The organism is Microvirgula curvata, from assembly GCF_054781615.1.
In genome coordinates, this window is the sequence record NZ_BAAGUB010000003.1 from 340415 (window position 1) to 396684 (window position 56270).

General features: G+C 65.7%; 55 protein-coding genes, 1 tRNA gene and 1 riboswitch (2 of these 57 running past the window's edge). Of the genes, 29 read left to right on the forward strand and 27 right to left on the reverse strand.

Annotation, left to right across the window (positions count from 1 at the left end; genetic code table 11):
• From hppD to ACYVG8_RS01835, 5 genes are all read left to right on the forward strand, one after another.
• Positions 1 to 488 carry the end of a 4-hydroxyphenylpyruvate dioxygenase gene (hppD, locus tag ACYVG8_RS01815; protein WP_036384636.1) on the forward strand. The gene continues 571 nt to the left of window position 1, outside the view, so the window shows 488 of its 1059 coding nt (coding positions 572-1059); its start codon lies beyond the left edge, outside the window; it ends in the stop codon at positions 486 to 488.
• The gene (locus tag ACYVG8_RS01820) at positions 485 to 1606 is read left to right on the forward strand and encodes a homogentisate 1,2-dioxygenase (RefSeq protein ID WP_107889327.1); all 1122 of its coding nucleotides are present in this window, start codon (positions 485 to 487) and stop codon (positions 1604 to 1606) included. Before hppD ends, ACYVG8_RS01820 begins: the two co-directional genes overlap by 4 nt.
• 29 nt (positions 1607 to 1635) lie before the next feature.
• Positions 1636 to 2610 (forward strand): fumarylacetoacetate hydrolase family protein, encoded by a 975-nt coding sequence (locus ACYVG8_RS01825; RefSeq protein WP_112692180.1) that lies wholly within the window; start codon positions 1636 to 1638, stop codon positions 2608 to 2610.
• Positions 2604 to 3236: a maleylacetoacetate isomerase gene (maiA, locus tag ACYVG8_RS01830; RefSeq protein WP_107889325.1), complete on the forward strand. Its 633-nt coding sequence runs from the start codon at positions 2604 to 2606 to the stop codon at positions 3234 to 3236. Before ACYVG8_RS01825 ends, maiA begins: the two co-directional genes overlap by 7 nt.
• 148 nt (positions 3237 to 3384) lie before the next feature.
• A tRNA-Phe gene (locus ACYVG8_RS01835) sits at positions 3385 to 3460 on the forward strand.
• 90 nt (positions 3461 to 3550) lie between these two features.
• On the opposite strand, the gene efeB is transcribed toward ACYVG8_RS01835, so the two are convergent.
• The 5 genes from efeB to ACYVG8_RS01860 form a co-directional block, all read right to left on the reverse strand.
• Positions 3551 to 4819, reverse strand: coding sequence for an iron uptake transporter deferrochelatase/peroxidase subunit (gene efeB / locus ACYVG8_RS01840; RefSeq protein ID WP_460744941.1), 1269 nt, complete (start codon positions 4817 to 4819; stop codon positions 3551 to 3553).
• Between the two features lie 55 nt (positions 4820 to 4874).
• Complete coding sequence (gene efeO, locus ACYVG8_RS01845; protein ID WP_460744942.1) at positions 4875 to 6041, reverse strand: iron uptake system protein EfeO; 1167 nt, start codon at positions 6039 to 6041, stop codon at positions 4875 to 4877.
• 75 nt (positions 6042 to 6116) lie between these two features.
• Positions 6117 to 6995, reverse strand: coding sequence for an iron uptake system protein EfeO (gene efeO, locus ACYVG8_RS01850; protein ID WP_460744943.1), 879 nt, complete (start codon positions 6993 to 6995; stop codon positions 6117 to 6119).
• Between the two features lie 35 nt (positions 6996 to 7030).
• Positions 7031 to 7864, reverse strand: coding sequence for an iron uptake transporter permease EfeU (efeU, locus tag ACYVG8_RS01855; RefSeq protein ID WP_107889320.1), 834 nt, complete (start codon positions 7862 to 7864; stop codon positions 7031 to 7033).
• A gap of 114 nt (positions 7865 to 7978) precedes the next feature.
• Positions 7979 to 8449, reverse strand: a complete 471-nt coding sequence (locus ACYVG8_RS01860) for a HigA family addiction module antitoxin (protein WP_373280381.1) — start codon at positions 8447 to 8449, stop codon at positions 7979 to 7981.
• A gap of 223 nt (positions 8450 to 8672) precedes the next feature.
• On the opposite strand from ACYVG8_RS01860, the gene cycA reads away from it, so the two are divergent.
• Positions 8673 to 10100 carry a D-serine/D-alanine/glycine transporter gene (gene cycA / locus ACYVG8_RS01865; protein WP_028500082.1) on the forward strand — a complete coding sequence of 476 codons (1428 nt, stop codon included), beginning with the start codon at positions 8673 to 8675 and terminating at the stop codon, positions 10098 to 10100.
• A gap of 64 nt (positions 10101 to 10164) precedes the next feature.
• Here the strand turns inward: cycA and ACYVG8_RS01870 are convergent, their stop codons facing one another.
• Positions 10165 to 10869 carry an SDR family oxidoreductase gene (locus ACYVG8_RS01870; protein ID WP_028500083.1) on the reverse strand — a complete coding sequence of 235 codons (705 nt, stop codon included), beginning with the start codon at positions 10867 to 10869 and terminating at the stop codon, positions 10165 to 10167.
• Between the two features lie 98 nt (positions 10870 to 10967).
• Between ACYVG8_RS01870 and ACYVG8_RS01875 the strand changes: the two genes are divergently transcribed.
• From ACYVG8_RS01875 to ACYVG8_RS01895, 5 genes are all read left to right on the forward strand, one after another.
• The gene (locus tag ACYVG8_RS01875; protein WP_036386601.1) at positions 10968 to 11885 is read left to right on the forward strand and encodes a LysR substrate-binding domain-containing protein; all 918 of its coding nucleotides are present in this window, start codon (positions 10968 to 10970) and stop codon (positions 11883 to 11885) included.
• A 110-nt stretch (positions 11886 to 11995) separates the two neighbouring features.
• Positions 11996 to 12685, forward strand: coding sequence for an SIMPL domain-containing protein (locus ACYVG8_RS01880; RefSeq protein ID WP_036386603.1), 690 nt, complete (start codon positions 11996 to 11998; stop codon positions 12683 to 12685).
• A gap of 123 nt (positions 12686 to 12808) precedes the next feature.
• Positions 12809 to 13420, forward strand: coding sequence for a glutathione S-transferase family protein (locus ACYVG8_RS01885; RefSeq protein WP_112692183.1), 612 nt, complete (start codon positions 12809 to 12811; stop codon positions 13418 to 13420).
• Positions 13421 to 13538: 118 nt separating this feature from the next.
• A complete protein-coding gene (locus ACYVG8_RS01890; RefSeq protein WP_036386605.1) occupies positions 13539 to 14228 on the forward strand; it encodes an AzlC family ABC transporter permease in 690 nt (229 codons plus the stop codon).
• Positions 14225 to 14551 carry an AzlD domain-containing protein gene (locus ACYVG8_RS01895; RefSeq protein WP_036386608.1) on the forward strand — a complete coding sequence of 109 codons (327 nt, stop codon included), beginning with the start codon at positions 14225 to 14227 and terminating at the stop codon, positions 14549 to 14551. Before ACYVG8_RS01890 ends, ACYVG8_RS01895 begins: the two co-directional genes overlap by 4 nt.
• Positions 14552 to 14603: 52 nt before the next feature.
• Here ACYVG8_RS01895 and ahcY read toward each other — a convergent pair whose 3' ends face one another.
• The 10 genes from ahcY to ACYVG8_RS01945 all read right to left on the reverse strand — a co-directional run bounded on the left by ahcY (position 14604) and on the right by ACYVG8_RS01945 (position 22907).
• The gene (ahcY, locus tag ACYVG8_RS01900) at positions 14604 to 16016 is read right to left on the reverse strand and encodes an adenosylhomocysteinase (RefSeq protein WP_028500086.1); all 1413 of its coding nucleotides are present in this window, start codon (positions 16014 to 16016) and stop codon (positions 14604 to 14606) included.
• Between the two features lie 63 nt (positions 16017 to 16079).
• Positions 16080 to 16151, reverse strand: a riboswitch (S-adenosyl-L-homocysteine riboswitch).
• 75 nt (positions 16152 to 16226) lie between these two features.
• Positions 16227 to 17468, reverse strand: coding sequence for a beta-ketoacyl-ACP synthase II (gene fabF, locus ACYVG8_RS01905; protein ID WP_028500087.1), 1242 nt, complete (start codon positions 17466 to 17468; stop codon positions 16227 to 16229).
• A 201-nt stretch (positions 17469 to 17669) separates the two neighbouring features.
• Complete coding sequence (gene acpP, locus ACYVG8_RS01910) at positions 17670 to 17909, reverse strand: acyl carrier protein (RefSeq protein ID WP_028500088.1); 240 nt, start codon at positions 17907 to 17909, stop codon at positions 17670 to 17672.
• A 175-nt stretch (positions 17910 to 18084) separates the two neighbouring features.
• Positions 18085 to 18843 carry a 3-oxoacyl-ACP reductase FabG gene (gene fabG, locus ACYVG8_RS01915; RefSeq protein WP_028500089.1) on the reverse strand — a complete coding sequence of 253 codons (759 nt, stop codon included), beginning with the start codon at positions 18841 to 18843 and terminating at the stop codon, positions 18085 to 18087.
• Positions 18844 to 18858: 15 nt separating this feature from the next.
• A complete protein-coding gene (gene fabD, locus ACYVG8_RS01920; RefSeq protein ID WP_460744944.1) occupies positions 18859 to 19788 on the reverse strand; it encodes an ACP S-malonyltransferase in 930 nt (309 codons plus the stop codon).
• A gap of 11 nt (positions 19789 to 19799) precedes the next feature.
• The gene (locus ACYVG8_RS01925) at positions 19800 to 19943 is read right to left on the reverse strand and encodes a hypothetical protein (protein WP_159075988.1); all 144 of its coding nucleotides are present in this window, start codon (positions 19941 to 19943) and stop codon (positions 19800 to 19802) included.
• A 21-nt stretch (positions 19944 to 19964) separates the two neighbouring features.
• On the reverse strand, positions 19965 to 20924 hold the full coding sequence (locus tag ACYVG8_RS01930) for a beta-ketoacyl-ACP synthase III (RefSeq protein ID WP_028500091.1): 960 nt from the start codon (positions 20922 to 20924) through the stop codon (positions 19965 to 19967).
• 23 nt (positions 20925 to 20947) lie between these two features.
• On the reverse strand, positions 20948 to 21991 hold the full coding sequence (gene plsX / locus ACYVG8_RS01935) for a phosphate acyltransferase PlsX (protein WP_028500092.1): 1044 nt from the start codon (positions 21989 to 21991) through the stop codon (positions 20948 to 20950).
• 214 nt (positions 21992 to 22205) lie between these two features.
• Positions 22206 to 22385, reverse strand: coding sequence for a 50S ribosomal protein L32 (rpmF, locus tag ACYVG8_RS01940; protein ID WP_028500093.1), 180 nt, complete (start codon positions 22383 to 22385; stop codon positions 22206 to 22208).
• Positions 22386 to 22406: 21 nt separating this feature from the next.
• Positions 22407 to 22907, reverse strand: a complete 501-nt coding sequence (locus ACYVG8_RS01945; protein WP_028500094.1) for a YceD family protein — start codon at positions 22905 to 22907, stop codon at positions 22407 to 22409.
• Between the two features lie 57 nt (positions 22908 to 22964).
• On the opposite strand from ACYVG8_RS01945, the gene ACYVG8_RS01950 reads away from it, so the two are divergent.
• From ACYVG8_RS01950 to ACYVG8_RS01995, 10 genes are all read left to right on the forward strand, one after another.
• Entirely contained in the window at positions 22965 to 23543 is a 579-nt protein-coding gene (locus tag ACYVG8_RS01950) for a Maf family protein (protein WP_460744945.1), read from the forward strand.
• 2 nt (positions 23544 to 23545) lie between these two features.
• Positions 23546 to 24262: an SAM-dependent methyltransferase gene (locus ACYVG8_RS01955; RefSeq protein ID WP_028500096.1), complete on the forward strand. Its 717-nt coding sequence runs from the start codon at positions 23546 to 23548 to the stop codon at positions 24260 to 24262.
• Between the two features lie 84 nt (positions 24263 to 24346).
• Positions 24347 to 25495 carry a THUMP domain-containing class I SAM-dependent RNA methyltransferase gene (locus ACYVG8_RS01960; protein WP_028500097.1) on the forward strand — a complete coding sequence of 383 codons (1149 nt, stop codon included), beginning with the start codon at positions 24347 to 24349 and terminating at the stop codon, positions 25493 to 25495.
• A gap of 116 nt (positions 25496 to 25611) precedes the next feature.
• Positions 25612 to 27126 (forward strand): C69 family dipeptidase, encoded by a 1515-nt coding sequence (locus tag ACYVG8_RS01965; protein WP_028500098.1) that lies wholly within the window; start codon positions 25612 to 25614, stop codon positions 27124 to 27126.
• A gap of 68 nt (positions 27127 to 27194) precedes the next feature.
• On the forward strand, positions 27195 to 27800 hold the full coding sequence (locus tag ACYVG8_RS01970) for a MarC family protein (RefSeq protein WP_028500099.1): 606 nt from the start codon (positions 27195 to 27197) through the stop codon (positions 27798 to 27800).
• A 10-nt stretch (positions 27801 to 27810) separates the two neighbouring features.
• Positions 27811 to 28905 (forward strand): efflux RND transporter periplasmic adaptor subunit, encoded by a 1095-nt coding sequence (locus tag ACYVG8_RS01975; protein WP_051529011.1) that lies wholly within the window; start codon positions 27811 to 27813, stop codon positions 28903 to 28905.
• A gap of 34 nt (positions 28906 to 28939) precedes the next feature.
• A complete protein-coding gene (locus tag ACYVG8_RS01980; RefSeq protein ID WP_460744946.1) occupies positions 28940 to 32056 on the forward strand; it encodes an efflux RND transporter permease subunit in 3117 nt (1038 codons plus the stop codon).
• An 82-nt stretch (positions 32057 to 32138) separates the two neighbouring features.
• The gene (locus ACYVG8_RS01985) at positions 32139 to 33107 is read left to right on the forward strand and encodes an SdiA-regulated domain-containing protein (protein ID WP_460744947.1); all 969 of its coding nucleotides are present in this window, start codon (positions 32139 to 32141) and stop codon (positions 33105 to 33107) included.
• Between the two features lie 70 nt (positions 33108 to 33177).
• Positions 33178 to 34242, forward strand: a complete 1065-nt coding sequence (hemE, locus tag ACYVG8_RS01990) for a uroporphyrinogen decarboxylase (protein ID WP_028500101.1) — start codon at positions 33178 to 33180, stop codon at positions 34240 to 34242.
• A gap of 343 nt (positions 34243 to 34585) precedes the next feature.
• The gene (locus ACYVG8_RS01995) at positions 34586 to 36751 is read left to right on the forward strand and encodes a primosomal protein N' (RefSeq protein ID WP_112692187.1); all 2166 of its coding nucleotides are present in this window, start codon (positions 34586 to 34588) and stop codon (positions 36749 to 36751) included.
• A gap of 6 nt (positions 36752 to 36757) precedes the next feature.
• Here ACYVG8_RS01995 and ACYVG8_RS02000 read toward each other — a convergent pair whose 3' ends face one another.
• From ACYVG8_RS02000 to ACYVG8_RS02040, 9 genes are all read right to left on the reverse strand, one after another.
• Positions 36758 to 37420: a response regulator gene (locus tag ACYVG8_RS02000; protein WP_028500103.1), complete on the reverse strand. Its 663-nt coding sequence runs from the start codon at positions 37418 to 37420 to the stop codon at positions 36758 to 36760.
• A gap of 31 nt (positions 37421 to 37451) precedes the next feature.
• Entirely contained in the window at positions 37452 to 39389 is a 1938-nt protein-coding gene (locus ACYVG8_RS02005) for a type IV pili methyl-accepting chemotaxis transducer N-terminal domain-containing protein (RefSeq protein ID WP_460744948.1), read from the reverse strand.
• A 29-nt stretch (positions 39390 to 39418) separates the two neighbouring features.
• Positions 39419 to 40081 carry a carbonic anhydrase gene (locus ACYVG8_RS02010; protein ID WP_028500105.1) on the reverse strand — a complete coding sequence of 221 codons (663 nt, stop codon included), beginning with the start codon at positions 40079 to 40081 and terminating at the stop codon, positions 39419 to 39421.
• 11 nt (positions 40082 to 40092) lie between these two features.
• Positions 40093 to 41067 (reverse strand): GTP 3',8-cyclase MoaA, encoded by a 975-nt coding sequence (gene moaA / locus ACYVG8_RS02015; RefSeq protein ID WP_028500106.1) that lies wholly within the window; start codon positions 41065 to 41067, stop codon positions 40093 to 40095.
• 174 nt (positions 41068 to 41241) lie between these two features.
• Positions 41242 to 42759 carry a ubiquinone biosynthesis regulatory protein kinase UbiB gene (gene ubiB, locus ACYVG8_RS02020; protein WP_107889304.1) on the reverse strand — a complete coding sequence of 506 codons (1518 nt, stop codon included), beginning with the start codon at positions 42757 to 42759 and terminating at the stop codon, positions 41242 to 41244.
• A 90-nt stretch (positions 42760 to 42849) separates the two neighbouring features.
• Positions 42850 to 43422, reverse strand: a complete 573-nt coding sequence (locus ACYVG8_RS02025) for a ubiquinone biosynthesis accessory factor UbiJ (protein ID WP_112692188.1) — start codon at positions 43420 to 43422, stop codon at positions 42850 to 42852.
• 18 nt (positions 43423 to 43440) lie between these two features.
• Positions 43441 to 44109: a histidinol-phosphatase gene (locus ACYVG8_RS02030; RefSeq protein WP_460744949.1), complete on the reverse strand. Its 669-nt coding sequence runs from the start codon at positions 44107 to 44109 to the stop codon at positions 43441 to 43443.
• Complete coding sequence (hda, locus tag ACYVG8_RS02035; protein WP_028500110.1) at positions 44106 to 44777, reverse strand: DnaA regulatory inactivator Hda; 672 nt, start codon at positions 44775 to 44777, stop codon at positions 44106 to 44108. Before hda ends, ACYVG8_RS02030 begins: the two co-directional genes overlap by 4 nt.
• Positions 44778 to 44844: 67 nt before the next feature.
• A complete protein-coding gene (locus ACYVG8_RS02040) occupies positions 44845 to 45948 on the reverse strand; it encodes an AI-2E family transporter (RefSeq protein ID WP_107889302.1) in 1104 nt (367 codons plus the stop codon).
• 220 nt (positions 45949 to 46168) lie between these two features.
• Here ACYVG8_RS02040 and purM point away from each other — a divergent pair, with 220 nt between their 5' ends.
• The 8 genes from purM to ACYVG8_RS02080 all read left to right on the forward strand — a co-directional run bounded on the left by purM (position 46169) and on the right by ACYVG8_RS02080 (position 54613).
• The gene (purM, locus tag ACYVG8_RS02045; protein ID WP_107889300.1) at positions 46169 to 47203 is read left to right on the forward strand and encodes a phosphoribosylformylglycinamidine cyclo-ligase; all 1035 of its coding nucleotides are present in this window, start codon (positions 46169 to 46171) and stop codon (positions 47201 to 47203) included.
• Positions 47204 to 47396: 193 nt separating this feature from the next.
• Positions 47397 to 48029 (forward strand): phosphoribosylglycinamide formyltransferase, encoded by a 633-nt coding sequence (purN, locus tag ACYVG8_RS02050; protein ID WP_460744950.1) that lies wholly within the window; start codon positions 47397 to 47399, stop codon positions 48027 to 48029.
• 13 nt (positions 48030 to 48042) lie between these two features.
• Positions 48043 to 49182 carry a DUF3108 domain-containing protein gene (locus ACYVG8_RS02055; protein WP_028500114.1) on the forward strand — a complete coding sequence of 380 codons (1140 nt, stop codon included), beginning with the start codon at positions 48043 to 48045 and terminating at the stop codon, positions 49180 to 49182.
• Positions 49178 to 50506 carry an RsmB/NOP family class I SAM-dependent RNA methyltransferase gene (locus tag ACYVG8_RS02060; RefSeq protein WP_373280123.1) on the forward strand — a complete coding sequence of 443 codons (1329 nt, stop codon included), beginning with the start codon at positions 49178 to 49180 and terminating at the stop codon, positions 50504 to 50506. The genes ACYVG8_RS02055 and ACYVG8_RS02060 overlap by 5 nt, the downstream gene beginning before the upstream one ends.
• A gap of 228 nt (positions 50507 to 50734) precedes the next feature.
• A complete protein-coding gene (locus tag ACYVG8_RS02065; RefSeq protein WP_036386614.1) occupies positions 50735 to 52063 on the forward strand; it encodes a chloride channel protein in 1329 nt (442 codons plus the stop codon).
• A gap of 96 nt (positions 52064 to 52159) precedes the next feature.
• A complete protein-coding gene (gene grxD / locus ACYVG8_RS02070; RefSeq protein ID WP_028500115.1) occupies positions 52160 to 52477 on the forward strand; it encodes a Grx4 family monothiol glutaredoxin in 318 nt (105 codons plus the stop codon).
• A gap of 170 nt (positions 52478 to 52647) precedes the next feature.
• A complete protein-coding gene (gene upp / locus ACYVG8_RS02075; protein ID WP_028500116.1) occupies positions 52648 to 53277 on the forward strand; it encodes a uracil phosphoribosyltransferase in 630 nt (209 codons plus the stop codon).
• A 94-nt stretch (positions 53278 to 53371) separates the two neighbouring features.
• The gene (locus ACYVG8_RS02080; RefSeq protein ID WP_112692189.1) at positions 53372 to 54613 is read left to right on the forward strand and encodes a uracil-xanthine permease family protein; all 1242 of its coding nucleotides are present in this window, start codon (positions 53372 to 53374) and stop codon (positions 54611 to 54613) included.
• 66 nt (positions 54614 to 54679) lie between these two features.
• Here the strand turns inward: ACYVG8_RS02080 and ACYVG8_RS02085 are convergent, their stop codons facing one another.
• Both ACYVG8_RS02085 and ACYVG8_RS02090 read right to left on the reverse strand, forming a co-directional pair.
• Positions 54680 to 56053 carry a NarK family nitrate/nitrite MFS transporter gene (locus ACYVG8_RS02085; protein WP_460744951.1) on the reverse strand — a complete coding sequence of 458 codons (1374 nt, stop codon included), beginning with the start codon at positions 56051 to 56053 and terminating at the stop codon, positions 54680 to 54682.
• A gap of 25 nt (positions 56054 to 56078) precedes the next feature.
• A protein-coding gene (locus ACYVG8_RS02090) for an MFS transporter (RefSeq protein WP_460744952.1) crosses the window boundary here: on the reverse strand, positions 56079 to 56270 show its final stretch. It continues 1056 nt past the right edge of the window; only the last 192 of its 1248 coding nucleotides appear in the window; its start codon lies beyond the right edge, outside the window — the gene reads right to left on this strand; its stop codon occupies positions 56079 to 56081.

A 56270-nucleotide genomic window follows, 5' to 3' on the forward strand; every position in this document is an offset into this window, starting at 1 on the left:
AACTGACCGGGCTCAGGAGCCGGGCGATGACCAGCCCGTGCGGCAAGATCCGCATCCCGATCAACGAATCGGCCGATGACCGCTCGCAGATCGAGGAGTACCTGCGCGCCTACCATGGCGAAGGGGTCCAGCACATCGCGCTCGGCTGCGACGACATCTATGCAACAGTCGAGGCACTGCGTGCGCGCGGCGTGCGTTTTCTCGACACGCCGGACAGCTACTACGACGGCGTCGATGCCCGCCTGCCCGGCCATGGCGAAGACCTGGCGCGTCTGCGCAGCGATCGCATCCTGATCGACGGCAGCCCCGGCGGCGGGCGGTTGCTGCAGATTTTCACCGATACCGTCATCGGGCCGATTTTCTTCGAGATCATCCAGCGCAAGGGTGACGAGGGCTTCGGCGAAGGCAATTTCCGCGCGCTGTTCGAGGCCATCGAGCGCGACCAGGTCGCACGGGGTGTGCTGTCCGACACGGGGGCGCCGCAATGAGCACCTCACCGATCTACTGGCCGCTGGCACAGGGCCGCCACTCGCCGCAGGCGCATGCCGACCTGCCGGCAGGCAGCTACGAACGCGAGATGGGCCGTGACGGCTTTGCCGGTCCGGCCTGTCACTTCCATCACGCCCACCCGCCGACCGGCTGGTCAGCGATCGACGGCGAGCTGCGGCCGCGCGCATTCGATTTCAACCTGCTGTCCGCCAGTGATACCTGCCCGTGGAGCGCGCCGCTGCTGCTCGGCAACCGGCAACTGGCCATCCGCCAATGGCGCGCAGGGCAACCGACACCGCTGGTACGCGACGCCGATGGCGACCTGCTGCTGTTCGTCCATGCCGGTGCCGGCACGCTGTTCTGCGACTGGGGCCGGCTCGACTACCGCGACGGCGACTACCTGCTGCTGCCGCGTGGTGCGCTGTGGCGGCTGGAACCGGCGACACCGGGGCCGATGCTGCTGATCGAGGCCATCGACGGTCGCTACGATCTGCCGGACAGGGGCCTGCTTGGCCGCCACGCCCTGTTCGACGCCGCCTGCCTGCGCACGCCGGTCATCGACGATGCCTTTCTGGCCCAGCAGGGCGATACGCCGACTGCGGTCCGGGTCAAGCGTTTCGACCGCGTCAGCACGCTGCGCTACCCGTTCAATCCGCTGGACAGCATCGGCTGGCACGGCGACCTGTGTGCGTTCGCGCTCAACTGGCGCGACATCCGCCCGGTCATGAGCCATCGCTACCACCTGCCGCCGACCGTGCACGCGACCTTCTTCGCGCCGGGCTTCATGATCAGCACTTTTGTACCCCGCCCGCTGGAATCCGACCCTGGCGCATTGAAACTGCCGTTTTTCCACAGCAATGACGACTACGATGAATTTATCTTCTATCACGCCGGCGAGTTCATGAGCCGCGACCACATCTACCCGGGCATGGCCACGCTGCATCCGACCGGCCTGCCCCACGGCCCGCATCCGAAAGCCTTCGCCACGGCGGCGGCCGGCGCGCGGGCCTTTACCGACGAGGTCGCGGTGATGGTGGACAGTCGCAAACCCCTATTGGTTGCGCCGTTGCCGGACGGCGTGGAATGGACGGCTTACGCGGACTCCTGGAAAGGCTGAGCGCCAGACCGGGACACGACAGGGACACCATGAAACTTGCGTCAATCAAACACGGCCGCGATGGCCGCCTGGTGGTAGTCAGCCGCGATCTGGGCCGCTGCGTGGCCGTGCCCGGCATCGCGCCGACGCTGCAGGCCGCACTCGACCAGTGGGAACAGGTCGCCCCGCGGCTGGCTGAAATCGCCGCCGCACTCGACAACGGCGAATTGTCCGGCAGCCTGCCATTCGTCGCCGCCGACTGCGCAGCCCCGCTGCCCCGCGCCTACCTGTTCGCTGATGGCAGCGCCTTTCTGTCCCACGTCGAACTGGTACGGCGGGCCCGGGGTGCGGACATGCCGGCCGAGCTGTACCAGACGCCGCTGATGTATCAGGGCGACAGTGGCGGCTGGCTGGCACCGACCGCGCCGATCCCGTGGCGCGATGCAGCCTGGGGCCTGGATTTCGAGGGCGAAGTTGCCGCGATTACCGGCGACCTGCCGGCCGGCTGCGACGAACTGACTGCGGCCACCGGCATCCGGCTGCTGATGCTGGTCAACGACGTCAGCCTGCGCGGGCTGATTCCCGCTGAGCTGGCGCGTGGCTTCGGCTTCTACCAGAGCAAGCCGGCGTCGAGCGCCAGCCCGGTTGCCGTCACCCCCGACGAGCTTGGTGACGCCTGGCACGACGGCCGCGTGCAGTTACCGCTGGAGGTGACACTGAACGGCAAACCGTTCGGCCACCCGCATGCCAGTGCCATGCATTTTTCCTTTCCGCAGCTTATTGCCCATGCGGCACGCACCCGCCCACTGGTTGCCGGCAGCATTATCGGCTCCGGCACGGTATCCAATGCCGACCCATCGGTCGGCGAAGCCTGCATTGCCGAACGGCGCATGCGCGAGCACCAGGCCGACGGCACTCCGCACACCCCCTGGCTGATGCCTGGCGACAAGGTCCGCTTCGACATGCGCGGCAGCGACGGCCAGTCGGTCTTTGGCGCCATCGAGCAGCAGGTGGCCGCATGCTGATTCTTTACGACTACTGGCGTTCCAGTGCGGCCTACCGGGTGCGGATTGCGCTGCACCTGAAAGGGCTCGAATTCGAGTCGCGGCCGGTGGACCTGCGCCACGGCCAGCAGCGCGATGCCGACTACCTGCGGCTGAATCCGGCCGGGCTGGTGCCACTGCTGGTCGACGGCGCCCTGCGCGTGTCGCAATCGCTGGCCATCTGCGCCTATCTGGACGAAGCCTGGCCGGATACCCCGCCGCTGCTGCCACCAAACCCGCGTGCGCGTGCCACCATCCGCTCGATGGCGCTGACCCTGGCCTGCGACACCCATCCACTGCAGAACCTGCGCGTGCTCCAGCAGCTGGAAGCGGACTTCGGCGCTGACGACATGCAGCGCGGCAACTGGGTCCGGCACTGGATCCACAGCGGTCTGGCCACGCTGGAGCGGCTGGCGACCGACAATGCCGGTGCCTGCTGCCATGGTGACACGGTGACGCTGGCCGATCTGTGCCTGGCCCCGCAGCTGTATACGGCACGCCGCTACGACCTGCCGCTGGACGACTTCCCGCGCCTGGTCGCCATCGACGCCCATCTGATGACCCTGCCGGCCTTTATCGCCGCCCAGCCAGTACAGCCGGGCCGCTGAACCGGCCAGCCCGGCGATTTGCAAAAAGCCGGAAATCCGGCCGCCATTTCGGCCGGCGGCACTTTTTTGCAGAAAGCGCTTGACCACCACCCCGGTTTACGGTTTAATTCGCGTCCTCAACGCAGCGCACAGCGCAGCAACGAGAGATGGCCAGGTAGCTCAGTTGGTAGAGCAGCGGATTGAAAATCCGCGTGTCGACGGTTCGATTCCGCCCCTGGCCACCAGAATTCAAAAGGCTTGCAGCAATGCAGGCCTTTTTTGCGTCTGATGTACGCCTGGCTGGCGGATGGCAGATGCCATCCGCTTATTTCCGCCTATCTGTGCAGCAAGCCCTCCCCCACCCACGCTTCCCCCCTCACCCCCGGCAACACAAAGAAATACCCGCCGCCAAACGGCTTGATGTATTCCTCCAGCGGCTCGCGGTCCAGGCGCTTTTGCGTATCGATAAAGCCGGTCTGCAGATTGGCCTGAAAGCTGACAAACACCAGCCCCATGTCCAGCTGCCCGGAACGGGTCAGCCCGGCCGAATAGCTGTAGCTGCGGCGCAGCAGCCTGGCATCGTGGCGACCGTGCCGGCGCGGTTCGGCTCGACGCATGTGCGAGTCGAGCGGCACGCCCTTGCCATCGGGGTCGGCGGCGAAGCCCGGGTCGTCAAACTCTGCCTTGCGGCCCAGCGGCGCACCGGAGGCCTTGTCGCGGCCAAAGTCGGTCTGCTGCTCGCCCAGCGGCGTGCGGTCCCACTGCTCCAGCAGAAAGCGGATCAGACGCACCGCCATATAACTGCCGCCGGCAGCCCAGTCCGGCTCCTGGTCCTTGCTGCCGACCCAGACCATGTCGTCCATCAGCTTGTCATCGCCCGTCGACGGATTGCCGGTCCCGTCCTTGAAGCCGAACAGGTTGATCGGCGTACTGCCGCTGCGCACGGCCGATGCCGGCAGGAAACCGTCCATCTTCCAGCGCGGCGCCAGTTTGTCCGGCATGTGCTTGATGATGTCGCGCACGGCATGAATGACCGTCTCTCGCGAATGGGCGCAGCACTGCAGCAGCAGGTCGCCATCACACCAGCCGGCGTCGAGTGCGTCGTTCGGAAAGGCTTCCATATGGACCAGATGCCGCGGCTTGCGCGCCTCGAGGCCGAAGCGCGCGTCGAACAGTGTCGCGCCGACCGCCACCGTGATGGTCAGCCCGTCCGGCACGATCTCGGCGCCCATCACGCCGGAGTCCATGGGCGGCAGCCGGGCGTCGCCCACCGGCGCCGGGCCGCCACGGGTCAGGAAGCGGATGCGTTCAGTCAGTTGCCGGAACAGCGCGGCCAGTTGTTCGCGGTTGCGCGCCAGCACGTCGAAGGCGATGAAAATCGCTTCCTGCGGGGCTGCGGTCACGATGCCGGCCTGGTGAACACCGTCGAATGGCACTTGCTCACGGGCCGGGTCAGCAGCCGGCCGGCGGAACCAGCTGGTGGCGCCGGCAGCGCCCAGCACCGCGCCGCCGCCGAAAGCGCTCATGCCCAGCAGCCATTTGCGACGCGACGGGCAGGCGGGGGCCGCTGCCCCGGACACAGGAATATCTGTTTTTTCAGTCATGATGGTATTCCGTCCCCTGCCGACGAATCCCTTGCCGGCAGGGCATGAGGAGGGGTCAGTCGAGGCCGAGCACGCCACGCAGGCGGGACAGGTCTTCCGCCAGGGTATTGATCGGGCCCTTCATTGCCGTGCGGTCGGCATCAGTCACCTTGCCGTAGTCGACAAAACCGTCGCCGTCCGCTGCGCGGTATTTGCCCAGCAACGTGTCGACATCCTTGAAGTTGCCATCGATGCGGGCCAGCAGCGCGGCATCAGCCTTCTGCAGCAGCGGTCGCAGCAGATCGACGATCTTGCGTGCGCCTTCGACATTGGCGTGGAAGTCCCACAGGTCGGTATGGCTGTAGCGATCTTCCTCGCCACTGATCTTGGTCGCCGCCACCTCTTCGATCAGACCGGCCGCGCCGCCGACCATCTTCGCCGGCGGAATGCTCAGCGACCTGATCCGCGCCTGCAGTTCCACCGTGTCCGCCACCAGCTTGTCGGCCAGCTTGTCCAGCCCCCTGGTGCTGTTGTCGGCAAACAGGGCTTTCTCCAGCCGGTGGAAGCCGGTGAAGTTCGGGTCGCTGGCCTTGTCCTTGAAGTCGTCTTCGCGCACGTCGATGGCGGTGTCCAGATCGGAGAACAGTTCCGCGATCGGTTCGATCCGCTCGTAGTGGCGACGGGTCGGCGCGTACAGCGCCCGGGCTTCCTCCAGCTTGCCGGCCTTGATCGCGTCGGCGAAGTGCCGTGTCTGCTTGACCAGTGCATCCACTTCCGCACTCACGTACAGCTTGTAGTCGGCAATCGGCCCGACCAGATCGTTGGCCGACGGTTTGCCGGACACGGCCTGCCCGGCGGCAGCGGTCACGATCAGTTTGCCGCGCGGATTGCTGAGCAGACCGCAGGTCATGTCATAACTGCCCGGTTCCAGCGTGGCGGTCAGTTTCTGGGTAAAGCCCGGCGCGATGTTCTCGCGCTCTTCCACCACATACACGCCCTTGAGGATCTCCCACTCCACCGCGCGGGCGCTGGTGTTCTTGATCATGAAACGGGTCTTGCCGGCGGTCACGTTCAGCGTCATCGGCTCGCACGCCTTGTCGGTGACAGTCACATTGACCACGGGAATGTCAGCCTTGCCAGCAGCAGCGGGCGTGGCTGCCGGCTCCTTGCAGGCGGACAGGCTGACAGCAGCCAGCACGGCCGCCCCCAGCCATACCGGAGAGCGGAAAGAAAAGAGGATCATGGAAAACGGGTCCTGAGAGACAGAACGTCAGCCCCCGGCGGAAGCTGACGCTGGCAATGGCAAAAAAGAGGAAGGTCAGTCGAGACCGAGCACACCGCGCAGGCGGGACAGGTCTTCCGCCAGGGTATTGATCGGGCCCTTCATTGCCGTGCGGTCGGCATCGGTCACCTTGCCGTAGTCGACAAAACCGTCGCCGTCCGCTGCGCGGTATTTGCCCAGCAGCGTGTCGACATCCTTGAAGTTGCCGTCGATGCGAGCCAGCAGCGCGGCATCAGCCTTCTGCAGCAGCGGTCGCAGCAGATCGACGATCTTGCGTGCGCCTTCGACATTGGCGTGGAAGTCCCACAGGTCGGTATGGCTGTAGCGATCTTCCTCGCCACTGATCTTGGTCGCCGCCACTTCTTCGATCAGACCGGCCGCACCGCCGACCATCTTCGCCGGCGGAATGCTCAGCGACTTGATCCGCGTCTGCAGTTCCACCGTGTCCGCCACCAGCTTGTCGGCCAGCTTGTCCAGCCCCCTGGTGCTGTTGTCGGCAAACAGGGCTTTCTCCAGCCGGTGGAAGCCGGTGAAGTTCGGGTCGCTGGCCTTGTCCTTGAAGTCGTCTTCGCGCACGTCGATGGCGGTGTCCAGATCGGAGAACAGTTCCGCAATCGGTTCGATCCGCTCGTAGTGGCGACGGGTCGGCGCGTACAGCGCCCGGGCTTCCTCCAGCTTGCCGGCCTTGATCGCGTCGGCAAAGCGCTGTGTCTGCTTGACCAGTTCATCCACTTCCGCACTCACGTACAGCTTGTAGTCGGCGACCGGGCCGACCAGTTGCTCGGCAAAGTCCGGTGCCGCCGGGGCAGCCGTACTGGCGGCAGGGCTTGCCGCTGGCGGTTCGGTTTTCTGGCAGGCGGTCAGCGCGGCCAGCATGCACAGGGCCGACAGTTTCATCAGGTGGCGATGCGCCATGGTTTCAGATCCTTTGTGGATAAACGGGAGAATGATCAATGGGTACGGTGGGCCAGCGCGGGCTGTCCCCGGCCAGCCAGGAACAGGTACAGCGACGGCAGCAGGAACAGCAGCCAGGCCAGGGCTTCGCCAACGGTCGGCGTGTCGTTGTAGCCGAACAGGCCGGCGAGAATGACGCCGAACGGGCTGTCGGCCGGCAACGCCAGGCTCAGGTCGAACACGACGGTCTGCAGCTGATTCCAGACCCCGGCCTCATGCAGCGCCTTGACGGCGCCGGCGAGCAGGCCGGCCGCCACGAACAGGATGAATACACCGGTCCAGCGGAAGAAACGGCGCAGATCCAGGCGAATACCGCCCTGATAGATGCCGATTCCCAGCGCCACGGCGACGGCCAGCCCCAGCATCGCGCCCAGCGGTGCTGCCAGACCAACCTCCTGTTGCTGGAATGCCGCCAGCAGGAAGAACACCGACTCCAGCCCTTCGCGGGCGACGGCAAAGAACACCATGCCGACCAGCGCATAGGCCTGGCCATTGCCCTTGTTCAGCGCGGCATCGATCGAATCGTGCAGATGGGCCTTGATCGAGCGGGCCGCCTGCTTCATCCAGAACACCATCGAGGTCAGGATGCCGACGGCAACCAGGGCGACCACCGCCTCGAACAGCTCCTGCTGCTTCTGCGGAAACTCGCTCTGGGTGGCTTCGATCAGAAAGCCGAGCGCCAGACTCAGCACGCAGGCGAGAACCACGCCGGCCCAGACCGCAGGCATCTGCTTGCGCTGGCCGGACTGCCTCAGGTAACTGGCGATGATGCCGACGATCAGCGCCGCCTCCATTCCCTCGCGCAGCATGATGAGAAACGGCACCAGCATGTTCTGTCCCCTCGCCCGGCGGCCCGACCGCCCGAAAATGTGAAAATGCACAATTTGCGTAATGCAAATCATTATCTATTGCAGACAAGGATATCCAATTACTGGATAAAAGTGTCAGCGTCGTGGACACTTTTTTCTGCCATGCCGGTGAGGCATGACGAAAGAGGCGGGATTATGCGTCGAGGAAGGCGCGCCGGGCCTGCGACACGATGCCGCAGACCCGGCGGAGGGGCGGGTCGACGGCAGGGGAGTCGACGGGTGCAGACTGGTGCGCTGCGCGGCCTCCCACAGGTCGCGCTGCACTTGCAGCCGCAGCCAGAAACCGGAAGAAGTGCCCTGTGCCTCGGCCAGGCGCAGGTCCATGTCGGCAGCCAGCGCCGCATGCCCGTGCAGGATGCGGGACAGCATCACCCGGCTGATGCCGATGTGTGCGGCAAAAGCGCTCTGGCTCATCCCGAGGTCTACAAGCCAGCCGGACAGGATCCCGCCCGGGCTGCAAAAGGGGAAACCACGCCCCGCCCGCAATTGAGAATGAATCCCGAAAACCGCCCGGCATGACGAAGAACTAGCACACGAATGCTGCACTTATATAAAAATGCAGTTCAGAATCACTGAAATTTGCTCTTTTTTGCTTCCGGCATGCCAGCGCGCAGGTATGCTGCAGTCGGTGACGGTCTTGTAAGCATTAGAGACTGTGTTTGCACGCGCCGACACTCGTATCGGCATGCGGCTCACCCGGTCGTCGTCCCGACAGAGACGACCGCGACACATCCAGAAAATGATTCGCTTTCTATCCAGGGGTAATCAGATGCAGAAGTACGATGCGGTCTATCCGATCGACCGCCCTGACGTTGCGATTGAAGAGAAACTGAAAAGAAACCTGAGTAACCGGCACATTCAGTTGATTGCAATCGGCGGCGCGATCGGAACCGGGCTGTTCATGGGATCGGGCAAGACCATCAGCCTGGCCGGACCTTCCATCCTGTTCGTGTACATGATCATTGGCGTGATGCTGTTCTTCGTGATGAGGGCCATGGGCGAATTGCTCCTGTCCAATCTGAACTACCGCTCATTCATTGATTTCTCGGCGGACCTGCTCGGTCCGTGGGCCGGCTTCTTCACCGGCTGGACTTACTGGTTCTGCTGGGTCGTCACCGGCGTGGCCGACGTGATCGCCATCTCCGCCTACATGCAGTTCTGGTTCCCGGAACTCGCGCCCTGGATTCCCTCCGTCCTGTGCGTACTCTTGCTGCTCGGACTCAACCTGCTGACGGTCAAGCTGTTCGGTGAAATCGAGTTCTGGTTCGCACTGATCAAGATCATCGCCATTGTCGCCCTGGTCGGCACCGGCCTGTTCATGATCGTCACCGGCTTCACCTCCCCGTCCGGTTCGGTCGCCTCGCTGCACCACCTGTGGGACGACGGCGGCATGTTCCCGATGGGCATCAGCGGTTTCTTCGCCGGCTTCCAGATCGCCGTGTTCGCCTTTGTCGGCATCGAGCTGGTCGGTACCACCGCCGCCGAGACCAAGGACCCGGAAAAGAACCTGCCGCGAGCCATCAACTCGATCCCGGTCCGCATCATCATCTTCTATGTGTTCTCGCTGATCGCCATCATGTCGGTCACGCCGTGGCGCTCGGTGGTGGCCAACAAGAGCCCGTTCGTCGAGCTGTTCATGCTGGCCGGCATTCCGGCCGCCGCTGCCCTGATCAACTTCGTCGTACTGTCCTCGGCCTCGTCGTCGGCCAACAGCGGCGTGTTCTCCACCAGCCGCATGCTGTTCGGTCTGGCGCGCGGCAAGCTGGCACCGAAAGCCTTCGGCCAGCTGTCGTCCAGCGCGGTGCCGGCCAACGGCCTGCTGTTCTCGTGCCTGTGTCTGCTGGTCGGCGCCCTGCTGGTCTATGTGGTGCCTGACCTGATCGAAGCGTTCACGCTGATCACTACCGTCTCGGCGGTACTGTTCATGTTCGTCTGGTCGATGATTCTGGCCTCGTACATCGTCTACCGGAAAAAGCGCCCGGCGCTGCACGAGAAGTCGCTGTACAAGATGCCCGGCGGCGTCATCATGTGCTACGTGTGCCTGGCGTTCTTCGCCTTCGTGCTGGTGCTGCTGAGCCTGGAAGCCGACACCCGGATGGCGCTGATGGCCACCCCGCTGTGGTTCGTCTGGCTGGCGCTCGGCTACTTCGGCGTGTTCCGCAAGGAAATCGCCGAACGCCGTCCCGGCATGCACTAAGCCCGCACCCGGATGACAATCCCCGGCGCCATTGCTGGCGCCGGGGATTTTTGCTGCCCGTCGTCTAGACCGAGCGGGTCAGTCCGCCGTCGATGCGCAGGTTCTGCCCGGTCAGATAGGCAGCCTCGTCGGACACCAGCAGCGAGATCAGCGCCGCCACCTCCTCGACCCGCCCGCCGCGTCCCATCGGAATGCGCCCGAGCACGGCCTCGGGGACCGGCAGGCTGTCGATATAGCCGGGCAGCACATTGTTGATGCGGATATTGTCGGCCGCGTAGCGGTCGGCAACCAGCTTGGTCCACGACGCCAGGCCCGCGCGGAACACGCTCGATACCGGAAACGCCGGATCCGGCTCAAAGGCGGCAAAGCTGGAGATATTGACGATGGCCCCGCTGCGCTGGCGCTGCATGACCGGCACCACCAGCCGCGCGGCGCGCACCACATTGAGCAGATAGACGTCCAGTCCGCGATGCCAGTCGTCGTCGCCGAGCGCCAGCACCGCGCCGCGCGGACCATGGCCGGCACTGTTGACCAGCGCATCGATCCGCCCCCAGCGCGCCAGCGTCAGATCCACCAGCCGCTGCAGGTCTTCATTCGACTGGTTCGATCCGGTCACGCCAATCCCGCCCAGTTCGGCAGCCAGCGCCTCGCCCTTGCCCGACGACGACAGGATGGCCAGCCGGAAGCCCTCGCCCGCCAGCCGCCGTGCCGCCGCCGCTCCCATGCCGCTGCCACCTGCCGTGATGATTGCTACTTTCTGTTCCGCCATGATGTTTTCCTTTCGCTGCACAAACCCTAATATGGCGGGCGCCATGCCATGGCGACAAACCAGAATTCAAACACCCTGACAGTAGAAAAACTGCAGCCATGAAAAAATGGGGTCCCCGCGCCGGCCACCTGCCGACACTGAATCACCTGCTCGCCTTCGAGACCGCCGCGCGGCTGGGCAGCTTCCGTGCCGCCGCCGATGCGCTGCACGTCACCCAGGGCGCGGTCGCCCAGCAGGTGCGGGCACTGGAAGCCGAGCTCGGCCGCCCGCTGTTCCACCGCCTGCCGCGCGGTCTCGCGTTGACCGACTGCGGCGACGAGTACGCGAGCCGGACCCGCTTCGCGCTGGAAATCCTCGAAGCCGCCACACGCGAATTCACCGCCGGCCCCGACCGGCACCCGCCCGGACAGGTTCTGGTCAGCACCACGCCGTCGATCGCCAGCCGCTGGCTGATCCCGCGCCTGGAGCGCATTTCGGCCGCCGTGCCGGCCGGCAGCGTGGTCATCGACGCCTCGGACCAGCTGCGGCCGCTGCACGGCGACGGCCGGGTCGATATCGCCATCCGCTGGGGCACACCGCCCTTTGCCGAGGGCACGGCCCGCTTCCTGCTGCCCGGCCGGGCCATTCTGGTTTGCGCACCGGCACTGGCCGGCCATGCCGACTGGCAAAACGCAGACGATCTGGCCGGCATCCCGCTGATCTCCGACACGCACCGGCACTGGTCGCGCTGGTTCGCCCGCCACGGCCGGGCCGACATGCCCGTCACCGGCCCGAGCTTTTCCCAGACCCTGCACGCCATCGAGGCAGCCGAACGCGGCCTCGGCGTCGCCATCGTGCCGGCACCACTGGTCGACAGCGCGCTGCGCGATGGCCGGCTGGTGCGGGTACTGGGCGAGCAGTACGCACTGGACAGCGACGCCGGCTTCTATCTGCTGACCGCCGATCCGCCCGGCAGCGGCGTCATGGCGGTTGCAGACCGGCTGCTGGCCGAAGCCGCAGCGCCCTCGCAGGCATGATGCGCACGTTCACATCCGGAAACATCTTTTACCGGTCATGAGCTACGCTGTAGTGAATACAGCGGTATATCATCAAAATCTGATCAAACAACAACGCCAGAGGACAATTCATGCGACGCTTGCTGCCCGTCTTGCTGCTTTCCGCCTTCACCGTACCGGCCCTGGCCGCAGAACCGGCCAGGGGGCCGCTCGTCAGCCTGACCACCAGTGCCCAGCGCCTGGTGGCCAACGATGTCGCCCAGGCCACCCTGTATGTCGAAACCTCGGGCAGCGATGCCGGCAAGGTCGCCGCCCACCTCGACCAGGTGACCGACGCCGCACTGAAAACCGCCAAGCGTCACGACAAGGTCAAGGTCGAGAGCGGCAACCGCAACAGCTGGCCGCTCTATGACAAGAACAACAAGCAGACCGGCTGGCGCGGCCGTGCCGAGTTGCGGCTGGAAAGCCGCGACGTCGCGGCGCTGTCGAAGCTGATTTCGGCCCTGTCGCCGGAACTGCAGTTCGCCGGTCTGAGCTTCTCGGTCTCGCCGCAAGCCCGCGACAGCGCCGAAAATGCCCTGATTCCGGAAGCGCTGACCGCCTTCAAGGCCAGGGCCGAGATTGCCGCCCGGGCACTGGGCTATCGCAACTACCGCGTGGTCGAAGTCAGCCTGAACAGTGGCGGCGGCTTCCGCCCGGTCGCCTATCGCGCCAAGGCGATGTCGGCCGCCGTCATGGCGGATGCGGCCGGCCCGGAGATGGCCAGCGGCGAAAGCGAGCTGACCGTCAGCGCCCAGGGCCAGATCGAATTGCTGCCGTAAAACGCGGCCCGGACAGGCGCGCCGACGCGCGGCAGACCACGCGAAGTCGCGCCTGAGCGGTTCTGGCTCTACAATGGCCTCAACGTTTTATTGCCAGTACCTTTATATCCTTCGACGAGAACCATGAAACTCTTTGCTTCGCTGACCAGCCCCTATGCCCGCAAGGTGCGTATTGCCCTGCTGGAAAAACGCATTGACTGCCAACTGGAAGTCATCAATCCGTGGGACGACAGTGTGGCGCTGAAGGGAATCAATCCGTTGGGGAAGGTGCCCACGCTGCTGCTGGACGACGGCACCGTGCTGTACGACTCGCGCGTCATCGTCGAGTATCTGGACGCCCTGTCGCCGGTCAGCAAGCTGCTGCCGGGCGACACGCGCGGGCTGATGCAGGTCAAGCGCTGGCAGGCGCTGGCCGACGGCATCCTCGATGCCGGCACGGCGGTGTTTCACGAACGCAAGCGCCCCGCCACCGAGCAGAGCGACAGTGCGGCACGCCGCCAGTACGGCAAGATCGAAGCCGGCCTCGAGGCCCTGTCGCTCGAACTGGCTGACCGGCCCTGGTGTTACGGCAACGGGATGACGCTGGCGGACATCTCCGTCGGCGCCTGTCTCGGCTGGCTCAGCCTGCGCCTGCCGGAACTGGAATGGCGCACGCGCTACCCGAATCTGGAATTGCTGTTCGACAAGCTGGAGACCCGGCAGAGCTTTATCGATACCGTGCCGCCGGTCGTCTGACCCCTTTCCGACCGCACGGCCGGACCCAGGCCCACCGCGTTACCGCCGGTGGGCTTTTTTGCGCGCCGTCGCTGCAAGTCCATTGTCGTACTTTGTTGTCGCATGACAAGATACGCGGATGACATCGAAACGAAGCGAGTTCCTTGCCGGCGCCAGGACGCTCATGCCCTTGCTGCTGGGCGTCTGGCCATTCGGCATGATCTATGGCGTGCTGGCGCTGGAGTCCGGTCTGACCGCCTGGCAGGCACAGGCAATGAGCGCCCTGGTCTTTGCCGGCAGCTCGCAGATCGTCCTCAGCCAGATGCTGGCCAGCCAGGCGCCGCTGGCGGTGATCTTCGTCACCATCGCCATCGTCAACCTGCGCCATGTGCTGTACAGCGCCTCGCTGGCGCCCGGCCTGCGCACGCTCGGCCCCGGCTGGAAGGCGCTGCTCGCCTATCTGCTGACGGATGAAGCCTACGCGGTCACCGTCAACCGCATGAATGCCGCCCGGTCGTCACCACACCGGCACTGGTTCCTGTTCGGTGCCGGGCTGACGCTGTGGACCGCCTGGCAGTTGTCGACGCTGGCCGGACTGGCGCTGGGCAGCGAAATCCCGCCCGAATGGGGGCTGGACTTTGCCATCCCGCTGACCTTTATCGCGCTGGTGGTCCCGGCCGCGCACGACCGTGCCGACTGGACCGCCGTCATCATCGCCGGCATTGCCGCCGTCACGCTGTATGCCCTGCCGTTCAAGCTGGCGCTGATCGTCGCCACGCTGCTCGGCATTGTCGGCGGGGTCTGGATGACACGGAGGGCGGCGCGATGAACATGTTGCTGCTGTTCGCCGCCCTGGGGGCCATCACCTTCCTGCTGCGCCTGTCGTTTATCGGTCTGCTCGGCCAGCGCAGGATTCCGCCGGCACTGCAGATTGCGCTGCGCTTCGTCCCGCTGGCCATCCTGACTGCCATCACCGTGCCGGAAATCGTCATGCAGGACGGCCGGCTGATCACCTCGCTGGCCGAACCGAAACTGGTCGCCGGCGTGGTGGCCGTACTGGTCGCCGCCAGAACGCGCAAGATCCTGCCGACGCTGGCCGCCGGCATGGCCACGCTGTGGCTGGCGCGCTGGGTGTTGCAATCCGTTTCCTGACGCAAAAACGCCTCCGCAATGCGGAGGCGTTCTGGTCAGGGATGCAGCGCAATCAGTAGCGGTAGTGAGCCGGCTTGTACGGGCCGCTCTTGTCCACACCGATATAGGCAGCCTGCTCGTCCGACAGCACGGTCAGGTTGGCGCCGATGCGTTCCAGGTGCAGGCGGGCGACCTTTTCGTCCAGGTGCTTCGGCAGCACATAGACCTGCTTGCCGTACTGTTCGCCGTGCTGGAAGATTTCCATCTGCGCGAGCACCTGGTTGGTGAAGCTGTTGCTCATCACGAAGCTCGGGTGACCGGTCGCGCAACCGAGGTTCACCAGGCGGCCTTCGGCCAGCAGGATGATGCGCTTGCCGTCCGGGAACACGATATGGTCGACCTGCGGCTTGATGTTGTCCCAGGTGTACTGGCGCAGGCTGGCGACTTCGATTTCGCTGTCGAAGTGGCCGATGTTGCAGACGATGGCATTGTTGCGCATCCGCTTCATGTGATCGTGGGTGATCACGCCGACGTTGCCGGTGGTGGTGACGAAAATGTCGCCCTGGGCGCAGGCATCGTCCATGGTGACGACGCGGTAGCCTTCCATCGCCGCCTGCAGCGCGCAGATCGGATCGATTTCCGTGACCCACACCGTGGCGCCGAGACCGCGCAGGCTCTGGGCGCAACCCTTGCCCACGTCACCGTAGCCGAGCACCACGGCGACCTTGCCGGCGATCATCACGTCGGTGGCGCGCTTGATGCCGTCGACCAGGCTTTCGCGGCAGCCGTACAGGTTGTCGAACTTGGACTTGGTCACCGAGTCGTTGACGTTGAAGGCCGGGAACGGCAGGCGGCCGTCCTTTTCCATCTGGTACAGGCGATGCACGCCGGTGGTGGTTTCTTCGGTCACGCCGCGGATGGCGGCCAGGCGCTTCGAGTACCAGCCCGGGTCGATTTCCAGGTGAGCGGCGATCGAGGCGAACAGCGAGGTTTCCTCTTCGTTGCCCGGCCTGGCGATCACGCTGCGGTCCTGTTCGGCCTTGGCGCCAAGCACCAGCAGCAGCGTGGCGTCGCCACCGTCGTCGAGAATCATGTTCGCCGGCTGGCCTTCCGGCCATTCGAAGATGCGGTGCGCGTAGTCCCAGTACTCGTCCAGCGATTCACCCTTGAAGGCGAACACCGGGATGCCGGCGGCAGCGATGGCGGCAGCGGCCTGGTCCTGGGTCGAGAAGATGTTGCACGAGGCCCAGCGCACTTCGGCGCCCAGCGCGATCAGCGTTTCGATCAGCACGCCGGTCTGGATGGTCATGTGCAGCGAGCCGGCAATGCGTGCGCCCTTCAGCGGCTTGCTGTCACCGTATTCGGCGCGCAGAGCCATCAGGCCGGGCATTTCGGTTTCGGCGATCGACAGTTCCTTGCGGCCCCAGGCCGCGAGGGAGAGGTCAGCGACCAGGTAATCAGTGAATTTGTCAGCCACAGCGTTCATGTCAGTTTCCTGTACGGTGCGACCGGGAGGATGCGGCTCACCCGCACTCCCGCAGCCACGGGGGTTAGGCAAGCGCCGTTGAATCATGGCCGAGCCTGGGACGGGGCACCCCGCCTTGCAGCGCTTCTCGGCAAGCGACGGATTATACAGGCAGGAAAAAGGAAACGGCGACCATGAGGTCGCCGTTTCTGCAGATCTGCTGCCCGTCGGTCAGACTTTGCCGAAGACCAGCGTGCCGTTGGTGCCGCCAAAGCCGAACGAGTTCGAAATCGCCACGTCGATCTTCATGTCGCGCGCGACATTGGGCACGTAGTCGAGGTCGCAGCCGTGTTCGTAATCCTGCTCGAACAGGTTGATGGTCGGCGGGGCGATCTGGTTATGCAGCGCCAGGATCGAATACACCGCCTCGACGCCACCGGCGCCACCCAGCAGGTGGCCGGTCATCGACTTGGTCGAGTTGACGGCCAGTTTGCTTGCGTGATCGCCGAACGCCAGCTTCAGCGCCTCGGTTTCATTGGCATCCCCCAGCGGGGTCGACGTGCCGTGCGCGTTCACGTAATCGACTTCGTCCGGGTTCAGGCCGGCATCTTTCAGCGCGTTCTTCACGCCACGGGCCGGGCCCTCGGCGCTCGGCGCGGTGATGTGATGCGCGTCCGAGCTCATGCCGAAGCCCTTCAGCTCGGCATAGATCTTTGCACCGCGGCGCACTGCGTGCTCGTACTCTTCCAGCACGATGACACCGGCGCCCTCGCCCATGACGAAACCGTCACGGCCGGTATCCCACGGCCGCGAGGCGGTCGCCGGGTCGTCGTTGCGGGTCGACAGCGCCTTCATGGCGGCGAAGCCGCCGATGCCCAGACGCGTGATCGCCCCTTCGGCACCACCGGCCACCATGATGTCGGCGTCGCCGTACTGGATCAACCGCGAGGCATCACCGATGCAGTGAGCGCCGGTCGTGCAGGCGGAGACGATGCCGTACGACGGTCCCTGGAAACCCTTGATGATCGACACGTGGCCGGCAATCAGGTTGACCAGCGAGCCGGGAATGAAGAACGGGCCGATCTTGCGCGGACCGCCTTCCATCAGTGCGACACCGGTTTCCTCGATCAGCGGCAGGCCGCCGATGCCGGAACCGATATTGACCCCGACGCGCGTGCGGTCGAGGTCCGGGATGTCTTCAATTCCGGCATCAGCAACAGCCTGGAAAGCGGCGGCAATGCCGTAATGGATGAACACATCCATGCGGCGCGCGTCTTTCGGCGTGATGTAGTCGCTGATGTTGAAATCCTTCACCTCGCCGGCGATCTGGCATGCCATGTCGCTGGCGTCGAAGCGCGTGATGCGGGTGATGCCCGAACGGCCGGCCACGAGGTTGGCCCAGCCGGTCGCGACGTCGTTACCGAGCGGACTGACATGTCCCAGACCGGTGATGACTACTCTGCGTCGAGCCAAGATGAACTCCTTGAATAGAGGAATGCCGGGCGCAGGCACAGGCCCGCGCACCCGCAGCAGCCCGGAAACGTTTTCCGGCCTGCCGGCCGCCGACGGCGCCGTGTCGCCACGCCGTCAAACGACCGTTTGCAGATCCCCAACTGCAAAAGACCCCTGCACAGACGGACAATCCGCGGCAGAGGTCTCCAGGATCAAGCCAAATTACTTGGGCAGGTGTGCCGACACGTAATCGATGGCTTGCTGAACCGTCGTGATCTTTTCGGCGTCTTCGTCCGGGATCTCGCATTCGAATTCTTCTTCGAGTGCCATCACCAGTTCCACCGTGTCGAGCGAGTCAGCGCCCAGATCGTCAACGAACGAGGAATCGTTCTTCACTTCGGCTTCGTTAACGCCGAGTTGTTCAGCGACGATTTTCTTGACACGCTGTTCGATGTTTTCCATTTGGTCTTACCTATGCCTTTCGGAGCGGGTGGTAAACAAAAACCGCGCCATTCTACCAAAAAAAATTTAGAGCAAAATACCTAAATCAACAGAGGTCAAATGTTGTCATCTTCCGACAACTTCAGTACAACATCCGGGATCTGGTACCCATTTCGACAAAATCCTGCCAATTGCCTTACGGCATCAGCATTCCGCCGTTCACATGAAGCGTCTGACCGGTGATGTATCCGGCCCGGTCCGACGCCAGAAATTCGACTGCATCGGCAATGTCCTGCACGCCGCCAAGGCGCCCCAGCGCGATCTGCTGCTCGAGCGCTTCACGCTGTGCCTGCGGCAGGTCGCGGGTCATGTCGGTCTCGATAAAGCCCGGGGCCACGCAGTTGACCGTGATGCCGCGGCTGCCGACTTCGCGCGCCAGCGACTTCGAGAAGCCCATGATCGCCGCCTTGGCCGCCGCATAGTTGCACTGGCCGGCATTGCCCATCGAGCCCACCACCGAGGCGATGCTGATGATGCGGCCCCAGCGGGCCTTCATCATACCCCTGAGCACCGCTTTCGAGAGCCGGTAAACCGACTTCAGGTTGGTGTCCATGATCGCGTCCCAGTCGTCGTCCTTCATCCGCATCAGCAACTGGTCACGCGTAATCCCGGCATTATTGACGAGAATCGTCAGAGGTCCATACGTTTCTTCAACAAATTTGATCAGACGGTCGACGGCTTCGCCGCCCTGATTGCTGTTGAACTCGTAGCCCTGGCCCTGGCCGATCGCCTGCAGCCGCTCGCTGATCGCCGCCGCGCCGGACTCGGAAGTGGCGGTCCCCACCACGATGGCGCCCTGACGGGCCAGGGTGTCGGCGATGGCGGCGCCAATGCCGCGCGATGCACCGGTCACCAGCGCAATTTTGCCTTGCAGCGTCATGTCATTCGTCTCCATGAGGAATATCGGGGATCAGGCCAGTTCGGCCAGGGCGGCGTCCAGCGCGGCGCCGTCAGTCAGCGCCAGCGTCTTCACCCGTGCATCGATGCGCTTGCCCAGACCGGTCAGCACCTTGCCCGGACCGCACTCGGCCTGCAGCACCAGACCGGCTTCGGCCAGTGCGCGCACGGTATCGGTCCAGCGCACCGGCTTGTACAGCTGAAGAGTCAGTGCGGTGCGGATGCCGTCGGCGTCGTCATGGCTGGCGACGTCGACATTGTGCAGCACGCGGATTGCCGGCGCCGCGATGGCGATGTCGGCCAGCGCCGCGGCCAGCCGCTCTGCGGCCGGCGCCATCAGCGCACAGTGCGACGGCACCGATACCGGCAGCAGCAGCGCGCGCTTCGCGCCCTTGTCCTTGCACGCGGCGCAGGCGCGCTCGACTGCCGCCTTGTCGCCGGCGATCACCAGCTGGCCCGGCGAGTTGAAGTTGACCGCCTCGACCACCTGCCCCTGTGCGGCCTCCGCGCAGGCCGCCACCACGTCAGCGTCATCCAGGCCGAGAATGGCCGCCATGGCGCCACTGCCTTCCGGCACGGCGCCCTGCATGGCTTCGGCGCGCAGACGCACCAGGCGCACCGCGTCGGCAAAGGCCAGACTGCCGGCGGCGACCAGCGCCGAGTATTCGCCAAGGCTGTGCCCGGCCACGGCTGCCGGACGCGGACCACCTGCGGCCAGCCAGGCGCGCCAGATGGCGACACCGGCCGCCAGCATCAGTGGCTGGGTATTGACGGTCTGGTTGATCGCTTCGGCCGATTCGGCCTGCAGCATCGCCCACAGATCGAGTCCGAGCGCATCGCCCGCCTCGTCGAAAGTGGCGCGCACAACGGGATGGCCGGCAAAACCGTCCATCATTTTCAGGCTCTGCGAGCCCTGTCCGGGAAAGACAAACGCGAAGGCCATGACGGGTCTCCTCATTGCAAAATCAGCAGATTGGCGGGGATCATCCGCCGCACGTCGGCAACAGGATGCAAACGTACGCTTGAACGGACTTCCCCCAAACGCCCGACGGCGCCGAAGCGCATGGCTTCCGGCGCCGTCGGGCGGGGAATGGTCATCGGGATGACGTCACCCGATGCTCAGTACTGCACCAGGGCCGAGCCCCAGGCAAAGCCGCCGCCGATGCCTTCCAGCAGCAGCAGCTGGCCGCGCTGGATGCGGCCGTCACGGATCGCCGTGTCCAGTGCCAGCGGCACCGAAGCGGCCGACGTGTTCGCCTGCCCCGGCAGCGTGACCACGACCTTGTCCATGCTCATGTGCAAGTGTTTGGCGGTGGACTCGATGATGCGCAGGTTGGCCTGGTGCGGCACCAGCCAGTCGAGGTCTTCCTTGGCCTTGCCGGCCTCGGCCAGCGTCTGCACCGCCAGTTCGGACAGCGCCTTGACGGCGAACTTGAACACTGCCTGGCCATCCATGTGCACGTAGGCATTGCCGATCAGGGCCCCCTGCTCCGGATGCGCCGGCACTTTCAGGATGTCCTTGTAGCGGCCATCGGAATGCAGACGGGTCGCCAGCACACCGGCCTCGTCGGAGGCACCAAGCACCACGGCACCGGCACCGTCACCGAACAGCACACAGGTGCGGCGATCGCTCCAGTCGAGCAGCCGGGTCATCGCCTCGGCGCCAACCACCAGCACCTTGCGCGCCATGCCGGCACGGATGTACGCATTCGCAGTGGCGAACGCGAACATGAAGCCGGCGCACACGGCCTGCACGTCGAACGCCGGGATACCCGGCAGACCAAGCTTTTCCTGCAGGATCACCGCCGTGCCGGGGAAAATCATGTCCGGCGTGGTGGTAGCGACAATGATCATGTCCAGTTCGGACGCCTCGATGCCGGCCGACGCAATCGCGCGACGCGACGCTTCCAGCGCCAGGTCACTGGTGGCCTGTTCCGGGGCGATCAGATGCCGTTCACGAATGCCGGTACGGGAGACGATCCACTCGTCAGTAGTGTCGACGCGGGCGGCGAGATCGGCATTGGTCAATACCGTATCGGGCAGGTAGCCGCCAGTGCCGAGAATCCGGGCGTAGCGCATGAGAATGGGTTTCTCCGTCTTGTTCAGATTTTGGGGCTGGCCGCCGCCGCAGCGTCGATTCTGGCCAGTTGCTGCCCCACGTGCTCGCTGGTGTGGCGCACGACGTCGGCACGCACCTCGTCGATCGCCTGTTCCAGCGCGCAGCGAAAACCGAGGCTGTCGGTCCCGCCGTGGCTCTTGACCACAATGCCGCGCAAACCGACCAGGCTCGCCCCGTTGTATCGGCGGGAGTCTACCCGTTTCTTGAAGCGGTTGAGCACCGGCAATGCGGCCAGTGCACACAAGCGGGTCAGCAGATTGCGGGTGAATTCCTCCTTCAGGAAGGTCGCCACCATGTGGGCGAGTCCTTCGGAAGTTTTCAGGGCGACATTGCCGGTAAAGCCGTCGGTCACCACCACATCGACACTGCCGTGATAGATATCGTTGCCTTCGACGTTGCCGACGAAGTTGAGGCCGGAATGTCGCAGCAGCTCCGCCGCCTGTTTGACGTTGTCGCTGCCCTTGATCTCTTCCGAGCCGATATTCAGCAGCCCGACGGTCGGATTCGGCTTCTTCATCACGCCTTCGACCAGCATCGCACCCATGATGCCGAACTGCAGCAGCTGTTCCGGCGTGCAGTCGACGTTGGCGCCAAGGTCCAGCACGCAGGTGGTGCCGTTCATCGACGGCAGCATCTTGGCGATGGCCGGACGATCAATGCCGGGGATGGTTTTCAGGACGAAACGCGCGGTGGCCATCAGGGCACCGGTATTGCCGGCCGACACGATCGCCTGGGCAACCCCGTCCTTGACCAGGTTGATGGCGACCCGCATCGACGAGTCTTTCTTGTTCTTCAGCGCGGATTGCGGCGAATCGTCCATGCCGACCACTTCCGTGGCGGGATGGATGGTCAACTGCTCACCCGGCGCTCGGCCAAGGCGTTTCAGTTCGGATTCGATAAGGTCGGGGAGTCCGACCAGGATGAGCTTGACGTCGGGATGGCGGTCAAGAAAGGCGAGCGAAGCGGGTACGGTCACGCCGACCCCGACGTCCCCCCCCATCGCGTCGACAGCTACGGTGAGAGTCATGCTGTTCCGGGAAAAGTTGAAGCCGTGCGGCATCACGACCCGGCTTGCCGGCATAACGCTGGCATAAAGGCGGTGCCGGAGTTCGCCTCCGCGGCACGGAAACGGGAATGCGGCGAAAGCGCCGCATTCCTGTCTGCAATCCTGACTGCGCAACGCACGGTCAGGAAGCTCGGGCGCCACGAACCGGCGGAGCCGGCGTGACGCACGGGGCGAATCACTCGCCCTTGGTCTTCACCACTTTGCGACCACGGTAGAAGCCGTTCGGGCTGATGTGGTGACGCAGGTGCACTTCGCCGGTCGACGGTTCGATCGCGGTGTTCGGCGCGGTCAGGAAATCGTGGGCGCGATGCATGCCGCGCTTGGACGGGGATTTTTTGTTCTGTTGGACAGCCATGGTGACTCCTTCGATTCGGGTTCAGTCGGGCTTGCGCTTCAGCGCAGCAAGCACCGCAAACGGGTTGGGTTTGTCGGCCTTGGCCTTCTCGATCGCGTCGGGACGGCAGTCGTCGTGGCGCGGTGCGAGCGGCAAGCCCAGCAAAACTTCATCTTCGATCAATGCCAGCACGTCGAGTTCTTCCTCGGCCAGAATGCCGTCGAGGTCTTCATCCTCGTCGCAAGCAGCTTCGAGCCGTTCTTCGTCGGTAAACTGGGTAATCAGCGTATCGGCGTCGATCCGGTGCGGCAGCGGTTCCAGGCAACGCTGGCAGGCCAGCATCACGTCTCCGCTGACTTTCAGACGCAAGGTCGGGCGATGCAGCCGGTCGACATGACCGGACACCGACCACGACAGCACGCCGTCACGGCTCGCCAGCGCATCGGCCAGACGCGGCAGATCCGCCACCGCGATATCGCGGGTGCTGATTTCGCGCCGTTCACGGGCGAAGTCGAGGCTATTGATCAAAATGGGTTGAGACATAAACGGCGAATGATATTATCCACCTCTTCCCCTGTCAAAAGAAAACGACGTCGATTCATGCGTTTGGTTCTTGCCTCCACCTCGCGTTTTCGCCGCGAGATCCTGTCCCGTCTCGGTCTGCCGTTCGAGGCCATCGCGCCCGATTGCGACGAGACGCCGCTGCCCGGCGAAACCGCCGTGGCGACCGCCTGCCGGCTGGCACGGCAGAAGGCCGAATCGCTGCGCGCCGCCTGTCCGGACGCACTGATCATCGGTTCGGACCAGGTCGCGCTGCTCGACGGTCGCCAGCTCGGCAAGCCGGGTACCGTCGCCCATGCGGTCGACATGCTGAAGCAGACCCGGGGCCGGGCGCTGACCTTTCATACCGCGCTGTCGCTGATCAACACTGCCAGCGGCCGGGTGCAGGAACAGGTCGACATCACGACCGTACGCATGCGCGACGCCAGCGACGCCCAGATTGCCGCCTATCTGGCGCACGAGCCGGAAGCGGTCCATTGCGCCGGCGGCTGCATGAGCGAGGCGCTCGGCGGCGCCCTGATCGAGCGCATCGAGTCGACCGACCCGAACGCCCTGGTCGGCCTGCCGCTGTTCGCGCTGGTCACCCTGCTGAAGAACGAAGGTGTCGAGGTTCTGTAACGATGGCGACGCTATTCCTGATTCCGACCCCGCTTGGCGACCTGCCGGTGGAAAACTGGGTGATTCCGGCCCAGCGCGAGCGCATCCGCCACCTGACCCGTTTCGTGGTCGAAGCGGCCAAGACCGCGCGCAAGCACCTGAAGCAGCTTGAACTCGACACGCCACTGCAGGCGCTGGCACTGGACGAGCTGAACGAACACACCCCGGCTGACGCGCTGGAGCGGCTGATTGCACCGCTGGAAGCCGGCCATGACGTCGGCCTGCTGTCCGAGGCCGGCTGCCCGGCCGTCGCCGACCCGGGCGCGAACCTGGTCCGGCTCGCCCATGCCCGCGGCCACACCGTCGAACCGCTGGTCGGCCCGTCGTCGATCCTGCTGTCGCTGATGGCGTCCGGCAGCCAGGGTCAGCGTTTCGCCTTTCACGGCTATCTGCCGGTCGGCGAGGCCGAACGGCTGGCGGCGATCCGCGCGCTGGAGAAACACTCGCGCGAAGCCGACAGCGCCGAAATCTTCATCGAGACGCCGTACCGCAACCCGCAGCTGATCGACGCGTTGCTGGCGACACTGGCGCCGGCAACACAGCTGACGGTCGCCTGCGATCTGACGCTGCCGACGCAGACCATCGTCAGCCGCCGCGCGGCCGAGTGGCCGGCGATCGCCGCCGAGTTCAAGAAGCGCCCGGCGATCTTCGTGCTGTACGCCGGCGCAGACCGACGCTAAGTCCCTGCCCGCGGGGCTTTAGTCTACAATCCGTCAACGGTGCGATCTCGCGCCGTTTTTTCATGTCCGAAAGGTTTTCCCGTCATGCATCTCGACCGCTTTTTCGCCCCTTGCCCGCGCGGGCTCGAGGCCGTGCTCTCCGACGAACTGGTCGCGCTGGGCGCGCAGGATGTCGCGCCGACCGACGGCGGAGTCGGTTTCAGCGGCAGTTTCGACACCATGATGACGGTCAACCTGCACTCGCGCATCGCCAGCCGCGTGCTGTGGCGCGTCGGTGGCGGCCGCTACCGTGACGAACGCGACCTGTACCAGCTGGCGCGCCAGGTCGACTGGCCGCAGTACTTCGACGTGTCGCGCACCATCAAGGTCAAGACCGATGCGGTGAAAAGCCCGGTCAAGAGCATCGACTTCGTGTCGCTGACCATCAAGGACGCCGTCTGTGACGTGTTCCGCGAACGCGGCGGCGAGCGGCCGAGTGTGGACACCCACACGCCGGACATGCGCATCCACGTCTTCCTGTCCGGCTCTGACGCTGCGCTGTACCTGGACACCTCCGGCGAGCCGCTGTTCAAGCGCGGCTGGCGCATCGCCACCGGTGACGCCCCGCTGCGCGAGAACCTGGCCGCCGGCATTCTGCGCCTGACCGGCTGGACCCCGGACGTCCCGCTGCTCGATCCGATGTGCGGCAGCGGCACCTTCCTGGTCGAAGCGGCGATGATTGCACTGGACTGGGCGCCGGGCGCCTGCCGCCACTTCGCCTTCGAAAAACTGTCCGGCTTCCGCCCGGCCGCCTGGCAGCAGATCACCGATGCCGCCATCGCCCGCGAAAAGCAGGCCCGGCCGCTGCCGCTGTTCGGCATCGACCGCGACCCGGCCGCACTGGCCGCCGCCCGGCAGAACCTGGCCCATATCCAGCTCGACGACTGCATCACGCTCAGCGACGGCGATTTCCTCGACAGCCATGCACCGGCCGCCGGCGGCGTCATCGTCAGCAATCCGCCGTATGGCGTGCGGCTGGATGAAATGGACCGGCTGGCCCTGCTCTATCCGCAACTCGGCCACTGGCTGAAGCGCGAAATGGCCGGCTGGACCGCCTATCTGCTGACCGCCGACCTGCGACTGGCGAAGATGATCCGGCTGTCGCCGTCCCGGCGCACGCCGCTGCGCAATGGCGCGCTCGACTGCCGGCTGTTCGAATTCCGCATGATCTCGGGCAGCAACCGGCCGGCCTGAGCGCCCCCCCATGCAGCATGTCCTGCATCAATATCAGCAAAGCCTGACATTGCTTCTGCCCCCGGGGTGGTCGACGATGAGGATCGTTTCCATCGATCCGCATCAGGAGCCGCCCCATGTCCGTTCGCCGTTTCAGCTGCACCGTTGTCGTCACCGCACTGGCGCTTGCCGGTCTCGCGCAGGCCACGCTGGCCTGCACTACCATCATCGCCGGCAAGAACGCGACGGCCGACGGCTCCATCCTCGTCGCCCGCCTCGAGGACTACACCTTCAACAACCACGCCAAGCACTTCGTGGTGGTGCCCCGGGTCGAGCACAAGGCCGGCGACATGCTGTCGTTCGACAATGGCGTGCGCGTGCCGGCGCCGGCCGTATCGCAGCGCTATACCGCGATGCGCGACTGGAACGGTGCCCAGTTCGGCGCCGGCGGCCAGTGGAGCGAATTCGGCAGCAACGAAGCCGGCGTGGTGCTGTCCGCCACCAACAGCACCGAACAGAATGAGCGCGCGGCCAAAGCCGCACCGCTGGTCGCCGATGGCGGCGGCGTGGTCGAGGCCATCCTGCCCGACCTGATCCTGCCGCAGGCGCGCAGCGCCCGCGAGGCGGTCGCCCTGCTCGGCCGCTATGTCGAAACGCTCGGCGCCGGCGAAACCAACGGTATCGAAATCGCCGACGCCAGCGAGGCCTGGCTGTTCGAGATCGGCGGCGGCCACCAGTGGATTGCCGTCCGCGTGCCGGACGACGGCTATCTGACCATCGCCAATGGCATGCGCGTCCACGATGTCGACCTCGGCGACAGCCGCAACGTGCTGGCCAGCCCGGGGCTGGCGGCCTTCGTCAGCGAACACAAGCTGCTGGACCGGGTCGACCCGCAGCGCTTCAACTTCGCGAAAGCGTTCGGCAAGATCGGCGACAGCTATAACGTCGACCGCGAATGGCTGGTGCAATCGCGGCTGACGCCGTCGAGCAAACAGCCGGTGCGTCAGGCCCAGTATCCGTTCTATACCCGCGCCGACCGCAAGATCGACGTCGCGACCGTGGCCTCCATCCTGCGCACTGCCGACTATGCCGGCACGCCGCTGGACAAGCGCAAGCCGGCGGCCGGCAGCACCCAGCGCCCGATCGCCGTCGACCGCAACGTCGAGGCGCACATCATCCAGGTCCGGCCGGACATGCCGAAGGAACTGCAGGTGCTGTCGTGGCAGTCGATGGGCAATGTCCGCGATGCCGTGTTCCTGCCGTTCTACCTCGGCGCCATGCAGAGCACGCCGCAGGTGTTCCGTCAGGGCAATGACGACTTCGACTCGCATTCGGCCTGGTGGACCTTCCGCAGTGTGTCGTCGCTGGCCAATGCCAATCCGGGCAAGTACCGCCCGCTGATCACCGGCTGGCGCGACCGGCTGGAGGCCAACCTGCGCGCCGCCCAGCCCGCGACCGACGCGATGCTGAAATCGCTGTACGGCCAGAACCGCGAGCTGGCGATCAACTATGCGCAACGACTCGGCAACGGCACCGCCCTGTACGCGCTGGACCAGGCGCGCGAACTGCGCGACACGCTGATGACCGACCTGACCAAGTCCACCGAGCTGAAGTACACCCCGGCCGAGCTGGACAAGATCAAGGGCCTGTAACAAGCAACACGGCGCGGACAACGGCGGTCGATGTCATAATCAGCCCTTCGTCACCGTCCTGCCGCGCCGTGGAACCCACTTTCGTCTCCGCCACCATCCTGCTGATCCTGATCACCGATCCGCTCGGCAACATCCCGCTGTTTCTGGCCGCGCTGGAGCGGGTGTCGCCGGCGCGACGCCACCGCATCATCGCCCGCGAGTGCGGCATCGCCTTTGTCGTGCTGTTGCTGTTCCTGTTTTTCGGCAAACCGTTCCTGCGCGTGCTGCACCTGACCGACGAGTCGCTGAAGATCGCCGGCGGTGTGGTGCTGTTCCTGATCGCGCTGCGCATGATTTTCCCGTCGCCGTCCGGCAGCCTGTTCGGCCGCACCGACGGCGACAGCGAGCCGTTCATCGTCCCGATCGCCATTCCGCTGATCGCCGGGCCGTCGGCCATGGCCACGGTCATGCTGATGGCGACCAACGATCCGTCGCGCATGCTGGAGTGGTCGCTCGCCGTCGCCATCAGCATTGCCGTCACCTATGTCGTGTTCCTGTTCGCCGGCCAGTTGCAGCGCCGGCTCGGCAAGCCGGTCATCACCGCACTGGAGCGGCTGATGGGCCTGGTGCTGATCGCGGTATCGATCGAGATGCTGCTGTCCGGTCTTGCCGCCTACTGGAAAAACCTGAACTGATCCCCCCGACATGATTTCGCGTCCGCACACCACACGACTGTCCGCCGTTCTGGCGCTGGCCCTCGCGCTGACCGCCTGCGGGCAAAAGGCCCCCGATGCCAGACCCGCGGCCCGACCGGCACTGACCCTGTCGGCCGTCGATGTCCGCCGCGCCCAGTCCGGCCGGGTCGACGATGCCGTGCCGGTTACCGGCCCGATCAGCGCCCGCATGCAGACCACCCTGGCCGCCGAGCTGGAGGGCACGGTCACCGCGATCCATGTCCGCGAAGGCGAGGCGGTGAAGAAGGGCCAGTTGCTGGCCGAGATCGACCCGCGTACCGCCAGCCTGGAACTGGACGAAAAGACCGCACAACTGGCCGCCAACCGCGCCCGGCTCGACCTGGCGCGCAAGAAACTCCAGCGCCAGCGCGAACTGGCGGCACAGGGTTTCATTTCTCCGAACGCACTCGATGAGTTCGAGAGCGATTACCGCGTCAACGCCACCCAGCTCGCCGCACAGGAAAGCATTCTGGCCCGTGCGCGCAAGTCGCTGGCCGACAGCCGCATCGTTGCGCCGTTCGACGGCGTGATCTACAAGCGCAGCGCCGAGGTCGGCCAGACCCTGCCGAAAAACGGCGAGCTGTTCGGCCTGGCCGCGCTGCGCGATCTCGAAGTCGCCGCCAGCGTGCCGGCGCGCGATATCGAGCGCATCCGCCTCGGCCAGCGCGCGTCGCTGACGCTGGACAGCGGGCTGCGCTTCGATGGCCGCGTCACCCGCATCAACCCGGTCGCCGACAGCGGCACCCGCAGCTATACGGTATTCATCGCCGTCGACAACCGCGACGGCCGCATCTATCCGGGCCAGTATGCGCGCGGACGGCTGGTGATCGCCTCGGCCGACGCCACCGCCATCCTGCCGCTGACCGCCATTCGTGACCGCGACGGCAAGGCGCCATGGGTGATGACGCTGGAGGGCAAGCGCGCGGTCAAGCGGCCGGTAACAATCGGCCTGATCGACACCATCGACGGGCTGGCTGCCGTCAGCGGCCTGCCGGCCAATGCGGTCGCCATCTACGACCACGTGCTCGGCGTCAGGCCGGGCGATACCGTCGCCCTGATCCGCTAGTGGTCCCTTCCCCCTTTCTTGCCGAGCGCCCGCCATGTGGTTGACCCGCGTCAGCATCCGCAATCCCTATCTGGCCGCCATGGTGATGCTGGCCATCACCGTGCTCGGTCTGTTCGCCTACAACCGGCTGTCGGTCGAGGAGTTTCCCGACATCCGCTTCCCGATCGCGGTCATCAGCACGGTCTACACCGGCGCGTCGCCGACGGTGGTCGAAAGTGAAGTCACCCGGCCGATCGAGGAGGTGGTCAACACCGTCAGCGGGGTCAAGCACATCCGCTCGTACTCGTTCGAGGGCAGCTCGACGGTGGTGGTGGAGTTCGAACTGTCGGTCGACCCGGTCACCGCGCTGCAGGACGTGCGCGACAAGGTGTCGAGCATCGCCGGGCGCTTTCGCCGCGAGATCGACCCGCCGACGGTCAGCCAGGTCGATCCGAACGACAATCCGGTCATGACGCTGGCCGTCTCGTCGACCAGTGCCGACGCCACCACGCTGTCAACGCTGGCCGACCAGCTGATCAAGAAGCGGCTGCAGCAGGTCATCGGCGTCGGTTCGGTCAACGTGATCGGCCAGATCAAGCGCGAGATCCGCATCGACATCGATCCGGACCGGCTGCGTACCTTCGGTCTGGCCGCCAGTGACGTAGTCGACGCGCTGGCCGGCGACAACAAGGATGTCCCGGCCGGCCGGGTCACCGAACGTGGCCAGGACGTCAGCGTGCGTCTCGACGGCAAGCTGCGCCAGGTCGACGATTTCAACCGCGTGATCATCACCAGCCGCAATGGCCGCGCCATCACCCTCGGCGATGTCGCCACCGTGCGCGACGGCTCGGCCGACTACCAGAATCTGGCGCTGATCAACGGCAAGCGCGCGCTGTCGATCGAACTGACCGCCGCGCGCGGCGCCAATGTGGTCGCCACGGCGGACGGCGTCAACAAGGCCCTGACCGCGCTCCGTCCGCAACTGCCGCCCGGCACCGAGATCAAGGTGCTGTCGAACACCGCCGAGCAGGTGCGCCGCTCGCTGGCCAATGTGCGCTCGACGCTGATCGAGGGCGCGATCCTGACCGTGATCATCGTCTGGCTGTTCCTCGGCTCCTGGCGCAGCACGGTGATTACCGGCCTGACGCTGCCGATCTCGCTGATCGGCACGCTGTTCGCCGTCGCCGTCTCCGGCTTCACCCTCAACGTCATGACGCTGATGGCACTGTCGCTGTCGATCGGCCTGCTGATCGACGACGCCATCGTCGTGCGCGAGAACATCGTCCGCCACGCCAATATGGGCAAGGATCACTACCGCGCCGCGCTGGAAGGTACCGAGGAAATCGGCCTGGCGGTGCTGGCCACCACGCTGACCGTGGTCGCCGTGTTCCTGCCGGTCGGTTTCATGAGCGGCATCATCGGCAAGTTCTTCCAGCAGTTCGGCCTGACCGTCGCCGTGGCGGTAATGATCTCGCTGTTCGTCAGCTTCACCCTCGACCCGATGCTGTCGTCGGTCTGGCCCGATCCGCATCATCATGGCGACAAGCATCGCGGCGGCATCATCGGCCGCATGCTGGACTGGTTCGAGAACTCGCTCGACCGGCTGTCCGCCCGCTATGGCGCCGCCATCGGCTGGTCGCTGGAGCACCGCAAGACCACACTGGCCGCCGCACTGGCACTGCTGGTCGGCAGCTTCCTGCTGGTGCCGGTGATCGGTGCCGAATTCGTGCCGAAGAGCGACAACGACCGCTTCAGCATCAGCATCAAGACCGCACCGGGCGCCACGCTCGAATACACCGAGGCCAAGGCGCGCGACATCGAGACCCGGCTGCGCAAGTACCCGGAAGTGCGCGACGTCTATATCAATGTCGGCGGTGGCTTCGGCGAGGGGCGCAACCAGGCCACGCTGCGCGTGTACACCTCGCCGAAACACGAGCGCAAGCGCTCGATCTTCGACCTGTTCCCGCTGGTCCGCGCCGATGTGCAGCAGATCGGTGGCGTCCAGCTGGAGAACGTGGCCGAGGAAGGCGGGCCGGGCGGCGGGCAGAAGCCGGTGCGCATCGGCGTGCGCGGCGGCGACTTCAGCGTGCTCGAACGCGTGGCCGGCCACCTGGCCGAACGGATTGCCGCCGTGCCGAACGTGACTGACGTCGAAAGCAGCGTCCAGGACCGCAACCCGTCGTACAACTATCAGGTCGACCGCCAGGCGGCTTCGACGCTCGGTATCGATCCGGCCCGCATCGGCAATACACTGGCCGTGCTGTTCTCCGGTCAGGTTGCCACCACCTGGGAGGCGCCGGACGGAGAAAACTACGATGTCCGGGTGCAGATCCCCGAAGCCCGCCGCGATACCGCGCTGCTCGACACCCTGACCGTCGCCGCCACCCGGCGCAGCGACGACGGCAATGCCCACATGGTGCCGCTGTCGGCGGTGGCGACGCGGGTCCCGGGCACCACGCCGCAGCGGGTGGAACGCTACGACCAGGCGCGCGAGGTCACGGTAACCGCCAACATCATCGGCGGCGATGCGCAGGCCGCCTACTCGGCCATCCAGACCATCCTGGCCGATACCCGGCTGCCGGCCGGTTATTACACCGACTTCGGCGGCACCCAGCAGGACATGGCCGACTCGTTCGGCTATGCACTGCAGGCGCTGGCCATCGGCGTGATCTTCATCTACATGATCCTGTGCGCGCAATTCCGCAGCTTCCTGCAGCCGGTCGCGATCATGATGTCGCTGCCACTGGCCTTTGTCGGCGTGTTCATCGCCCTGCTGCTGTGGCGCAGCACGCTGAACATGTTCTCGGTCATCGGCGTCATCATGCTGATGGGGCTGGCAGCCAAGAACGGCATCCTGCTGGTCGACTTCATCAATCATGCGCGCCGCGAGGGCATGGACAAGGTCGCGGCGATCCGCGAGGCCGGCCGGGTTCGGCTGCGCCCGATCCTGATGACCAGTTTCGCCATGATCTTCGGCATGCTGCCGCTGGCACTGGCGGTCGACGCCGGCAGCGAAGTGCGCGCGCCGATGGCGCATGCGGTGATCGGCGGCATGGTGACCTCGACCCTGCTGACACTGATCGTGGTACCGGTGGTCTACTTCTACCTGGACAGCCTCGGTGCCTGGGTCGCCGGCAAGCTGGGCGGCCGGCGAAAGCAGAAAGCGGCGTAAGCGCGCGGCGGCACGATAAAATTTAACTGGTCAAAGCCGCCGTTTGCACCAATGATCGTCGTCCCTTTCCACGGCCCCGTTCATGCGCCCCTTCGCCCTTCGCCTGGCCGGCTACAGCCTGCTCGCCACCGCCCTGCTGACCGCTGCGGTGTTCTTCGCCTACATCGGCGTGCGCTACTACAAGCTGGACAGCCAGATGTATCGCTGGATGTCGGGCGAGGACGCGCGCGATACGCAGTGGAACCGGTCCGACCGCCAGGGCGGCGCGCTCGGTCTGGCCGGCTACCGGATGGATATCGACGCCCGCGTCGTCCCCGGCATCGACAAGAACCTGTCCGGGCTGGCCTTCGACACCGACCACGACCGGCTGATCGCCGTCGTCAACCGGCCGGCGACGCTGTACACGCTGGACCGCAACGGCGAACCGACCGGCCGCTACCCGCTGCGGCACGGGCCTGATATCGAAGGCGTCGCCTACCTCGGCAACAACCGGGTCGCCCTGCTGCAGGAACGGAAGAACACCCTGCATATCGTGACCCTGCCGGCGCAGCCGGGGCCGATCGACATGGACAAGTCGAAGTCGCTGCGGCTCGACCTGTTCCCCGGCAGCAATGCCGGCTTCGAGGGCGTCGGCTACGACGCCGGACGCGACCAGCTGTATCTGGTCAAGGAACACTCGCCAAGCAAGCTGTACCGCATCGACGGCCTGCACGACGCCGATCCGGCGGCCATGACCCTGCGTCTGACCGATCTCAGCGCCTGGATCGACGGCTCGCTGCCGGCAACCGACCTGTCCAGCGTCGAATTCGTGCCCGGGCTCGACCACCTGCTGCTGCTCAGCGACGAGTCGTACCGGCTGATGGAGCTGGACCGCGACGGCCGGCCGGTCAGCTACCTCGACCTGCGCAGCACGCCGTTCCCGCACACACGGGTGCCGCAGGCCGAGGGCATGGCCATCGGCCCGGACCGGACCATCTACGTGGTCAGCGAGCCGAATCTGTTCTACCGGCTGACCCCGCCGGCGGTGGCCGGCAACGGCAATGCCGGATGAATTGACCGTGCCGGGGGCAGGGACCGGCGCGGCACCGTATAATCGCGTCATTTCCCACCCGGTCTACGCCATGTCCCCGCTGAAAAACGATACTTTCCTGCGAGCGCTCGCGCGCCAGCCTGTCGAATACACCCCGGTCTGGATGATGCGCCAGGCCGGCCGCTACCTGCCGGAATACCGTGCCACCCGCGCCCGGGCCGGCGATTTCCTGTCGCTGTGCAAGGCGCCCGACCTGGCGACCGAGGTCACGCTGCAACCGCTGGAACGTTTCCCGCTCGACGCGGCGATCCTGTTCTCCGACATCCTCACCGTACCGGATGCCATGGGCCTGGGCCTGTACTTCGCCGAGGGCGAAGGCCCGCGCTTCGAGCGCCCGCTGCGCGACGAGGCCGCCATCCTCGCCCTGCCGCGCCCGGACATCGGCGCCGAGCTGCAGTATGTGCTGGATGCGGTATCGAGCATCCGCCGTGCCCTGGACGGCCGCGTGCCGCTGATCGGCTTCTCCGGTAGCCCGTGGACGCTGGCCTGCTATATGGTCGAAGGCGGCGGCTCCAGTGACTTCCGTCACGTCAAGACGCTGGCCTACGACCGCCCCGAGCTGATGCATCACCTGCTCGCCGTCACCGCCGACACCGTGACCGACTACCTGAACGCGCAGATTGCCGCCGGCGCGCAGGCCGTGCAGATCTTCGATACCTGGGGTGGCGCACTCGGCCATGCCGCCTACCGCGAATTCTCGCTCGCCTACATGCGCCGCGTGATCGCCGGCCTGACCCGCGAGTCGGAAGGCCGCAAGGTGCCGGTCATCGTCTTCACCAAGGGCGGCGGCCAGTGGCTGGACGCGATTGCCGATATCGGCTGCGATGCCGTCGGCCTCGACTGGACCACCGATCTGGCCGATGCCCGTCGCCTCGCCGGTGACCGTGTCGCGCTGCAGGGCAACTTCGACCCGGTCGCGCTGCATGCGCGCCCGGCCGCCATCGAGGCCGAAGTCGCCCGCATCCTGGCCAGCTACGGCCAGGGCAACGGTCATGTGATGAACCTCGGCCACGGTATCGGCCAGACCGTGCCGCCGGAGCACGCCGCGGCCTTCGTCGACGCCGTGCACCGGCTTTCACGCCCGTACCACAGCTGATTCCCGCCGCCTGCGGGCGGCACTGCGACGGAACCGTGCCCTGCCGGTTCCGTCGCGTTTTTCCGCAATCCCGGCGCAGAAAAAGATTGACAATTGCAATCGGCGCTTCTTTTTTGTGTATAACTTGCGCTCGCGCCGTTCAGCCCTCCGGCCGTGCCCGCCAGGAAGTGACGAACGTCAACCTGCTGATTTAAAAAGACTTTAAATGTTGCACAAATTTTACGCAAAATAATGAGAGGCGCATTGGACGGGACTTGCCCCACGTCATTCCCTGCTTACGCACAGACTTATCCACAGCAGCTGTGCATAGCAGCCGCAAACCCAGCCAGCACGCGGTTTTGCCATGACTGATGCCAGCAGCAACACGGTAATCCGGGTCGCGCTCGACGTGCCGCTGGACCGGACGTTCGACTATGCCGCGCCGGGTCCGCTCGCCATCGGCAGCCGGGTCAGCGTCGGTTTTGGCCCGAGGCAGATGGTCGGCATCGTGCTTGGCCACGCCACGCACAGCGAGTTCGACCTGAAACCGGCACGGCCGATCGAAGACATGCTGCCGCCGCTGCCCGACGACTGGCTGGCGCTGGTGCGCTTCGCCGCCGACTACTATGCATGCGCGCCGGGACCGGCCCTGTTCACCGCGCTGCCGCCGGCCCTGCGCGCGCCGCGTCCGTTCATCCCCGCCCGCGACCCGCAGTACCGGCTGACGCCGGCCGGCCGCGACTGGCAGCCGCCCAGGCGTGCCGCCCGTCAGTGCGAACTGCACGCGGCACTGGCCGCCTCGCCACTGGCCCGCTCCAGCGCCCGCGCCATTGCCGCCGATGCCGGCCGCCGTCTCGACGACTGGCTGGCTGCCGGCTGGATCGAGGAAGTCGACGATCAGCCGGCCGCGCTGACCCTCGGGCCGCTGCCGGCGCTGACCCCCGCCCAGCAGCAGGCGCTGGACCAGTTGCCGCGCGACGGCTTCTCGCCGACGCTGCTGTTCGGCATTACCGGCAGCGGCAAGACCGAAATCTACCTGCGCCGGATCGCCGAAACCCTGGCGGCCGGCCGCCAGGCACTGGTACTGGTGCCGGAAATCAATCTGACGCCGCAACTGGAATCGCGCTTCCGCGCCCGTTTCCCGAACACGGTCATTGCCTGCCTGAATTCCAGCCAGCCGGAACGGGCGCGCAGCGAAGCCTGGGTCGCCGCCTGGCAGGGCCGCGCCCGGCTGGTGATCGGCACCCGGCTCGGCGTGTTCGCCCCGCTGCCGGAACTGGGCCTGATCGTGGTCGACGAGGAGCACGACGCGAGCTTCAAGCAGCAGGACGGCCTGCGCTACTCGGCGCGTGATCTGGCAATCTGGCGCGCCCACCGCGCCGGGGTGCCGATCCTGCTCGGCTCGGCCACGCCGAGTCTGGAAAGCTGGCGCCATGCCGATGCCGGCCGCTATGGCCGGGTCGAACTGGCCGAACGGGCAACCGGCGCCGCGCTGCCGGCCATCCACCTGATCGACATCCGCCGCCTGCCGCTCGACGACGGCCTGTCCGTGCCGGCGATCGAGGCCCTGGCCCGCTGTCGCGACAAGGGCGAGGTCAGCCTGGTCTACCTGAACCGGCGCGGCTACTCGCCGGCGCTGTCCTGCACCGATTGCGGCTGGATCGCCGGCTGCCCGTCATGCAGTGCCAAACTGGTGCTGCACCTGCGCGAGCGCCAGTTGCGCTGCCATCACTGCGGCCATCACCAGCCGGTTCCGCACGCCTGTCCCGACTGCGGCAATCCCGATCTGAAGCCACTGGGCCAGGGCACGCAGCGGGTCGAGGCCGCGCTGACGCGCGTGCTGCCCGGCGCGCGCATCCGCCGCATCGACCGCGATACCGTCAGCCACCGCGATGCCTGGGCCGAGGTCTATCAGGCCATCCACGATGGCGAGGTCGATGTGCTGGTCGGCACACAGATGCTGGCCAAGGGCCACGACTTCCCGACCCTGAGCCTGGTGGTGGCGCTGAATACCGACGGCGGCCTGTACAGCGCTGATTTCCGCGCCAGCGAAACCCTGTTCTCGCAGCTGATGCAGGTGGCCGGCCGCGCCGGTCGCGCCGAACGGCCGGGCACGGTGCTGGTGCAGACGCAATTGCCGGAACACCCGCTGTACCAGGCGCTGTGCCGGCATGACTATCCGGGCTTTGCCGCCACGCTGCTGGACGAGCGGAAACAGACTGACATGCCGCCGTACTGCCACCAGTTCGTGGTGCGGGCGGACAGCGAAAAACTGGCCGACGCGCGCGCCTTCCTCGGCGCGCTGGTCGCGGCGCTGCCGGCCATCGACGGTGTGTGCGTCTACGACCCGATCACGGCTTCGATGGTGCGGCTGGAAGGGCGCGAACGCGCCCAGGTACTGGTGCAGTCGGCACAGCGCGGGCCGCTGCGCCGCATGCTGGCCGAACTGACGGCGCAGGCGCCGGTGCTGGCAAAACCGTATGGCCGCCATCTGCGCTGGAGCGTGGACGTCGACCCGCTGGAGCTGTAACCGCGCTCAGGAATGGCGCGGGGCCAGCCCGTGCTCGACCGCGTACACCGCTGCCTGCACCCGGCTGCTCAGGTTCAGTTTCTTCAGAATGTTCTGCACATGGATCTTGACCGTGCTCTCGGCCAGATCGAGGTCACGCGCAATTTCCTTGTTGCTCTCGCCACAGGCGAGATGGCCGAGGATTTCGCGTTCGCGCGGCGTCAGCCGGCCGCTTTCACCGGCTTCCGCCGGTCGCTTGTCGCCGGCACGGAACTGCTGCATCAGCTTGGTGGTCATCGCCTCGCTCATGACCGACTCGCCGGCCGCCGCGCGCAGAATGGCCCGCTTCAGGAACTCGGCGTCGATATTCTTCAGCAGATAACCGCGAGCGCCCTTCTGCAACGCGGCGGTCAGATCCTCGGCGTCCTCGGACACGGTCAGCATGACCACCGCCAGCGCCGGCTGGTCCTGCAGTATCAGCCCCAGCGCCTCGATGCCGGACAGTCCCGGCATGTTCAGGTCAAGCAACACCACATCCGGCTGCAGCGCCAGCGCCCGCTTGACACCCTCGGCACCGTCCGCCGCCTCGCCGACCACTTCGAATTCGGACTGCCGCGACAGCAGCGCCTTGACGCCGCTGCGGAACAGGGTGTGGTCGTCGATCAGCAGAACCCGGATGGGTGCGGTCATTTTCTGTGTCCTTGCAAGCAGAGTTGAACGTTCATGCCACCTGGCGATTTTCTTCGGCCAGCTTGAGCTCCAGCCGGGTTCCCCGCCCGGGCTCCGGCCGGATGGCCAGCTCCATGCCGGCCCGGTGCGCGCGTTCACGCATGATATTCAACCCATAGTGGTTTTCCGGCGACGAATCGAGAATGGCCGGGTCGAAGCCGACGCCATCGTCATGGATCGACAGCATAAGCCGGGCTTCGTCTTCCAGTCTCACTTCCACGTGCGTCGCCTGTGAATGTTTGCGAATATTGGACAGCGCTTCCTGGACGATAAACAGCAGCTGCAGCTGCTGGTCCGGCGACAGCGGCGCGCCGAATCCCTCGCGATGGAACACGACCGCCACCCCGGTCTGGCGACGGAACTTGTCGAGCAGATTGCCGATGGCGTCGCCCAGATCCTCGGCGCCAAGCCGGGCGCGGAAGTTGTTCAGCAGTTCGCGCACGTCCTCGTAGCTTTCCTGCACGCCGGCCCGAATCGCCGTCAGCGCCTCGCGCGTCGACTCGTCTTCACGGTCGTTGATGGCGACTTCCAGCATCTGCGCCTGCAGGTTCAGGTAGGACAGGCCCTGGGCGATCGAGTCGTGCAGGCCCTGGGCGAACAGGTTGCGCTCTTCCAGCACCGCCAGCTCGCGGGCCTTGGTCGACAGGCGCAGGTTCTCGATCGCGACCGCCAGCCGCTGCCCCAGCACTTCGAACAGCTGGATGTCCTGGCGGGTAAAGATGTGCGCGCGACGGAAGAACAGGTTGAACACCCCTAGCGACGGCTCGCCGCTGCCGATCGGGAACACCGACACCACGTTGTAGCCCTCGTCGTGACAGCCGCTGGCAATCGGCACGCTGCCGTCCAGCGCCTCGATGCGGGTCACGCCGCGCGCGCCATCACCGCACAGACAGTAGTTGACGTGAATGCAGCGCTCGCGCTGGGTCATGCCGCTGGAAACGCCGCGATGCGCCGCCATGTGCATGACGTCGTGCGCCGGGTCGACCAGACGCACGATGCCGCCGTCGGCGCCGGCCACTTCGATGACCCGGTGCAGGAAGCCCTCGGTCATTTCGTCCACGGTACTGGCCCGGTTCAGCAGCGCGGCCATTTCGTACATCGCCGACAGTTCGCGGTTGCGCCGCTCCAGCGACGCCGTCTTTTCCGCCACGCGCGCTTCCAGCGTCGCGTGCGCGCCGGCCAGACTGGACGCCATGCGGTTGAAGCCGCGCGCCACCTCGCCGAACTCATCGTCGCTCTCGATGGCGACCTTGGCCGCATAATCACCGACCGTCAGCCGGCGCATCGCCGACGACAGCTGCTCGAGCGGACGGATGACGATCAGGAACAGCAGATAGATCACGGCACAGGTCATGGCGATCGCCATCAGGCCCAGCGCAACCTGGCACAGCCGCAGCCACTCGGTCTTGCGCGCATTGTCGATTTCCAGCTGCATGACGAAGCGGTCGATCTGGCCGACCAGCGAGGCCAGCCGGGTGCCGTGCTCCTGCGAGAACGGGCTGCCGGCGCCACCGCTGATGTCGAGCGCCCGCAGCAGCTCCGGCCGGACCTGGTCGCGCCAGTACAGACTGACGCCGACCAGCTGGTTGCGGATGCCGATTTCGTTCGGCACCGCCAGCGGGCGATTGCGGTCGCCGCGCTGCAGGGTCGCCAGGATATGGTCGAATTCGTCGATATGGCCGGTGATCACCGCACGCGGCAGATGGCCCTGGCGGTAGCTCTCCAGCTCGAATGCCAGCCGGTAGCTGCGCATGCGCAGGCTGCCGGCGTCATTGATGGCGGCACCGCTGCCTTCCAGTTGCCAGGACAGCAGCAGTGTCGCGCCGATGGCGGCCAGCGCCAGGCACATGACCACGCTGAGGATGGCCACGATGCGGAAAGTCAGGCGCCGGGACAGCGGTACGCTGCCCAGCCCGGGGGTCGATGTCATGGGGCGCTCCGGCATGCCGCCCGGCAGGCTCAGCGCTTCTCGATCGGACAGACCAGCGGCATGAACTGGCGCGTGTCCAGGTCATAGCCGTGCAGGGCACCGTCGCGAATGTCGAAGTACCAGCCGTGCAGGCTCAGTGTGTGCGCCGCGACCCGGTCGCGGATCCACGGATAGGACATCAGGTTGTCGAGCGAGATCAGGATCGACTGCCGCTCGGCGATCGCCAGCTGGGCCGCCGGGTCGCACTCGGCGTAATGGCTGTGCACATAGTCGCGGACCGGCTCGGCGATCGACAGCCACTTGGCGAGGAAGCCGCCATTGCCCGGATTGTCGGTGATGCCGTCCATCAGTGCGCGGATGCCGCCGCAGCAGCCGTGGCCGAGCACGATGATGCGTGCGATGCCGAGCACGTTGACCGCGTATTCGAGGGCGGCAGACACGCTGTGGTGGGTCTCGTGGCTCGGGTCTTCACACGGCGGGACCAGGTTGGCGATATTGCGGACGACAAACAGTTCGCCCGGCTCGCAACCGGTCAGCATCATCGGGTCGACACGGCTGTCGGCACAGCTGATGATCATGGTGGCCGGGTTCTGTCCGTACTTGAGTTCGTCGAACAGCGCTTCGTTCGGCGCGAAATAGTTTTCCTGGAAACGGCGGAAGCCTTGCAGGAATCGATCGAGCCCTTGCTGCATCAATACTCCAATCAACCGCCGGTCATCGACATGAAGCGCACGAGTTTTTGCGGTTTCCCGTCAAACTCGTGCCGTTCGGGCTTCAGCTCGATCCCCTGGCGGATGGCGGCAATCAGATCGTCGTCGCTGGCGCCGCCGCGAAGCAGCGGGCGAAACTCGACTTTCTCATCCTGCCCCAGACAGAGGTAGAGCGTCCCGTCGACCGACAGGCGGACACGGTTACAGGTTGCACAGAAGTGCTGTGACATCGGCGTAATCACGCCGAGGGTAAAAGTACCGTCCGCCGTACACCAGTAGCGTGCCGGCCCGCCGCCGAGTTCCGCCACCTGCGGCACCAGGCCGAAGCGGGAAACCAGCCGGCCGAGCACCGGTTGCAGGTCCAGATAATGGGCGCTGCGGCCGGTGTCGCCCATCGGCATGGCTTCGATCAGGCGCAGGATGAAACCGTGCTCGATCGCAAACGCCACCATATCCTCGATTTCGGCATCGTTGACGCCATCCATCGCCACCATATTGAGCTTGATCGGCGCGAGGCCGGCCTGCTTGGCGGCCATCAGACCGGCCATCACCGCCGGCAGGCTGTCGCGTCCGGTGACCTGGGTCACGCAGTCGCGGCGCAGCGAGTCGAGGCTGACATTGATGCGGTCGAGGCCGGCCGCCTTCAGCGGCGCCGCATGGCGGGCCAGCTGGGTGGCATTGGTCGACAGCGACAGATCGGTCAGACCGTCGATGGACTTCAGCCTTGCGGCCAGCTCGCCGATGCCATGACGCAGCAAGGGCTCGCCGCCGGTCAGGCGGATACGGCGGGTGCCGAGCGAAACGAACAACCGCGCCAGCCGTTCGATCTCGTCGAAGGTCAGCCAGTGTTCGGGTTGCTCGAACCCTTTGAAACCTTTGGGGATACAGTAGCTGCACCGAAGGTCGCAGCGGTCGGTCACCGATAGCCGGACATATTCGATGCTGCGTCCAAAGCGGTCTTGCAGCATGACGGGCTCCGAAGCGGGCATATAGCCGGATTGTAGATGGCCGGTCCGGCCGCGAGAGCCGGTCGGAAGACGGAGACGGTACTACTTAGTAACTATCGACCGCGACGGGGGGCCGCACGGTCGGCGGCCGGGATTTTCCCGTGTTTTAGACCGCTTCCGCAACAGGGTTTTGTCCTACAGCCTGAGCAATATCACCGCCAGCAGTGCTGCCACCAGGACGGACAGGCAGATCAGCAGGGCATTCTGCTTCTTCTGTTCGCGCATCAGCAGCAGATAGCCGTCGGTCAGCAGACGCTGGGTATCGCCGGACAGCGCGGCGTCCAGCTTGCGCGGAATCGACGGCAGCAGCGTCGCCCACGCCGGCGCCTCTTTCTTCAGTTGCTTCCACAGCCCGCGCACGCCGACCTGCTCGTTCATCCAGCGCACCAGGAACGGCTTGGCGGTTGCCCACAGATCGAGGTCGGGATCGAGCTGGCGCCCCAGTCCCTCGATGTTGAGCAGCGTCTTCTGCAGCAGCACCAGTTGCGGCTGGATCTCGACATTGAAGCGGCGGCTGGTCTCGAACAGGCGCAGCAGCACCAGACCGAACGAGATCTGCGACAGCGGCCGCTCGAAGATCGGCTCGCACACCGTGCGCACCGCCGCCTCCAGCGCCTCCACCCGGGTGTCCGCAGGCACCCAGCCGGACTCGATGTGCGCCGCCGCCACGCGATGGTAGTCGCGATTGAAGAAGGCGAGAAAATTCACTGCCAGATAGTGCTTGTCGTACTCGGTCAGCGAACCGACGATGCCGAAGTCCAGCGCGATATAGCGCCCGTCATCGGCGACGAAGATATTGCCCGGGTGCATGTCGGCATGGAAGAAACCGTCGCGGAACACCTGGGTAAAGAAAATCTCGACGCCAAAGCGCGACAACTGCTTGAGATCGACGCCACGCTCGCGCAGCAGGTCGATCCGGCTGATCGGCATGCCGTCCATCCACTCCATGGTCAGCACATCGCGCGCGGTCCAGTCCCAGAACACCTCGGGCACGACCAGCATGTCCGAGCCGGTGAAATTGCGCCGCAACTGGCTGGCATTGGCCGCCTCGTGCATCAGATCGAGTTCGTCATGCAGATAGGTATCGAACTCGGCCACGACCTCGCGCGGCCGCAGCCGCTTGCCGTCGCGCGACAGCCGCTCGACCCAGCCGGCCAGCATCCGCATCAGCGACAGGTCCTGCTCGATCACCGGCAGGATGTCCGGCCGCAGCACCTTGACCGCCACTTCGCGCCCGTCGTGCAGCGTGGCGCGGTGGACCTGGGCGACCGAGGCACTGGCGACCGGCACGTCGTCGAAACGGGCGAACAGCACATCGACCGGCTGGCCGAGGCTGGCCTCGATCACCCGGCGCGAAATCGCGCCGTCAAACGGCGGTACGCGATCCTGCAGGCGGGCCAGCTCGTCGGCATAGGCGGCCGGCAGCAGATCGCGGCGGGTCGACAGCACCTGGCCGAACTTGATGAAAATCGGCCCCAGGCTTTCCAGCGCCAGCCGTACCCGCACCGGCAGCGGCGCGGACAGGTCGCGCGGCAGCGGCATCAGTCGTGACAGCCATTTCAGCAGGCGCAGGCGCGGATGGGCAAAGAACAGTTCATCCAGGCCGTGGCGGTAGAAGGTGCAGGCGATTTTCGTGGAGCGGAAGAGCGGCATGAGCAATCGATATCGGTGCGCCACTGGCGCGCAAGAGAAATGGCCGCGCGAGCGCAGGCCAGGCCCGGTCCGGCGGAAAAAGGAACAGCGTCAGCGCGGCTTCGCGCCCAGCAGGCGTTCGATGCGCTTGTCCAGCCGTTCGACGGCATCACGCGCATCGTCGACCTGGTGACAGAAGCCCGCGACATCATGCCGGCGGGCGACCAGCGGCACTTCGTCGCGCCAGTGCTCGACCAGGCTGCGACCGAGACGGACGGCAATCTCGCCCTTGAAGCCCAGCAGGCCACGCGCGGCCCCCGCCACCCGGGCGGCGGCCATGTCGCCCATGACCCGCGACAGATCCTCGACCGCATCCCACTGCAGGCGCCCGGCCAGGCGCGCCAGTTGCGCCGCCAGTTCGGCATCGCCATGCAGTTCGACATCGGCCGGGCCGAGCGGGCTGCCGGACAGGCGGCGCAAGGCCGTGCCGGCGCCGAGCCGCACCACCGCCTCCGGCTCGCCGCTCGTCTTTGCCCAGTAGCCGTCCTCGCACACCACGCCGCTGACGGCGAACGGCGTCAGCTCGACCCGCACCCGCCGGCCGGCCAGCGCGGCAAAATCGGCGCGCAGCGCCGGTTGCTGGGCCAGCAGGTGGTTGAATACGGCGATTTGCGGTCTGTGCATGGCGGCTTTCGGGTCGGGTCAGTCGCGCAGGGAAATGACGGGCCAGTCATGCGCTTCGGCATGGGCACGCAGGAAATCGTCCGGATCGACGGCCACCGGGTGGCTGACCCGGCTCATCAGCGGGATGTCGTTGCGCGAGTCGCTGTAGAACCAGCTGCTGTCGAACGCATCGAGCCGGCTGCCGCGCGCGGTCAGCCATTCGTCCAGGCGGGTGATCTTGCCGTCCTTGAAGCTCGGCGTACCACTCGGGCGGCCGGTGAAGCGGCCGTCGGCGCCCTGCTCCAGTTCGGTCGCGATCAGGTGCTCGACCCCGAGTTCGCGGGCGATCGGTTCGGTGATGAAACGGTTGGTGGCGGTCACGATCACCACCAGATCGCCCTGCGCCTGGTGGGCGGCGACGCGTTCGCGGCCGAGGCGGGTGATGATCGGCTTGATGTGCACGTCCAGGTATTCGGCATGCAGCGCATCCAGTTCATCGCGGTCGCGGTCGGCGAGCGGCTTGAGCTGGAAGTCGAGGAAAGCATCGATATCGAGGGTGCCGTCGCGATACTGCTGGTAGAAGCGGTCGTTCTCGCGATGGTAGTACTCGGCATCGAGCAGGCCCTTTCCGATCAGGAAACGCGGCCATTCCACATCGGAATCGCCAGCCAGCAAGGTATTGTCGAGATCGAACAGGGCAAGATTCATCGTGTCAGCTTTGCATGCAGGATATTTTTCACGAACGGAACGGTGATCGGCTTGCGCAGCGCCAGCGAATAGTGGTCCAGCGCATCGATCATCGCCACCAGGGAAGACATGTCGCGACGCCAGTGGGTCAGCAACCAGCGGATCACGTCGTCAGGCACATCGACCAGGCGCATCTGCGCATGGCGCTTCAGCGCGGCGAACTTGTCCGCGTCACTCATGGCCTGGACCTGGAACACCAGCCCCCAGCCAAGTCGCGTGCGCAGGTCGTCGCGCAGTTTCAGTTGCAGCGGGGCGGCGCGGCCAGCGGTCAGCAACTGGCCCTCGCCGCCATCCTTCAGCGAATTGAAGATCGAAAACAGGGTGATCTGGTCGTCGGGTTCGAGATCGTCGACATGGTCGACCGCCACGCAGCGCGCCTCGCGTGCAAAGTCGGGCAGCTTCTCCGCCCGGGCATCGAGATAGATCGCCGCGCGACCGACCGCGTTCGCGTGTTCGACCCACTGCTGCAGCAAGTGGGTCTTGCCGACGCCGGGCGCGCCCCACAGGTATATGAATCGCTCGCCGGCCGGGTCGGTCAGCGCAGCGATGATCTGCCTGTTGTGCTCGGCGATGAAGTGGTCAAAGGCCGGCGCGGGGGGCGGGGTGAGGTCGAGTACGAGCTGATCCAACGCAGTATCTGGGTAGGGAAGCGGTTAGCGGGCCGGTTTCGGGACGGGCGGCTCGCCCGTCCGCTGCTCAATCGTGCCCGGCAGGGATACGCGTGATTCTACGCTGATACCAGCGCGACGCGTAGTAGCGGACCATGCCCTCCTGCCACAGCACCCGCAGCACCGCCGATACCGGCAGTGCCAGCAGCACACCGACAAAGCCGAACAGCGTGCCGAACGCCATCAGGGCAAAGATCACCAGCGCCGGATGCAGGCCGATGCGGTCGCCGACCAGTTGCGGGGTGATGATGAAACTTTCCAGCGTCTGCGCCACCGCGTACACGCCCCACACCATCGCCAGCCCCTCGAACGAGCCGAACTGCAGGATGGCGGCCAGCGTGGCGAGCAGCACGCCGATAAAGGCCCCCACATACGGGATGCACACCAGCAGCCCGGCGACCACGCCGATGGCGAAGCCGGAATCCAGCCCTACCAGCCACCAGCCGAGTCCGTACAGTGCGGCCATGATCACCATGACCGTCAGTTGCCCGCGCAGGAACTCGCCGACCATGTGATCGACCTTGCCGAGGACTTCACCGACACCGGGACGCCAGCGCGGCGGCAGCAACTGGCCCAGGCGGGCGACGATGTCATGCCAGTCGCGCAGCAGATAGAACGCCAGGATCGGGGTCAGGAACAGATTGGACAGGAATACGATCAGCGCCAGTCCCTGGCTGGTCAGCGCCGGCAGCGTGCGTTCCAGCGCCTGGCGCAGCCCGCCGACATTGCGCACGATGGCATCGCGCAGCGAGGTGCCGTTGAAATGGACCGCAATGTCGAGCTTTGCCGCCAGCCACGGCGACACCGTGTGTTCCAGCCAGTCGACCAGCGTCGGCATGCGTTCGGACAGCCCCTGCACCTGCTGGATGAACATCGGCACAATCAGCAGCAACAGCAGTGACAGCAGCAGCGCCACCGCCACCAGCACCAGCGTGGTCGCCAGCGTGCGGTTGAGACCGCGCCGCGCCAGCGCGTCCACGGTCGGCACCGCCATATAGGCCAGCGCGGCGGCGGCCAGGAACGGGACCAGCACCTCGGTCAGCGACCACAGCAGCCACAGGACCAGGGCAGCGAGCAGATAGGGCCACACCCGGACGGGGGGCCTGGAAGATTTGCGGCGGATGCGCGACATGTTCGGTAAAATGCGGGGGAAATTGGCGGGAATCGGAATCACGCGCGTCGCCCGCTCGTGCGGGCGGCCTTGCCGCCGTGATCATGCGCCACGGCGCGTCGCGGGCGGCTCAGGGGGATATATACCTGAACTGCGCCCCGTTGCCGCGAAGAATCTGTCATCGGCCCGGCCGGCGACAGGCAGTCCCAACATTGTCATTGAGCAAGAAAGCGAGTCTCTCGTGAGTCAGTCCCTGAGCTACCGCGACGCGGGCGTCGACATCGACGCCGGCGACCAGCTGGTCGAAAACATCAAGCCGTACGCCAAGCGGACCCTGCGTCCGGAAGTGCTGGGCGGCATCGGCGGCTTCGGCGCGCTGATCGAGATCAGCAAGAAATATCAGGAACCCGTGCTGGTGTCCGGCACCGATGGCGTCGGCACCAAGCTGAAACTGGCTTTCGAGTGGAACCGCCACGACACGGTCGGCATCGATCTGGTCGCCATGAGCGTCAACGACATCCTGGTCCAGGGGGCGGAACCGCTGTTCTTCCTCGACTACTTCGCCTGCGGCAAGCTCGACGTGCCGCAAGCCACTGACGTGATCAAGGGCATTGCCGCCGGCTGCGAACAGGCCGGCTGCGCACTGATCGGCGGCGAAACCGCCGAAATGCCGGGCATGTACCCGTCCGGCGAATACGATCTGGCCGGCTTCGCCGTCGGCGTGGTCGAAAAGAGCAAGGTCATTACCGGCCGCAGCATCGGCCCCGGTGACGTGGTGCTGGGTCTGGCATCGAACGGCGCGCACTCGAACGGCTATTCGCTGGTGCGCAAGATCCTCGACCTGAAGCAACCCGATCTCGACGCCCCGTTCGATGGCGAGCGCTCGCTGCGCGACGCGGTGATCGCGCCGACCCGCATCTACGTGAAGCCGCTGCTGGCGCTGATGCAGTCGCTGCCGGTCAAGGGCATGGCCCACATCACCGGCGGCGGCATCACCGAGAACGTGCCGCGCGTGCTGCCCGACAATGTCGTCGCCCAGATCGACGCCGCCAGCTGGGCGCTGCCGAAGCTGTTCCAGTGGCTGCAGAGTGCCGGCAATGTCGAATCGCACGAAATGTACCGCACCTTCAACTGCGGTATCGGCATGGTGGTGATCGTTGCCGCCGAACACGCCGACGCCGCCGTGGCGCAGCTGTCCGCCGCCGGTGAAACCGTCCACCGCCTTGGCCTGATCCGCGCCCGTCAGGGCGACGAGCACCAGACCCAGGTGGCCTGAGCCCGTCCCGGGGCGCCAGGTCCGGCGCCCGTTCCGCCCCCGCCCCGGCGGGGAGAGGCTGTTTCGCTCGTCCGTTCTGCGTGGTGAGTGTTCATCTGGCCGCTGTTGCCCGCACGGTAACAGCGCTTTTCATTTATCACGCTAGTATGAGGAGGTCATTGCGGCCTCCGCTGCTGCCGGCGCCCTGTTCCACATGAAAAACATCGTCATCCTGATTTCCGGTCGCGGATCGAACATGCAGGCCATCGTCGAGGCCGGCATTCCCGGCGCGCGCATCGCCGCCGTGATCTCCAACCGTGCCGACGCCGCCGGCCTGGCCTGGGCGGCCGCGCGCGGCATCGCCACCGAGGCGCTGGACCACACCGCCTACCCCGACCGCCCGGCCTTCGACAGCGCCCTGGCCGCCGTCATCGACCGCCATCAGGCCGATCTGGTGGTACTGGCCGGCTTCATGCGCATTCTGACCCCGGACTTCACCAGTCATTACGCCGGCCGCATGATCAACGTCCATCCGTCGCTGCTGCCGGCTTTCTCCGGCCTGCATACCCACCAGCGCGCCATCAATGCCGGCTGCGCCGTTGCCGGCGCCACCGTGCACTTCGTGACCGCCGAACTCGACCACGGCCCGATCGTGGCCCAGGGCGTGGTGCCGGTGCTGCCGGACGACAGCGCCGCCTCGCTGGCCGAGCGCGTACTGCGCATCGAGCACCGGCTGTATCCGCAGGCCGTGCGCTGGTTCGTCGAGGACCGGCTGCACATCAACGGCCACCGGGTCGAAGTCCGCGACGTCGAACCGGCCGCCCGCGCCCTCGTGGCGCTGGACTGAGACGGAGACCGGCATGACACGACGCGGACAGTGGGCTCTGGCCGTGGTGCTGTCGCTGCTGGTCCATTCCGTTCTGCTGGCCGAAGGCTGGCGCTGGCAGTGGCCGTTTTCCGAGACCGATCCGGTCCTGGTCAAGCCGCTGACCATCGAGCTGTATTCGCAGCAGGTGCTCGACAGCGCCGCCGCCCCGCGTCTGGCTGCCGCCGCGCCGCCGCCACCGGCCATTGCCGTCGGTGACGCCACGCTGCCGCCGCCGAAAAAGAAACCACGCAAGAAACTGCTGCCGCCAACCTCCCCCCGCACGACGGAAGAAGCGCCGGCCACGCCGGCCGATGCGCCCCCCGCCGACGATGCCTCCCCGCCAGCGGACGAAGCCCCCCCGGCAGAAGACCCGGGCGACATCGGCCGTCGCGACAAGCCGTTTGCCGACTCCGGCGACGGCAAGGACGCCACCCCGCCGGCCGACGACACGCCGGCGGCAAAGACCGATGCGATGTCGCGCCGCTTCCCGGACCACGCCACGCTGACCTATGAGGTGTTCTACGGTGCCTTTCTGGCCGGCAGCGGCGATATCGAATGGAGCAAGACCCCGGGCGGCTACCGGCTGGACGTCCGCCTGCACCCGGTATTCGGTCCGCGACTCGGCTACAGCAGCCAGGGAAGCATCGGCCCGAACGGGCTGAGACCGTCGCATTTCGAGGCCACCCGGGGCGACCAGGTGCGCGAGACCGCCGACTTCGACTGGGAGGCGAAGGTGCTGACCTATGGCCGCGGCGACAAGAAAACGGCCCCGCTGGAAGACGGCGCGCAGGACGTATTCAGCGTCGCGTTCCAGATTGCGCTGAAAGGCGGCAAGTCGTTGAACAAGAACGTACAGGTGACGACCGGCAAGAAGGTTTATCATTACCCCCTTTCCGTCGTCGGAGACGCCGACGTCGATGTCGACCGGAAAATTCCCGCCGTGCTGGTTCGCAGCCTGTCCGACGGTGACACGGTCGAATTCTGGATCGCGCCCGATTATCACAACTTCCCGCTCCGCATCCGCATGCAGGACAGCGAGAAGACAATCGACATGAAACTCATCAGGCTGAAGGTCGGAAATGAAATCCGGCTGGAGCGCCCCAAACAAGACAAGTCACACAATGCCAATTAGTGCCGCTCAATTCGACGCTGTGGTCGACGCGCTTCGCCGTGTCCTGCCCTGCGACCGCCCCGCCGACACCGTGCTGTCGGCCTGGTTCCGTGACCAGCGCCGTCTCGGCGCCACCGATCGCCACCTGGTGGCCGAAACCGTCTTCGCCGTCCTGCGCCGCCGCGCGTTCCTGACCGCGCTGACCCAGCCGAACCCGACACCGAAGCGGCTGGCCATTGCCAGCCTGGTCAAGGTGCGCGGCCTCAATCTGCGCGAGCTGGAAGGCATCCTGACCGAGGCGGAGAAAAAATGGGCCGGCGAGCTGAAAGGCACGACGCCGGAACTGACGCTGGCCGAACGCGCCGAGCTGCCGGACTGGGTCGCGACCCAGCTCCAGGACGCCGGCCTGTCCGACGACGAACTGCTCGCACTGGGCCAGAGCATGCAGAACAGCGCGCCGCTCGACCTGCGCGTCAACACCATCAAGGCCCGCCGCGAAGACGTGGCCGTCCAGCTGGCCCGCGACGGCATCGACGCCCAGCCGACCCCGATGTCGCCGTTCGGTCTGCGCATCAAGGGCAAGCCGGCAGTCAACCGCCATCCGCTGTTCACCGAAGGGGCGTTCGAGGTCCAGGACGAAGGCAGCCAGCTGCTCGGCCTGCTGCTGGCGCCGCGCCGCGGTGAAATGGTGGTGGACTTCTGCGCCGGCGCCGGTGGCAAGACGCTGATGCTCGGCGCGATGATGGCATCGTCCGGCCGGCTGTACGCGTTCGACGTGTCGGAAAAGCGGCTGGCCAACCTGAAGCCGCGTCTGGCCCGTTCCGGCCTGTCCAATGTCCACCCGCAACTGATCCAGGGCGAGAACGACAGCAAGATCAAGCGTCTGGCCGGCAAGGTCGACCGGGTTCTGGTCGACGCGCCGTGTTCCGGCCTCGGCACGCTGCGCCGCAATCCGGATCTGAAATTCCGCCAGTCGCCGGAATCGGTCGCCCAGCTGAATGTCACCCAGGCCAGCATCCTTGCCCACGCCGCCCGCCTGCTGAAGAACGGCGGCCGCCTGGTCTATGCAACCTGCTCGATCCTGCCGTCCGAGAACGACGCCATCATCGACGCCTTCCTGGCCGCCCACCCCGATTTCGTCGAACTGCCGGCCAATGTGCTGCTGGCCGAACAGCGGGTCGAGCTCGATACCGGCACCCGCCTGCGGCTGAATCCGCGCGACCACGGCTGCGACGGCTTCTTTGCCGCCGTGCTGGAACGCCGCATTCCCAAACCGGTCTACCCGCAGGACGCCGAACTGGACGAACCGGCCGGGAACGCAGCGGAAGACAGCCCGGCAGAGTAAGCCGGCTCACCAAGCGCTCACGATGCCTCGCCAGCCGGCGAGGCATTTTTCATTCTGCCGTCACGACACCGGGCACCACCCACTGCAACGGCATCCGATTTGCATCCGACGCCCTGACGATATAAATTCAGTAATTACTAATATGAAGATAGTCCCGCCGCGGCCATGCAACGGAACCTGCTCCGCCCGCCTCCCCCGAGGAAGCCACCGTACAACGAAGCCACACGCATGAATCGCCGCCTCCGCTACTACTATCTGTCGTGGGCCCTGTTCCGGCGCCGGCTTGCCCTGTGGACCAGCGCCATCCTGATCGGTGTGGCCGGCATCCTGTTCATGCTCGGCTCGCGCGCGGTCGATGCGCTGTTCCTGCAGGTGTACGCCGTGTCACCGTGGCTGTCGCTGGCCTGGACTCCGGCCTTCTTCGTGCTGTCGATCTGGCTGATCCGCACCGTCTGTCCCGACGCCGGTGGCGGCGGCATCTCGCAGACCATCGCCGCGCTGGACCGCCGCGGTGCGGCATTGCGCGACCGGGTGCTGACGCTGAAGGCCGCCGGGGTCAAACTGGTCGCCACGCTGATCGGCATCGGTGCCGGCGGCACGTTCGGCTATGAAGGCCCGATCGTCCACGTCGGCGCCGCGCTGACTTACGCCATCGGCAAGTTCAACCACATCACCAGCGAGGGCGTCGCCCGCAGCCTGATCCTCGCCGGCGGCGCCGCCGGTGTGGCCGCCGCCTTCAACACCCCGCTGGCCGGCATCGTGTTCGCCATCGAGGAAATGCATCGCGGCTTCGAGCACCGAGCCAGCGGCGTCATGCTGATCGCCGTGATCCTGTCCGGTCTGGTCACCATGGCCGTCTTCGGCAACTACGACTACTACGGCGTCGCCTCGATCCATTTCCGCGCCATCGGCACCCAGCAGATCGTCGCCGTCATCCTGACCGGCCTGATCTGTGGCGGCTTTGGCGGTCTGACCGCGCGCATGCTGATCGCCATCTCGTCCGGCAGCACGCACTGGATCTTCCGCCAGCGCACCCACCGCCCCTATCTGTTTGCCGGCAGCTGCGGGCTGGCGATTGCCGTGATCGGCCTGTCGACCCACGGCCTGAGCTTCGGTACCGGCTATGAACAGGCCAAGCTGCTGCTGGAAGGCGGCGGCGGCCAGGAAATGGACTACTTCGGCATTACCAAGTTGTGTACGCTGGTGCTGTCGCAGCTGTCCGGCGTAACCGGCGGCATGCTGGCACCGTCGCTGACCATCGGCGCCGGCTTCGGCCACGATATCGGCCGCTACCTGCCCGAGGTGCTGCCGCAGGCGATGGTGCTGCTCGGCATGGTCGGCTACTTTGCCGGCCTCAGCCGTTCGCCGCTGACCGGTCTGGTAGTAGTGATGGAAATGACCGACTCGTCGTCGATGGTGATCCCGCTGATGGTCACCGCGCTGCTGGCGTCCGGGGTGTCGCGGCAGATCTGTCGCCAGGGGCTGTATGACGCGCAGGCCAGGCTGCTGCTGCTCGCACTGCGGCGCGAACAGCAGGCCGCCGCCGACAAGCCTTGATGCCGGCCAGGAAAAAACGGGGATGCGTTGACCGTGCCGAGCCGCTGCGGATAAAATCCGACTGAATCAGTCAACCATTCTTCAGGACACCGCACCATGCGCGACGTGCAAGCCGAAATCCGCCAGGTCATCACCGAACATCCGGTGGTCCTGTTCATGAAGGGCACCGCCCAGTTCCCGCAGTGCGGCTTCTCCGCCAAGGCGGTGCAGATCGTCAAGGCCTGTGGTGTCGACCGCCCGGCCACCGTCAACGTGCTGGAAGACCCGGAAGTCCGTCAGGGCATCAAGGACTTCTCGAACTGGCCGACCATCCCGCAGCTGTACGTGAACGGCGAGTTCGTCGGCGGCTCGGACATCATGACCGAGCTGTTCCAGTCCGGCGAACTGCAAAAAATGATCGGCGCCGCCGCCTGACCCGGGCGGAAGGGGCGAGAGTCAATACCTTTCGTCCCCATTCCACCAGAGTTTGACTACAAGCTCGCTAGGCAGCCGGGTTTGGCTGTAGAATCCTGCCCCAAGCCAAAATACACCTGTCGTCCGGCAGCGCACCGCGCTGCCGGTGTTGTATCCGGGGCAAGGAAATCATGAATCTGACCATCGTCAAACATCCGCTGGTGCAGCACAAGCTCGGCTTGCTGCGCGAAGGCAATATCAGTACCAACAAATTCCGCACGCTGACGCACGAACTCGCCCGTCTGCTGGCTTATGAGGCCACGCGCGATTTCGAGCTCGAAACGATCACCATCGACGGCTGGAACGGCCCGATCGAGGTCGAACAGATCAAGGGCAAGAAAGTCACGGTCGTACCGATCCTGCGCGCCGGTCTCGGCATGCTTGATGGCGTGCTCGACCTGGTGCCCAGCGCCAAGATCAGCGTCGTCGGCCTGTACCGCAACGAGGAAACCCTCGAACCGGTGCCGTACTTCGACAAGTTCGTCGACGGCCTCGACGAACGCATCGCCCTGATCATCGACCCGATGCTCGCTACCGGCGGCTCGATGGTCGCCACCATCGACCTGCTGAAGCGCAAGGGCTGCAAGTCGATCAAGGCCATCGTCATGGTCGCCGCGCCCGAAGGCATCAAGGCCGTCACGGCCGTGCATCCGGACGTGCAGATCTTCACCGCGTCGCTCGACAGCCATCTGAACGAACATGGCTACATCATCCCCGGCCTCGGCGACGCTGGCGACAAGATCTTCGGCACCAAGGGCTGAGTGACATGAATCCCGAAAAGGCGACCTCTACAGGTCGCCTTTTTTATGAGAGCCCTGTTTTCGGCCCCACGATTGCTCTTCCACGGAGAATTCCATGATTCAACACCTGAAACAAGCGGTGGCAGGCGCACAAATCCTGTTCGTCGCATTCGGGGCGCTGGTGCTGGTCCCGCTGCTGACCGGCCTGAACCCTGCCATGGCGCTGCTGGGCGGCGGCATTGGCACCCTGCTGTTCCAACTGTGTACCGGCCGCAAGGTACCGATCTTCCTCGGTTCCTCGTTCGCCTTTATCGCGCCGATCATCTATGCGACCCAGACCTGGGGCCTGCCGTCGACCATGTTCGGCCTGTTCGCCGCCGGCTTCATGTACTTCGTGTTCGCCGCGCTGGTGCGCTGGCGCGGCGTCGGCGCCGTGAACAAGCTGCTGCCGCCGGTGGTCATCGGTCCGGTCATCATGATCATCGGCCTGTCGGTCGCCACCGTGGCCAGCAACATGGCCATGGGTCGCGCCGGTGGCGAGCAGGTGATCCCGTACGCTGACGCCCTGCTGCTGGCTGCCGTGTCGCTGGCCACCACCATTGTCGTGGCGATCTTCGCCCGCGGCATCTTCCGTCTGGTACCGATCCTGTCCGGCGTGATCGTCGGCTATGTCGTCGCCTCGTTCATGGGACTGGTCGACTTCGGCAAGATCGCCGATGCGCCGTGGTTCGCCATGCCGCACTTCATCACCCCGGAAGTGAACTGGGCCGCGGCGCTGTTCATGCTGCCGGTCGCCATCGCGCCGGCCATCGAGCATATCGGCGGCGTCATGGCCATTGGCGGCGTGACCGGAACCGACTACACCAAGACCCCGGGCCTGCACCGCACGCTGGCAGGCGACGGGCTGGGCGTCTGTCTCGCCGGTCTGATCGGCGGCCCGCCGGTCACCACCTATGCCGAAGTTACCGGCGCGGTGATGATCACCCGCAACTTCAATCCGGTCATCATGACCTGGGCGGCGCTGTTCGCCATCGTGCTGGCCTTCTTCGGCAAGTTCAATGCGCTGCTGCAGTCGATTCCGATGCCGGTCATGGGCGGCATCATGGTGCTGCTGTTCGGCACCATCGCCAGCATCGGCCTGAAGACGCTGATCGAATCCAGGGTCGACCTGATGGCGCCAAAGAACCTGGTCATCGTGTCGGTGGTGCTGACCTGCGGTATCGGCGCACTCGAACTCAAGCTCGGCAGCTTCACCCTGGTCGGCGTCGGCCTGTGCTCGGTCCTGGCCATCCTGCTGAACTGGATCCTGCCGTCGGCGAAAAGCCACGAAGGCATCAGTGAAGGGCAGGACGTCTGACACCTGCAGACAAAAAAGGGGGAGGCCCGCAAGCCTCCCCCTTTTTGCATTTTCAGTTTCCTGCCATCAGCACGGCACATCCGCATTGCGACGCGCGTAGTACCACCAGTTGACCAGCAGGCAGCTCAGGTAGAAGCCGATGAACGCGTACAGCGCCGCATCGACCCCGCCGGTCATCGCGATCGAGGTACCAAAGCTCTTCGGGATGAAGAAGCCGCCATAGGCGCCAACCGCTGCCGAGAAGCCCAGCACCGCAGCCGATTCCTTGGTGGCTTCGGCACGGGCAGCGGTAACCGACGACGGCGTCCGCCGCTCATGGAAGGTCTGGAAGATCACCGGCACCTGCATGAAAGTCGAACCGTTGCCGACACCGGTCAGCGCGAACAGCGCCAGGAAGCTGCCGAGGAACAGGCTGAAGCTGCCGCCGGCACCATGCTGAGGCAACGCCGCCAGCACACCGAACACGGCAACAATCATCAGCACGAAGGTCCACTGCGTGACCCGCGCACCGCCGAGCTTGTCCGAGATCCAGCCGCCAAGCGGACGGGCCAGTGCGCCGACCAGCGGGCCGAGGAAGGCGAAGCGGGTCGGGTCGACATCAGGGAACTGGCCCTTGATCAGCAGCGGGAAACCGGCCGAGAAACCGATGAACGAGCCGAAGGTACCGACATACAGCCAGCACATCAGCCAGTTGTGCTTGCGGCGGAAAATCACAGCCTGGTCGGAGAACGAAGCCTTGGCGTCGGCGATGTCATTCATGCCGAACCACGATGCCAGCGTCGACAGCACGATGAACGGCACCCAGATAAAGCCGGCATTCTGCAGCCAGACCATCTTGCTGACGTCGCCCTTGATCCAGGTCTGCCCTTCGCCGCCCAGGGCGCCGAACACACCGACGGTCATCACCAGCGGCACGATGAACTGCATCACCGACACGCCAAGGTTGCCGAGACCGGCGTTCAGGCCCAGCGCCGTGCCCTTTTCCGCCTTGGGGAAAAAGAAGCTGATATTGGCCATCGACGAGCTGAAGTTGCCGCCGCCAAAACCGCACAGCAGCGCCAGTACCAGCATCGTGGTGTAGCTGGTGCTGGCATCCTGCACCGCATAACCGATGCCGATGGCCGGAATCAGCAGCGTCGCGGTGGACATCGCGGTCCAGCGCCGGCCGCCGAACACCGGCACCATGAACGAGTAGAAAATCCGCAGTGTGGCACCGGACAGCGACGGCAGCGCCGCCAGCCAGAACAGCTGGTTCTGCGAGTAGTTGAAGCCGATATTCGGCAGGTTGACCACCAGGATGCTCCACAGCACCCAGATGGCGAACGCCAGCAGCAGGGCGGGAATGGAGATCCACAGATTGCGGCGGGCAACCGCCTTGCCGGTGGACTGCCAGAAGTCGGTGTTTTCCGGCTCCCAGCGCTTCAGTACGTATTCAGCCATGGCAAATCTCTCTTCAATGGGGCGATCAGGCAGCGGCGCGGGCGGCTTCCAGCTCGCGGGCGAGCGGTTTGAACGAGTAGTGCATCCAGACCAGTGACACGGCAGCGGTGCCGTACAGCAGCATGAAGCAGCTGGAGCGAATGCCGGTCAGGTCGACCAGTGCACCGAACAGGATCGGCAGGATGAAGCCGCCGAGACCGCCGGCCAGCCCGACCAC

Excerpts from the sequence above, each read along its gene's own strand:
- ACYVG8_RS01820 (WP_107889327.1), top strand. The coding sequence starts at position 485 with ATGAGCACCTCACCGATCTACTGGCCGCTGGCACAGGGCCGCCACTCG.
- ACYVG8_RS01825 (WP_112692180.1), top strand. The coding sequence starts at position 1,636 with ATGAAACTTGCGTCAATCAAACACGGCCGCGATGGCCGCCTGGTGGTA.
- maiA (WP_107889325.1), top strand. The coding sequence starts at position 2,604 with ATGCTGATTCTTTACGACTACTGGCGTTCCAGTGCGGCCTACCGGGTG.
- efeB (WP_460744941.1), bottom strand. The coding sequence starts at position 4,819 with ATGACTGAAAAAACAGATATTCCTGTGTCCGGGGCAGCGGCCCCCGCC.
- efeO (WP_460744942.1), bottom strand. The coding sequence starts at position 6,041 with ATGATCCTCTTTTCTTTCCGCTCTCCGGTATGGCTGGGGGCGGCCGTG.
- efeO (WP_460744943.1), bottom strand. The coding sequence starts at position 6,995 with ATGGCGCATCGCCACCTGATGAAACTGTCGGCCCTGTGCATGCTGGCC.
- efeU (WP_107889320.1), bottom strand. The coding sequence starts at position 7,864 with ATGCTGGTGCCGTTTCTCATCATGCTGCGCGAGGGAATGGAGGCGGCG.
- cycA (WP_028500082.1), top strand. The coding sequence starts at position 8,673 with ATGCAGAAGTACGATGCGGTCTATCCGATCGACCGCCCTGACGTTGCG.
- ACYVG8_RS01870 (WP_028500083.1), bottom strand. The coding sequence starts at position 10,869 with ATGGCGGAACAGAAAGTAGCAATCATCACGGCAGGTGGCAGCGGCATG.
- ACYVG8_RS01875 (WP_036386601.1), top strand. The coding sequence starts at position 10,968 with ATGAAAAAATGGGGTCCCCGCGCCGGCCACCTGCCGACACTGAATCAC.
- ACYVG8_RS01880 (WP_036386603.1), top strand. The coding sequence starts at position 11,996 with ATGCGACGCTTGCTGCCCGTCTTGCTGCTTTCCGCCTTCACCGTACCG.
- ACYVG8_RS01885 (WP_112692183.1), top strand. The coding sequence starts at position 12,809 with ATGAAACTCTTTGCTTCGCTGACCAGCCCCTATGCCCGCAAGGTGCGT.
- ACYVG8_RS01890 (WP_036386605.1), top strand. The coding sequence starts at position 13,539 with ATGACATCGAAACGAAGCGAGTTCCTTGCCGGCGCCAGGACGCTCATG.
- ACYVG8_RS01895 (WP_036386608.1), top strand. The coding sequence starts at position 14,225 with ATGAACATGTTGCTGCTGTTCGCCGCCCTGGGGGCCATCACCTTCCTG.
- ahcY (WP_028500086.1), bottom strand. The coding sequence starts at position 16,016 with ATGAACGCTGTGGCTGACAAATTCACTGATTACCTGGTCGCTGACCTC.
- acpP (WP_028500088.1), bottom strand. The coding sequence starts at position 17,909 with ATGGAAAACATCGAACAGCGTGTCAAGAAAATCGTCGCTGAACAACTC.
- fabG (WP_028500089.1), bottom strand. The coding sequence starts at position 18,843 with ATGGAGACGAATGACATGACGCTGCAAGGCAAAATTGCGCTGGTGACC.
- fabD (WP_460744944.1), bottom strand. The coding sequence starts at position 19,788 with ATGGCCTTCGCGTTTGTCTTTCCCGGACAGGGCTCGCAGAGCCTGAAA.
- ACYVG8_RS01925 (WP_159075988.1), bottom strand. The coding sequence starts at position 19,943 with ATGACCATTCCCCGCCCGACGGCGCCGGAAGCCATGCGCTTCGGCGCC.
- ACYVG8_RS01930 (WP_028500091.1), bottom strand. The coding sequence starts at position 20,924 with ATGCGCTACGCCCGGATTCTCGGCACTGGCGGCTACCTGCCCGATACG.
- plsX (WP_028500092.1), bottom strand. The coding sequence starts at position 21,991 with ATGACTCTCACCGTAGCTGTCGACGCGATGGGGGGGGACGTCGGGGTC.
- rpmF (WP_028500093.1), bottom strand. The coding sequence starts at position 22,385 with ATGGCTGTCCAACAGAACAAAAAATCCCCGTCCAAGCGCGGCATGCAT.
- ACYVG8_RS01945 (WP_028500094.1), bottom strand. The coding sequence starts at position 22,907 with ATGTCTCAACCCATTTTGATCAATAGCCTCGACTTCGCCCGTGAACGG.
- ACYVG8_RS01950 (WP_460744945.1), top strand. The coding sequence starts at position 22,965 with ATGCGTTTGGTTCTTGCCTCCACCTCGCGTTTTCGCCGCGAGATCCTG.
- ACYVG8_RS01955 (WP_028500096.1), top strand. The coding sequence starts at position 23,546 with ATGGCGACGCTATTCCTGATTCCGACCCCGCTTGGCGACCTGCCGGTG.
- ACYVG8_RS01960 (WP_028500097.1), top strand. The coding sequence starts at position 24,347 with ATGCATCTCGACCGCTTTTTCGCCCCTTGCCCGCGCGGGCTCGAGGCC.
- ACYVG8_RS01965 (WP_028500098.1), top strand. The coding sequence starts at position 25,612 with ATGTCCGTTCGCCGTTTCAGCTGCACCGTTGTCGTCACCGCACTGGCG.
- ACYVG8_RS01975 (WP_051529011.1), top strand. The coding sequence starts at position 27,811 with ATGATTTCGCGTCCGCACACCACACGACTGTCCGCCGTTCTGGCGCTG.
- ACYVG8_RS01980 (WP_460744946.1), top strand. The coding sequence starts at position 28,940 with ATGTGGTTGACCCGCGTCAGCATCCGCAATCCCTATCTGGCCGCCATG.
- ACYVG8_RS01985 (WP_460744947.1), top strand. The coding sequence starts at position 32,139 with ATGCGCCCCTTCGCCCTTCGCCTGGCCGGCTACAGCCTGCTCGCCACC.
- hemE (WP_028500101.1), top strand. The coding sequence starts at position 33,178 with ATGTCCCCGCTGAAAAACGATACTTTCCTGCGAGCGCTCGCGCGCCAG.
- ACYVG8_RS01995 (WP_112692187.1), top strand. The coding sequence starts at position 34,586 with ATGACTGATGCCAGCAGCAACACGGTAATCCGGGTCGCGCTCGACGTG.
- ACYVG8_RS02000 (WP_028500103.1), bottom strand. The coding sequence starts at position 37,420 with ATGACCGCACCCATCCGGGTTCTGCTGATCGACGACCACACCCTGTTC.
- ACYVG8_RS02005 (WP_460744948.1), bottom strand. The coding sequence starts at position 39,389 with ATGACATCGACCCCCGGGCTGGGCAGCGTACCGCTGTCCCGGCGCCTG.
- ACYVG8_RS02010 (WP_028500105.1), bottom strand. The coding sequence starts at position 40,081 with ATGCAGCAAGGGCTCGATCGATTCCTGCAAGGCTTCCGCCGTTTCCAG.
- moaA (WP_028500106.1), bottom strand. The coding sequence starts at position 41,067 with ATGCTGCAAGACCGCTTTGGACGCAGCATCGAATATGTCCGGCTATCG.
- ubiB (WP_107889304.1), bottom strand. The coding sequence starts at position 42,759 with ATGCCGCTCTTCCGCTCCACGAAAATCGCCTGCACCTTCTACCGCCAC.
- ACYVG8_RS02025 (WP_112692188.1), bottom strand. The coding sequence starts at position 43,422 with ATGCACAGACCGCAAATCGCCGTATTCAACCACCTGCTGGCCCAGCAA.
- ACYVG8_RS02030 (WP_460744949.1), bottom strand. The coding sequence starts at position 44,109 with ATGAATCTTGCCCTGTTCGATCTCGACAATACCTTGCTGGCTGGCGAT.
- ACYVG8_RS02040 (WP_107889302.1), bottom strand. The coding sequence starts at position 45,948 with ATGTCGCGCATCCGCCGCAAATCTTCCAGGCCCCCCGTCCGGGTGTGG.
- purN (WP_460744950.1), top strand. The coding sequence starts at position 47,397 with ATGAAAAACATCGTCATCCTGATTTCCGGTCGCGGATCGAACATGCAG.
- ACYVG8_RS02055 (WP_028500114.1), top strand. The coding sequence starts at position 48,043 with ATGACACGACGCGGACAGTGGGCTCTGGCCGTGGTGCTGTCGCTGCTG.
- ACYVG8_RS02065 (WP_036386614.1), top strand. The coding sequence starts at position 50,735 with ATGAATCGCCGCCTCCGCTACTACTATCTGTCGTGGGCCCTGTTCCGG.
- grxD (WP_028500115.1), top strand. The coding sequence starts at position 52,160 with ATGCGCGACGTGCAAGCCGAAATCCGCCAGGTCATCACCGAACATCCG.
- upp (WP_028500116.1), top strand. The coding sequence starts at position 52,648 with ATGAATCTGACCATCGTCAAACATCCGCTGGTGCAGCACAAGCTCGGC.
- ACYVG8_RS02080 (WP_112692189.1), top strand. The coding sequence starts at position 53,372 with ATGATTCAACACCTGAAACAAGCGGTGGCAGGCGCACAAATCCTGTTC.
- ACYVG8_RS02085 (WP_460744951.1), bottom strand. The coding sequence starts at position 56,053 with ATGGCTGAATACGTACTGAAGCGCTGGGAGCCGGAAAACACCGACTTC.